This window comes from Cytobacillus depressus, assembly GCF_008923245.1.
In the GTDB taxonomy this organism is placed as follows: Bacteria; Bacillota; Bacilli; order Bacillales; family Cytobacillaceae; genus Cytobacillus; species Cytobacillus depressus.
This window is the reverse complement of the sequence record NZ_WBOS01000001.1, coordinates 691,213-748,883: the sequence shown is the minus strand read 5'-3', so window position 1 is coordinate 748,883 and position 57,671 is coordinate 691,213. Positions and strand designations below refer to the sequence as shown.

General features: G+C 37.5%; 62 protein-coding genes (2 of these 62 only partly in view). 52 read left to right on the top strand and 10 right to left on the bottom strand.

Going from position 1 to position 57,671, the window contains the following annotated elements; translation table 11 throughout:
* From F7731_RS03655 to speE, 9 genes are all read left to right on the top strand, one after another.
* Positions 1–333, top strand: partial view of a PRC-barrel domain-containing protein gene (locus F7731_RS03655; protein WP_151533399.1) — the 3' portion only. Its footprint begins 141 nt before the window's first position; the window shows 333 of its 474 coding nt (coding positions 142–474); the start codon falls outside the window, past its left edge; the stop codon is at positions 331–333.
* A gap of 12 nt (positions 334–345) precedes the next feature.
* Positions 346–537 carry a hypothetical protein gene (locus F7731_RS03650; RefSeq protein ID WP_151533398.1) on the top strand — a complete coding sequence of 64 codons (192 nt, stop codon included), beginning with the start codon at positions 346–348 and terminating at the stop codon, positions 535–537.
* Positions 538–601: 64 nt separating this feature from the next.
* Positions 602–733 (top strand): YrzQ family protein, encoded by a 132-nt coding sequence (locus F7731_RS03645; protein ID WP_151533397.1) that lies wholly within the window; start codon positions 602–604, stop codon positions 731–733.
* A 115-nt stretch (positions 734–848) separates the two neighbouring features.
* A complete protein-coding gene (locus tag F7731_RS03640; RefSeq protein WP_151533396.1) occupies positions 849–1,931 on the top strand; it encodes an AI-2E family transporter in 1,083 nt (360 codons plus the stop codon).
* 476 nt (positions 1,932–2,407) lie between these two features.
* Complete coding sequence (gene alaS, locus F7731_RS03635) at positions 2,408–5,041, top strand: alanine--tRNA ligase (protein ID WP_151533395.1); 2,634 nt, start codon at positions 2,408–2,410, stop codon at positions 5,039–5,041.
* Between the two features lie 172 nt (positions 5,042–5,213).
* Positions 5,214–5,480 (top strand): IreB family regulatory phosphoprotein, encoded by a 267-nt coding sequence (locus tag F7731_RS03630; protein ID WP_151533394.1) that lies wholly within the window; start codon positions 5,214–5,216, stop codon positions 5,478–5,480.
* 3 nt (positions 5,481–5,483) lie between these two features.
* Positions 5,484–5,909, top strand: a complete 426-nt coding sequence (ruvX, locus tag F7731_RS03625; protein WP_151533393.1) for a Holliday junction resolvase RuvX — start codon at positions 5,484–5,486, stop codon at positions 5,907–5,909.
* 5 nt (positions 5,910–5,914) lie between these two features.
* A complete protein-coding gene (locus F7731_RS03620; RefSeq protein ID WP_151533392.1) occupies positions 5,915–6,199 on the top strand; it encodes a DUF1292 domain-containing protein in 285 nt (94 codons plus the stop codon).
* A 170-nt stretch (positions 6,200–6,369) separates the two neighbouring features.
* On the top strand, positions 6,370–7,248 hold the full coding sequence (speE, locus tag F7731_RS03615) for a polyamine aminopropyltransferase (protein ID WP_151533391.1): 879 nt from the start codon (positions 6,370–6,372) through the stop codon (positions 7,246–7,248).
* A 65-nt stretch (positions 7,249–7,313) separates the two neighbouring features.
* Here speE and F7731_RS03610 read toward each other — a convergent pair whose 3' ends face one another.
* Complete coding sequence (locus F7731_RS03610; RefSeq protein WP_151533390.1) at positions 7,314–8,000, bottom strand: N-formylglutamate amidohydrolase; 687 nt, start codon at positions 7,998–8,000, stop codon at positions 7,314–7,316.
* Between the two features lie 178 nt (positions 8,001–8,178).
* On the opposite strand from F7731_RS03610, the gene F7731_RS03605 reads away from it, so the two are divergent.
* From F7731_RS03605 to F7731_RS03540, 16 genes are all read left to right on the top strand, one after another.
* Positions 8,179–10,812, top strand: coding sequence for a putative amidoligase domain-containing protein (locus tag F7731_RS03605; RefSeq protein WP_151533389.1), 2,634 nt, complete (start codon positions 8,179–8,181; stop codon positions 10,810–10,812).
* Position 10,813: 1 nt separating this feature from the next.
* Entirely contained in the window at positions 10,814–11,179 is a 366-nt protein-coding gene (locus F7731_RS26790) for a hypothetical protein (protein WP_246197123.1), read from the top strand.
* Positions 11,176–11,481: a Mur ligase family protein gene (locus F7731_RS26785; RefSeq protein WP_246197122.1), complete on the top strand. Its 306-nt coding sequence runs from the start codon at positions 11,176–11,178 to the stop codon at positions 11,479–11,481. Before F7731_RS26790 ends, F7731_RS26785 begins: the two co-directional genes overlap by 4 nt.
* Positions 11,478–12,668: an NTP transferase domain-containing protein gene (locus F7731_RS27170; RefSeq protein WP_343032844.1), complete on the top strand. Its 1,191-nt coding sequence runs from the start codon at positions 11,478–11,480 to the stop codon at positions 12,666–12,668. Before F7731_RS26785 ends, F7731_RS27170 begins: the two co-directional genes overlap by 4 nt.
* A 188-nt stretch (positions 12,669–12,856) precedes the next feature.
* Entirely contained in the window at positions 12,857–13,018 is a 162-nt protein-coding gene (locus F7731_RS27165) for a hypothetical protein (RefSeq protein WP_343032843.1), read from the top strand.
* A gap of 6 nt (positions 13,019–13,024) precedes the next feature.
* Positions 13,025–13,429, top strand: coding sequence for an NUDIX hydrolase (locus F7731_RS03590; protein WP_281352230.1), 405 nt, complete (start codon positions 13,025–13,027; stop codon positions 13,427–13,429).
* A gap of 228 nt (positions 13,430–13,657) precedes the next feature.
* Positions 13,658–14,791 (top strand): endolytic transglycosylase MltG, encoded by a 1,134-nt coding sequence (gene mltG / locus F7731_RS03585; protein WP_151533387.1) that lies wholly within the window; start codon positions 13,658–13,660, stop codon positions 14,789–14,791.
* Between the two features lie 209 nt (positions 14,792–15,000).
* On the top strand, positions 15,001–15,639 hold the full coding sequence (locus F7731_RS03580; protein ID WP_151533386.1) for an O-methyltransferase: 639 nt from the start codon (positions 15,001–15,003) through the stop codon (positions 15,637–15,639).
* Positions 15,640–15,645: 6 nt separating this feature from the next.
* The gene (locus F7731_RS03575; protein WP_151533385.1) at positions 15,646–16,575 is read left to right on the top strand and encodes a peptidase U32 family protein; all 930 of its coding nucleotides are present in this window, start codon (positions 15,646–15,648) and stop codon (positions 16,573–16,575) included.
* Between the two features lie 21 nt (positions 16,576–16,596).
* On the top strand, positions 16,597–17,865 hold the full coding sequence (locus F7731_RS03570) for a peptidase U32 family protein (RefSeq protein ID WP_151533384.1): 1,269 nt from the start codon (positions 16,597–16,599) through the stop codon (positions 17,863–17,865).
* A gap of 5 nt (positions 17,866–17,870) precedes the next feature.
* Complete coding sequence (gene udk, locus F7731_RS03565; RefSeq protein ID WP_151533383.1) at positions 17,871–18,506, top strand: uridine kinase; 636 nt, start codon at positions 17,871–17,873, stop codon at positions 18,504–18,506.
* A gap of 164 nt (positions 18,507–18,670) precedes the next feature.
* Positions 18,671–19,147, top strand: coding sequence for a transcription elongation factor GreA (gene greA / locus F7731_RS03560; RefSeq protein WP_151533382.1), 477 nt, complete (start codon positions 18,671–18,673; stop codon positions 19,145–19,147).
* Between the two features lie 59 nt (positions 19,148–19,206).
* Positions 19,207–20,976 carry a peptidoglycan D,D-transpeptidase FtsI family protein gene (locus F7731_RS03555; RefSeq protein WP_151533381.1) on the top strand — a complete coding sequence of 590 codons (1,770 nt, stop codon included), beginning with the start codon at positions 19,207–19,209 and terminating at the stop codon, positions 20,974–20,976.
* Positions 20,977–21,110: 134 nt separating this feature from the next.
* Positions 21,111–21,830, top strand: coding sequence for a YrrS family protein (locus tag F7731_RS03550; protein ID WP_151533380.1), 720 nt, complete (start codon positions 21,111–21,113; stop codon positions 21,828–21,830).
* 25 nt (positions 21,831–21,855) lie between these two features.
* Positions 21,856–22,551: a 5'-methylthioadenosine/S-adenosylhomocysteine nucleosidase gene (gene mtnN, locus F7731_RS03545; protein ID WP_151533379.1), complete on the top strand. Its 696-nt coding sequence runs from the start codon at positions 21,856–21,858 to the stop codon at positions 22,549–22,551.
* Between the two features lie 361 nt (positions 22,552–22,912).
* Positions 22,913–23,053, top strand: coding sequence for a YrzI family small protein (locus F7731_RS03540; protein WP_151533378.1), 141 nt, complete (start codon positions 22,913–22,915; stop codon positions 23,051–23,053).
* A gap of 501 nt (positions 23,054–23,554) precedes the next feature.
* Here F7731_RS03540 and F7731_RS03535 read toward each other — a convergent pair.
* The 3 genes from F7731_RS03535 to F7731_RS03525 all read right to left on the bottom strand — a co-directional run bounded on the left by F7731_RS03535 (position 23,555) and on the right by F7731_RS03525 (position 25,493).
* Positions 23,555–24,229 carry a DUF2642 domain-containing protein gene (locus tag F7731_RS03535; RefSeq protein ID WP_151533377.1) on the bottom strand — a complete coding sequence of 225 codons (675 nt, stop codon included), beginning with the start codon at positions 24,227–24,229 and terminating at the stop codon, positions 23,555–23,557.
* Between the two features lie 141 nt (positions 24,230–24,370).
* Positions 24,371–24,949, bottom strand: coding sequence for a hypothetical protein (locus F7731_RS03530; protein WP_151533376.1), 579 nt, complete (start codon positions 24,947–24,949; stop codon positions 24,371–24,373).
* 73 nt (positions 24,950–25,022) lie between these two features.
* Entirely contained in the window at positions 25,023–25,493 is a 471-nt protein-coding gene (locus F7731_RS03525; RefSeq protein ID WP_151533375.1) for a hypothetical protein, read from the bottom strand.
* A 286-nt stretch (positions 25,494–25,779) separates the two neighbouring features.
* On the opposite strand from F7731_RS03525, the gene sigK reads away from it, so the two are divergent.
* A complete protein-coding gene (sigK, locus tag F7731_RS03520) occupies positions 25,780–26,502 on the top strand; it encodes an RNA polymerase sporulation sigma factor SigK (protein WP_151533374.1) in 723 nt (240 codons plus the stop codon).
* 244 nt (positions 26,503–26,746) lie between these two features.
* On the opposite strand, the gene F7731_RS03515 is transcribed toward sigK, so the two are convergent.
* Positions 26,747–27,718 (bottom strand): F510_1955 family glycosylhydrolase, encoded by a 972-nt coding sequence (locus F7731_RS03515; protein ID WP_246197121.1) that lies wholly within the window; start codon positions 27,716–27,718, stop codon positions 26,747–26,749.
* A 166-nt stretch (positions 27,719–27,884) separates the two neighbouring features.
* Here F7731_RS03515 and F7731_RS03510 point away from each other — a divergent pair, with 166 nt between their 5' ends.
* On the top strand, positions 27,885–29,681 hold the full coding sequence (locus F7731_RS03510) for a M3 family oligoendopeptidase (protein ID WP_151533373.1): 1,797 nt from the start codon (positions 27,885–27,887) through the stop codon (positions 29,679–29,681).
* Positions 29,682–29,755: 74 nt separating this feature from the next.
* On the opposite strand, the gene pssA is transcribed toward F7731_RS03510, so the two are convergent.
* Positions 29,756–30,295, bottom strand: coding sequence for a CDP-diacylglycerol--serine O-phosphatidyltransferase (gene pssA, locus F7731_RS03505; protein ID WP_151533372.1), 540 nt, complete (start codon positions 30,293–30,295; stop codon positions 29,756–29,758).
* Between the two features lie 319 nt (positions 30,296–30,614).
* On the opposite strand from pssA, the gene F7731_RS03500 reads away from it, so the two are divergent.
* Positions 30,615–31,400 (top strand): phosphatidylserine decarboxylase, encoded by a 786-nt coding sequence (locus tag F7731_RS03500; protein WP_151533371.1) that lies wholly within the window; start codon positions 30,615–30,617, stop codon positions 31,398–31,400.
* A gap of 175 nt (positions 31,401–31,575) precedes the next feature.
* Here F7731_RS03500 and F7731_RS03495 read toward each other — a convergent pair whose 3' ends face one another.
* Entirely contained in the window at positions 31,576–31,716 is a 141-nt protein-coding gene (locus tag F7731_RS03495) for a sporulation histidine kinase inhibitor Sda (protein WP_151533370.1), read from the bottom strand.
* A gap of 355 nt (positions 31,717–32,071) precedes the next feature.
* Here F7731_RS03495 and F7731_RS03490 point away from each other — a divergent pair, with 355 nt between their 5' ends.
* The 8 genes from F7731_RS03490 to F7731_RS03455 all read left to right on the top strand — a co-directional run bounded on the left by F7731_RS03490 (position 32,072) and on the right by F7731_RS03455 (position 37,334).
* Entirely contained in the window at positions 32,072–32,587 is a 516-nt protein-coding gene (locus F7731_RS03490) for a YqeG family HAD IIIA-type phosphatase (RefSeq protein WP_151533369.1), read from the top strand.
* A gap of 4 nt (positions 32,588–32,591) precedes the next feature.
* The gene (yqeH, locus tag F7731_RS03485) at positions 32,592–33,695 is read left to right on the top strand and encodes a ribosome biogenesis GTPase YqeH (protein WP_212031141.1); all 1,104 of its coding nucleotides are present in this window, start codon (positions 32,592–32,594) and stop codon (positions 33,693–33,695) included.
* A gap of 213 nt (positions 33,696–33,908) precedes the next feature.
* Complete coding sequence (gene aroE / locus F7731_RS03480; RefSeq protein ID WP_151533367.1) at positions 33,909–34,739, top strand: shikimate dehydrogenase; 831 nt, start codon at positions 33,909–33,911, stop codon at positions 34,737–34,739.
* A 4-nt stretch (positions 34,740–34,743) separates the two neighbouring features.
* Positions 34,744–35,034 carry a ribosome assembly RNA-binding protein YhbY gene (gene yhbY / locus F7731_RS03475; RefSeq protein WP_151533366.1) on the top strand — a complete coding sequence of 97 codons (291 nt, stop codon included), beginning with the start codon at positions 34,744–34,746 and terminating at the stop codon, positions 35,032–35,034.
* Between the two features lie 60 nt (positions 35,035–35,094).
* The gene (locus F7731_RS03470) at positions 35,095–35,664 is read left to right on the top strand and encodes a nicotinate-nucleotide adenylyltransferase (protein WP_151533365.1); all 570 of its coding nucleotides are present in this window, start codon (positions 35,095–35,097) and stop codon (positions 35,662–35,664) included.
* Positions 35,654–36,229 carry a bis(5'-nucleosyl)-tetraphosphatase (symmetrical) YqeK gene (gene yqeK / locus F7731_RS03465; RefSeq protein ID WP_151533364.1) on the top strand — a complete coding sequence of 192 codons (576 nt, stop codon included), beginning with the start codon at positions 35,654–35,656 and terminating at the stop codon, positions 36,227–36,229. The genes F7731_RS03470 and yqeK overlap by 11 nt, the downstream gene beginning before the upstream one ends.
* Complete coding sequence (gene rsfS, locus F7731_RS03460) at positions 36,226–36,582, top strand: ribosome silencing factor (protein WP_151533363.1); 357 nt, start codon at positions 36,226–36,228, stop codon at positions 36,580–36,582. The genes yqeK and rsfS overlap by 4 nt, the downstream gene beginning before the upstream one ends.
* The gene (locus tag F7731_RS03455; RefSeq protein ID WP_151533362.1) at positions 36,579–37,334 is read left to right on the top strand and encodes a class I SAM-dependent DNA methyltransferase; all 756 of its coding nucleotides are present in this window, start codon (positions 36,579–36,581) and stop codon (positions 37,332–37,334) included. The genes rsfS and F7731_RS03455 overlap by 4 nt, the downstream gene beginning before the upstream one ends.
* An 87-nt stretch (positions 37,335–37,421) precedes the next feature.
* Here the strand turns inward: F7731_RS03455 and comER are convergent, their stop codons facing one another.
* Positions 37,422–38,249, bottom strand: coding sequence for a late competence protein ComER (gene comER / locus F7731_RS03450; protein WP_151533361.1), 828 nt, complete (start codon positions 38,247–38,249; stop codon positions 37,422–37,424).
* Positions 38,250–38,327: 78 nt separating this feature from the next.
* On the opposite strand from comER, the gene F7731_RS03445 reads away from it, so the two are divergent.
* From F7731_RS03445 to F7731_RS03435, 3 genes are all read left to right on the top strand, one after another.
* A complete protein-coding gene (locus F7731_RS03445) occupies positions 38,328–38,969 on the top strand; it encodes a helix-hairpin-helix domain-containing protein (protein WP_212031140.1) in 642 nt (213 codons plus the stop codon).
* A gap of 84 nt (positions 38,970–39,053) precedes the next feature.
* Entirely contained in the window at positions 39,054–39,482 is a 429-nt protein-coding gene (locus F7731_RS03440; RefSeq protein ID WP_151533359.1) for a deoxycytidylate deaminase, read from the top strand.
* A gap of 273 nt (positions 39,483–39,755) precedes the next feature.
* Entirely contained in the window at positions 39,756–42,080 is a 2,325-nt protein-coding gene (locus tag F7731_RS03435) for a DNA internalization-related competence protein ComEC/Rec2 (protein ID WP_151533358.1), read from the top strand.
* Between the two features lie 93 nt (positions 42,081–42,173).
* Here the strand turns inward: F7731_RS03435 and F7731_RS03430 are convergent, their stop codons facing one another.
* On the bottom strand, positions 42,174–42,308 hold the full coding sequence (locus F7731_RS03430) for a YqzM family protein (protein WP_151533357.1): 135 nt from the start codon (positions 42,306–42,308) through the stop codon (positions 42,174–42,176).
* A gap of 448 nt (positions 42,309–42,756) precedes the next feature.
* Between F7731_RS03430 and holA the strand changes: the two genes are divergently transcribed.
* A complete protein-coding gene (holA, locus tag F7731_RS03425; protein ID WP_151533356.1) occupies positions 42,757–43,779 on the top strand; it encodes a DNA polymerase III subunit delta in 1,023 nt (340 codons plus the stop codon).
* A gap of 71 nt (positions 43,780–43,850) precedes the next feature.
* Here the strand turns inward: holA and rpsT are convergent, their stop codons facing one another.
* Entirely contained in the window at positions 43,851–44,117 is a 267-nt protein-coding gene (gene rpsT / locus F7731_RS03420; protein ID WP_151533355.1) for a 30S ribosomal protein S20, read from the bottom strand.
* A gap of 249 nt (positions 44,118–44,366) precedes the next feature.
* Here rpsT and gpr point away from each other — a divergent pair, with 249 nt between their 5' ends.
* The 12 genes from gpr to mtaB all read left to right on the top strand — a co-directional run.
* Positions 44,367–45,491, top strand: a complete 1,125-nt coding sequence (gene gpr / locus F7731_RS03415) for a GPR endopeptidase (RefSeq protein ID WP_151533354.1) — start codon at positions 44,367–44,369, stop codon at positions 45,489–45,491.
* Between the two features lie 239 nt (positions 45,492–45,730).
* On the top strand, positions 45,731–46,936 hold the full coding sequence (gene spoIIP / locus F7731_RS03410) for a stage II sporulation protein P (protein ID WP_151533353.1): 1,206 nt from the start codon (positions 45,731–45,733) through the stop codon (positions 46,934–46,936).
* A gap of 20 nt (positions 46,937–46,956) precedes the next feature.
* On the top strand, positions 46,957–47,301 hold the full coding sequence (locus F7731_RS03405; RefSeq protein WP_151533352.1) for a YqxA family protein: 345 nt from the start codon (positions 46,957–46,959) through the stop codon (positions 47,299–47,301).
* 193 nt (positions 47,302–47,494) lie between these two features.
* The gene (lepA, locus tag F7731_RS03400) at positions 47,495–49,330 is read left to right on the top strand and encodes a translation elongation factor 4 (protein ID WP_151533351.1); all 1,836 of its coding nucleotides are present in this window, start codon (positions 47,495–47,497) and stop codon (positions 49,328–49,330) included.
* A 92-nt stretch (positions 49,331–49,422) separates the two neighbouring features.
* Positions 49,423–50,556: a radical SAM family heme chaperone HemW gene (gene hemW / locus F7731_RS03395; protein WP_151533350.1), complete on the top strand. Its 1,134-nt coding sequence runs from the start codon at positions 49,423–49,425 to the stop codon at positions 50,554–50,556.
* 99 nt (positions 50,557–50,655) lie between these two features.
* The gene (gene hrcA, locus F7731_RS03390) at positions 50,656–51,687 is read left to right on the top strand and encodes a heat-inducible transcriptional repressor HrcA (RefSeq protein ID WP_151533724.1); all 1,032 of its coding nucleotides are present in this window, start codon (positions 50,656–50,658) and stop codon (positions 51,685–51,687) included.
* 107 nt (positions 51,688–51,794) lie between these two features.
* Complete coding sequence (gene grpE / locus F7731_RS03385; protein WP_281352195.1) at positions 51,795–52,394, top strand: nucleotide exchange factor GrpE; 600 nt, start codon at positions 51,795–51,797, stop codon at positions 52,392–52,394.
* Between the two features lie 27 nt (positions 52,395–52,421).
* On the top strand, positions 52,422–54,254 hold the full coding sequence (gene dnaK, locus F7731_RS03380; RefSeq protein ID WP_151533349.1) for a molecular chaperone DnaK: 1,833 nt from the start codon (positions 52,422–52,424) through the stop codon (positions 54,252–54,254).
* Positions 54,255–54,374: 120 nt separating this feature from the next.
* Positions 54,375–55,493 (top strand): molecular chaperone DnaJ, encoded by a 1,119-nt coding sequence (dnaJ, locus tag F7731_RS03375; protein WP_151533348.1) that lies wholly within the window; start codon positions 54,375–54,377, stop codon positions 55,491–55,493.
* 170 nt (positions 55,494–55,663) lie between these two features.
* Positions 55,664–56,602 (top strand): 50S ribosomal protein L11 methyltransferase, encoded by a 939-nt coding sequence (gene prmA, locus F7731_RS03370; protein WP_151533722.1) that lies wholly within the window; start codon positions 55,664–55,666, stop codon positions 56,600–56,602.
* Between the two features lie 100 nt (positions 56,603–56,702).
* The gene (locus F7731_RS03365) at positions 56,703–57,452 is read left to right on the top strand and encodes a 16S rRNA (uracil(1498)-N(3))-methyltransferase (protein WP_151533347.1); all 750 of its coding nucleotides are present in this window, start codon (positions 56,703–56,705) and stop codon (positions 57,450–57,452) included.
* A gap of 6 nt (positions 57,453–57,458) precedes the next feature.
* Positions 57,459–57,671: the 5' portion of a tRNA (N(6)-L-threonylcarbamoyladenosine(37)-C(2))-methylthiotransferase MtaB gene (gene mtaB, locus F7731_RS03360; protein ID WP_151533346.1), read on the top strand. 1,140 nt of this gene lie beyond the right edge of the window; the window shows 213 of its 1,353 coding nt (coding positions 1–213); the start codon lies at positions 57,459–57,461; its stop codon lies off the right edge, out of view.

Sequence of the window (57,671 nt, the reverse complement as noted above, 5' to 3'; positions counted from 1 at the left end):
AGGAGTCTTTTACTCAAAGTAAAGGATGTTTCCTCATTTGGCTGGGACGGGGTTATGGTCGAGAGTCATGAGGTTCTTGAACCAATCAAGAAAATTAATGAATATACCTTTGAAAGTCAAAATCCGCTCACTGGAAAAATGATGATGACGAGAGAAGGAGAGCGGCTAGGCTTATTAGAAGATGTATATTTTCTTGAAGAAGTGGGGACAATCATAGGGTATGAACTCTCGGATGGCTTTTTTTCAGATATGCTGGAAGGAAAACGTGTCGTAAAAACCGATATTCCACCCGCAATTGGGAAGGACGCCATCATCGTAAATGTGAAAGAATGAGGTGTCTGCCCTGTGTTAAAATGTCCTAATTGCCAAAGCAAAGATATTGGAAAAATTGGAATTAGCCAATATTATTGCTGGGGCTGCTTTATTGAACTGACCGTTGCTAAAGGTGTAATTAACACTCACCAAGTGGAGGAAGATGGTACATTAAGTTCTCTTGATGACCTTTTCGAAGAAGAAGAGCGCCGGTATCTATCTTAATATTTATTCGTGCCATCGTTGCAAAAATTGTGCCAAAAAAAAATATTGTAACGGGGGAATCGGAATGAAACGAATGGTAACGACTGCAATCGCTTTCGGTGCAGGAATGGCTGCTTATGACCTTATTCAAAGAAATAACTTAATGTCTAGCCGCCAAAGAAAAAAGCTGCAAAGAAGAATCACTAAAATGTTCTAATCACAAGGACTAACGTAAACTAAGCGTTAGTCCTTTTTGTATAAATTGAAATTGTGTATAAAAACTGCACTCAACTCAATAATAAAAAAATAATGGAGATTTTAGGAGGGAGAACGTGGACATTCGGTTAAAATGGTATTACCGCTTAGGCTTTCTCCTTCTTCTATTTATTGTCCTTTTTGTCTTTCTTAAGCTGCAGCAGCTTTGGTTACCTGTTTTAAAAATAATTATGGCCGTCTTCATCCCTTTTATCATTGCCGCTTTTATTACTTATTTACTTCATCCTATTGTAGAGAAGATAAGTAATAGCGGTTTGAATAAGGGAGTTGCAGTTTTTGGCATATATGTTTTATTTTTTGGCGGGCTTGGTTTTGCTCTTTATAAAGGCATCCCGGCATTTATACATCAATTAAAGGATTTGTCGGAAAATGCACCTCAATTTGCGAATCAATATCGCGGTTGGGTGGAGACCATTCAGGAAAAAACATCAACATGGCCAGAAGGAATCCAAGCAAGAATTGATGAAGGGATTATTGCTTTAGAATCAGCGTTAGATAAAATGCTTTCTAAAAGCGTCAATATTTTGATGAATGTGTTGAATTATTCGCTTATTATCGCAATTGTTCCGTTTATTTCTTTTTATATGATAAAGGATTTTGATTTAATGAAACGGACAATTTGGTATGTAACACCGAGAAAATGGAGGCAGGAAGGGATTTTATTTTTACGAGACATTGATAAATCACTTGGGAGCTATATAAGAGGTCAAATTCTAGTTTGCGTTGTCATAGGAGCTATATCCGCACTTCTTTTTTGGATTTTTGATATGAAATACCCGTTGCTGCTAGGGTTCATTATTGGCTTAACAAATGTCATCCCTTATTTTGGTCCATTTTTTGGCGTCATTCCAGCAGTAGTTATTGCAGCCACTATCTCGGTAAAGTTGATTATTATTTCGGTCGTAATCGTTTTTGTTTTACAATTTCTTGAGGGGAATATTTTATCCCCGATGATTATGGGCAAAAGCTTAGATATGCATCCGCTTGTCATCATGTTTGCTTTATTGGCCGGCGGGGAAGCAGGCGGTGTCATCGGCCTTATTATCGCTGTCCCTATTCTTGCTATTTTAAAAGTCAGTCTCGTGCACGCAAGATTTCATTTTATGAAAAGACCTAACTCGAAATTTTCACGTCCTTGACAAACATGATTTCGAATCGATATAATTCGACTATAACTAGAAATGCAGACGCATTCAAACCGTCACGCTAACAATAGGAAACACGAAGAAGGAACGAGTATGTTATAGACCATCTCAAGAAAGGGAATTCCTAGGCTGGAAGAATTCCTAGATGAAGGATAACAGAATGCTAATCCGGAGTGCAGCTAATACCTGCCGTTTATTCCGCGTTAAGGATCTGAGAGATGAAGGTAGAATTTGGAGTTCACGACTTAGATAACAGTCTAGCTCCAGCGCCTACCCCCCTCGAGGTCACAAGCCAATCCTCCCAGAAAGGTAAAGAGCACCTTTCCGTGAGGCTTGTCTTGTGCTTGTCGGGGGTGACCAAGGCGCTTCCACTTTTCAATCAGGGTGGTACCGCGAGCTAGCTCTCGTCCCTGTTAGGGATGAGGGCTTTTTTGTGTTTAATTTATGATAAAAATAAGGAGGAAAAAATAATGAAACAATTAACAGGTTCTGACATTCGCCGTTTGTTTTTAGAGTTTTTTAAGGAAAAAGGGCATTCTATTGAGCCGAGTGCGTCCCTTGTTCCACACGAAGATCCAACTTTACTTTGGATTAACAGTGGAGTAGCAACATTAAAAAAATATTTCGATGGCCGTGTGATTCCGGAAAATCCGAGAATTACAAATGCGCAAAAATCGATTCGGACAAATGATATCGAGAATGTTGGAAAAACAGCTCGTCATCATACTTTCTTTGAAATGCTAGGGAATTTCTCTATCGGAGATTATTTCAAAGAGGAAGCAATTGAATGGTCTTGGGAATTTCTTACAGATGAAAAATGGATTGGCTTTGAAAAAGAAAAATTATCAGTTACCATTCATCCTGAAGACGATGAGGCTTTTGACATTTGGAGAAAGAAAATTGGGGTGCCAGAGGAGAGAATTATTCGTCTAGAAGGGAACTTTTGGGACATTGGCGAAGGACCGAGTGGACCAAACACTGAAATCTTCTATGACCGCGGACCTGAATATGGGAATGACATAAATGACCCAGAATTATATCCAGGCGGGGAAAATGAAAGATATTTGGAAGTTTGGAATCTTGTTTTCTCCGAATTTAACCATAATCCTGACGGAACCTATACTCCGCTGCCGAAAAAGAATATTGATACAGGTATGGGGCTTGAGCGTATGGCATCTGTTATTCAAAATGTTCCAACGAACTTCGATACAGATCTATTCATGCCAATTATTCGCGGGACAGAGGAAATTTCAGGCGTAAAGTACGGAAATGGCAAAGAAAGCGATGTAGCATTTAAAGTAATTGCTGACCACATTCGTACAGTGGCATTTGCAGTTGGCGATGGCGCACTGCCGTCGAATGAAGGTCGTGGATATGTATTGCGCCGTCTTCTCCGTAGAGCAGTACGCTATGCGAAGCAAATCAATATCAATCGTCCATTTATGTTTGAACTCGTACCTGTTGTTGGAGAAATTATGCAAGACTTCTATCCAGAAGTAAAAGAAAAAGAAGAATTTATTCAAAAAGTGATCAAAAATGAAGAAGAGCGTTTCCATGAAACACTTAATGAAGGCTTATCCATATTATCTTCAGTCATTAAAAAGGAAAAAGAAAAGGGCAATGATACAATCCAAGGCGAAGATGTATTCCGCTTATATGATACGTACGGTTTCCCTGTTGAATTAACAGAAGAGTATGCTGAAGAGGAAGGCATGAAGGTCGACCACGATGGATTTGAGCAAGAGATGAACCGCCAGCGCGAGCGTGCAAGAGCTGCAAGACAAGATGTTGATTCGATGCAAGTACAAGGCGGCGTGCTAGGAGAAATTAAGGTTGAAAGTACATTTACTGGCTATGACAACCTTCAAGCAGATTCTCAAATTGTTGCAATTGTAAAGGATGGCCAACTAGTTAATGAAGCAGGAACGGGCGAAGAGATTCAGCTCATTATGGATGTCACTCCTTTCTATGCAGAAAGCGGCGGGCAAATTGCTGATAAGGGAACTTTAGAATCTGAAGGGCTAAAAGTAGCGATTAAAGATGTTCAGAAAGCACCGAATGGACAAAACCTTCATAAAGCGGTTGTAGAGGCTGGAACATTAAAAATAAATGATCGCGTCCACGCAGTCGTTGATGAAGTTTCGCGTTCAAAAATCATTAAGAATCATACGGCAACTCATTTGCTTCATCAAGCATTAAAGGATGTCCTTGGAAATCATGTCAACCAAGCAGGATCATTAGTTGAGCCTGATCGCCTGCGTTTTGACTTCTCACACTTTGGCCAAATTTCAGCTGAAGAGCTGGAGAACATTGAAAATATCGTCAATGAAAAAATTTGGAGAAGCTTACAGTTAAACATTGATTTTAAAGATATAGAAGAAGCAAAAGCAATGGGGGCAATGGCACTATTTGGTGAAAAGTATGGGAAAGTTGTCCGCGTAGTGCAAATTGGAGACTACAGTTTAGAGCTTTGCGGCGGCTGCCACGTTCCAAATACATCAGTGATTGGTCTTTTCAAGATTCAGTCTGAGAGTGGAATCGGCGCAGGTACACGCCGAATTGAAGCTGTAACAGGCGAAGCAGCCTATCAATTACTAAATGACCAAATTAGCATTTTAAAAGAAGCGGCAAGTAAACTAAAAGCAAATCCGAAAGATTTAGCTTCAAGAATTGAAGGACTATTAAGCGAAATGAAGCAGCTTCAAAGAGAAAATGAATCATTAGCAGCAAAATTGGGCAATATTGAAGCTGGCAGCCTCGTATCTAAAGCGAAGGAAATTAATGGAGTGACAGTGTTAGCTGCAAAGGTAGCTGCATCTGATATGAATAATCTCCGCAATATGGCAGATGACTTAAAGAGTAAGCTCGGTTCCGCTATTGTTGTGCTTGGCAGTGTAAACGATGGAAAGGTGAATTTAATTGCCGGGGTGACGAAAGATTTAATCGACAAAGGTTACCAAGCTGGAAAAATTATTAAAGAAGTAGCTACTCGCTGTGGCGGTGGCGGTGGCGGCCGTCCAGATATGGCCCAAGCAGGAGGAAAAGATCCTGAGAAGTTAGAAGGTGCACTGAATTTTGTTGAAGAATGGGTTAAAACCTTTTGATATCTTCACAAATTAGTGTAAAATGAAGGTAATCTGTCGAATTAATTCTTCGGATGGAAAGAATATGAAAAATATAATTTGATTTACTTAATCTCTTAAATGATTTGTTAGCTTTGCAAGAAGTTCAATATATAATATTTAAGCTCTCCATCAAAAAAGCGAGGTGTAAGAAATGAGCTCATTCGATAATACGATGAGATTCAATTTTCCCGAAGAGCCAATGGAACATGATGTGAATCAAGTGCTATTACAAGTGTACGAAGCTCTTCAAGATAAAGGGTATAACCCTATTAACCAAATCGTTGGTTATTTACTATCGGGGGATCCTGCTTACATTCCCCGCCATAAAGATGCCCGCAATATTATTCGCAAACTCGAACGTGATGAAATCATTGAAGAGCTTGTCAAATCATATTTAAAAAAGCAGCGAAAGGGATAATATATGCGGACAATGGGATTAGATGTCGGCTCTAAAACAGTCGGCGTTGCGCTTAGCGATGCACTTGGCTGGACTGCGCAAGGCTTAGAAACCATCAAAATTAATGAAGAAAAAAATGTGTTTGGTTTCGAGCAAATTGGCAAGATTATTAAAGAGAATGAAGTAACAAAAATTGTTGTCGGTCTCCCAAAGAATATGAATGGTACGATTGGTCCACGAGGGGAAGCAAGTCAATTTTATGCTGCCGAACTTGAACGGCAATTTGAATTGCCTGTTATACTTTGGGACGAGCGCCTAACAACTATGGCTGCTGAAAGAGTGCTTCTTGAAGCAGATGTTAGCCGAAAGAAGCGGAAGAAGGTCATTGATAAGATGGCAGCAGTTATGATTTTACAAGGCTATATCGATAGCCAAAATATGATGAGGTGAACAGAATGAACCACGGTGAAAACAATATTACTGTAGTAGACGAAGATGGAAACGAACAATTATGTGAGGTATTATTCACATTTGATTCTGAGGAGTTCGGTAAGTCATATGTGCTTTATTACCCAATTGGTGCAGATGATAATGATGATGACGAAACTGAAATTCATGCATCAGCTTTTATCCCAAGTGAAAATGATCAAGACGGTGAATTAATGCCGATTGAAACAGAAGAAGAATGGGATCTAATTGAAGAAATGCTAAATACATTCCTTGATGAAGAGGAAGAATAATTTGATAAAAAACCTAGCCGCTGTGAGGCTAGGTTTTTTATTTAGATAATAAGCTTGGGGGAAGGAATAGTCCTGAAAATATAAAAAATTAGTGCTCATGCAATATGTCAAGGTCCATTGTTTATTCATATATTATAGGACAAGCAATTTTTGAGCTAGGAGGTGTAAATTTGACGGAAAGAAATTCACTTTCGGGTTTTAAAAAAGATGAAAATGGAGTTGTGTGGATTTGGAATTATGTCGGCAATGCAAAAATAAAAATAGGTTATAAAGTGAAAAAACTATTACACCATGAACAATCAAAATACCAGCAAATAAGCGTTGTTGATTCAGATGGTTTTGGAAGAATATTGGTTTTGGATGGAACCCCGCAAATATCTACATTTGATGGATTTATTTATAATGAAATGATCTGTCATGTTCCTATTGTGACACATGAAAATCCAAAAAGGGTAGCGATGATTGGCGGAGGTGATTGTGGAAATGCACGTGAGGCCATGAAATATAAAGGTCTAGAGCAAATAGATGTGATTGAAATTGATGAAAAAGTGACGGAGATTTGTCATAAATGGTTAACCCCTTCAGCTGTTTATGAAAAGGATAAAAGGTTTAAAATCATTCATAAAGATGGTTTTGAATGGATTAAAGAGAATAAAAATCAGTATGATGTATTAATTATTGATCGGCCCGATCCCGTTGGCCCTGGAAAGAAATTGTTTGAGCCGGATTTCTATGAATTTGTTTATGATTGTTTAACTGATGACGGTGTTGTTGCCTTTCAATCCGGATCCCCTTATTATAATACCTCAACATTAAGACGGACTTTTCAAAATTTGCGTGAAAAATTTCCGATTGTCCGAACCTATTTAGTTTCAATCCCTCTTTTTCCATGCGGTATTTGGAGTTTTACACTTGCTTCAAAAAAATGGGATCCGCTACAGGCTGATCTAAGTAAACTGGAGTTCCAATCGACTGAATATATTACTCCGGAAGTGTTTAAAGCCGCTTTTGCTTTGCCAACATATATCCAAGAGATATTGGATGATTAAACAATTAAATATGCAACCTTATAGGGACTATTCTTTAGTCCCTTGATATTAATAATATCCAGTGCCTAATAATTAGTATCGGTTACAAATGTTGATTGAAAACTAGTCAAAATATAAGCAAATAATGCTGAAATTTCACTAGCATATTTTTGGCGAATCGTTCGTGATATTTCAATTTGGAATGTATGAAAATTAGGGCCATAACCCGCATACTCTTTTCCGGTTCCGTGTCTATGGAAGGCGATCGATGGATCACCAATAAATTTTTGGTCAAACACGACTGTTATTTCAGGAATGAATTCTTTTGCTTTTCTTGCTAATATCTTTTCTAACCAATCTTTAACCTCTAAAGAGCATGAGTGCCCATTTCTAGTTCCAATTTCCATGGCCAGTGGACCATAATGTTCATTCTTCATTCCATGAAAAGATAATTGTAAATACGGTTTAATAATCTCTTGGCAAGAGGAATCGTAAACATGTAAATATACTGTGATATCTTGAATGGCCTTGCGATATTCTAATATACCCTCTTCATTATCACGATTTACACTTCGATTTAAATCACATTCCTTTCTAGAAACCGTACTAATAATACTTGCACAACCTGTACTTTTCATTACCTCTTCAACGATTATATCTGTAAATAGATCTGCTTTTGGCGGCATCGCATGTAAGGCCTCCACATGGCCGCATAAAAAACCTTTGCCATGATGGTATTTTATATATTTTAGTTGAATATATGGAACTGTCATTGTTTCATCCTCCTCACACTATAAAACAATTGGCCGTCATTTATATGGTCTTTAATATTCTAAAATTTGAAATTGAACCTAATCTATAACTACATAATATATTAATGAATACAGCATGAAAATTGCCAATGGAACGGACTTTTTATTAAAAATATTTTTTTACTGGAGGTTTTAACATATGGAATTGAGCGGAAAGCGATTCTGTATGATATCAGACAAAGAACAACTGCTTCAAACTCTTAATATGAATAATGTTCCATCAGTTGAAGTGGTCGATCCTAAAACATGCACTTACCCAATTGTCGGCAGAAGATACGGCCATGACAGCGGAAAGAACCTAGCCATTATCCATACAATGAATCAGGCGCTTGATGAAGGACATGATTTTTATACTAAGCTTTATGCGATTGAAAAGGAATATTATTTAGAAATTGACGGGCTAACTGTAAAAAATGTTCAAATTGCTGCCGGGGAACATGTAGTTTTTCATGAAATTCCGATTCGAACAGAATCATTTGGGTGGAGATGGAAAGCGGCCACTGTAAACGATATTGATGAGGAATGGATTAATATTGCGATACGGGCCCTTTATGTCACTGGCTTAGCGAATGGGTATGTCAAAATTGGGAAGTTGCCAAACGAAACCTTTATTGTAGTAGATATTAATCCCGCAGCAAATGTTTTTTGTGCTGAATCTTCCAATAAGCCAATGAGTAATTTTACGATAGGCGCAGATATTGAATTTATGCTTAGCTGTGATGGAGAACTATTGCCCGCGTCTACTTTTTTCCCAATTGACGGGGAAGTTGGATGTGATGCCCGGCAAATCGAGCAAGATAGCAACGAATTTGCACTAGCAGAAATAAGGCCTGAAGAGGCTGAAAATTCACAAAAGTTATTTGAAAATATTCAAAGCTTAATAATGAAGGCTTCTGAAATGGTTCCTTATAAAAATATTGAATTCCGCGCCGGAAGTATGCCTTTTCAAGGATATCAAGTTGGAGGGCATATTCATTTCGGTACCCCCCTTTCGCTATCACTTCTAAGAGCGCTGGATCATTATCTTGCAATACCAGTTGCTATGGTAGAAGAATCCAGCACAGCAAGACGAAGAAGAAAAACAAAGCATGGCGGTTTAGGACGTTATCGTGAAAAAACGTATGGATTTGAATATTTAACATTGAGCTCTTGGATAATTGATCCGAAATTGACGATGTCAATCATATGCCTTGCCCGTCTCGTCACAGCACATCATGATGAATTACAGAGTGATATTTTATTTAATCCGCTTATTCAGCGGGCTTATTACAATGGAAATATCATTCTACTTAAACAACTTTGGACGGACTTGAAGAATGACATTATGAAAACCTCCAGCTATCTCGAAAATAAAAATGAACTTGCCTTTCTTTTTGAGGCAATTGAAAAAGGATATCCATATTATGAATCTGAAGATATTCGGATCAATTGGGGAATGACACCCTCCGATCAAAAATATGATCAAGGACTTGTTATTCAAATTCCAAGAAAAACAAGAGTTAAATATAATCTGAATAACGGGCATAAAGCATATGTAAGTGCAGGGAAAAGACTAACGCAGGCAACAATTCGTGCATTTCCGTTTACATTCAGTTATGGACCTGCCGTTCAGCTATCTAATGAATTAAGCAGAAAATTAGCTTTACCTAAAGGGTGGAATCCGAAAGTAACCTATGAGAATGGAGTAATAAATCTTGGACCGGTTATAGGAATTATTGCCTCCCGTCCATTTGATAGGCAAACAACATATTTTCAGCATTTATGCCGTTTAGCAGCTGAAAAACAGATGCTTGTATATATTTTTGAGCCTAAAGATATTATTTGGGAGCAACAATTAATTAAAGGAACAACGTTTGATGGCGAAGGATTTTTTCCTTTTCCAGCAGTGATATATGATCGCTATTTCTTTGAAGGTGAAAAAATAAATGAAATTGATGAGGTGCGTGTTAAACTTCAAACCGTTTTCAATATTCCCTTTGTAAATCCAATGTCTTTATTCAAACTTACTGGGAATAAATGGGATTGCCATTTGCTGCTCTCTAAAAAGTACGAAGAATATCTCCCTGAAACACGTCTGCTTCAGCACTCAACGGACGTGATCGAAATGCTTGATCATTACGGAGAAATTTATTTAAAGCCTATTGGCGGAGCCATGAGCATAGGTGTCATTCGAATCATACGCCGTCCTATTGGGGTTATTTGGATGGAGATGAAGCATAATACTGTTCAGCAGCTTATGAATTTAGATGAACTATTTGCCCTTACAAATCCTTTAATGAACAATAATCATTACATTATACAAGAAGGGATTAGGAGGCAGCAATTTAAAGGGGAAAATCTAGAAGTCCGTGTGTATATGCAAAAAAACGGAAAGCAAAAATGGTTTAGAACCGGTATGGTCGCACGTCTTACAGCTGGTGATGTATTAACGGCAAATACGGAAAAAAACATGCGTGTGAGCAAAGTTTTACAGCAATTGTATCCTGATGTATCTGAAAGGCACACGATCTTAAAAGAGGTTGCAGAGATTTCACGCAGCATCGTTGCCACAGTTGAAAATGAAATCGGAGCTTTTGGAGAATTAGCGGTAGATTTATGTATTGATCAATATAATTCAATTAAAATAGTTGAAATTAATTCAAAGCCTGATAATTTATTTTCTCAAATTCGCGCATTTAGTCTTCGAAATATCGCTGGCATTCGTCTGCTCAATTATGCGGCTTCTTTAGCAGGCTATGAAGAGGAAATGAATAATGAGCTAGGGGGAGGTTAACGTGAAAAGTTTAGCTTTAAACGATATCCTCAAGGAAATTGGCAGTGGTCATGTTGTTCAAGGGTCTGGGAACCCGATGATTGAACACGTAATGGACTGTTCAGAGAAGGTCATTGATGATCATACGTTAGTTTTTCATATGGATCATGAACGGATAAGAGGGAAACACTGGAATGAAAATAAAGCGATTGTCATTATTACTGATCGTCCTGAGCTTTGTACAAATCTAGGCAAGCATATTATGTTAATCAAAATAGATGATTTAGAAGGTGCTTATTGGCGATTTATTCATTATTATCGAAATCTATTTAATATCCCAGTTATCGGTGTGACAGAACTTGTGGGAAAACAACAACGAAGGAAATGATCCGCCAAATCCTTCGAAAAGATTATAAGGTGAAATCTACTTGGAGAAGTATGAACTCGGACGTATGGAATATGGATTATTTAACTGATATTGATGATTCAACAGAGGTGGCTGTATATGAAATGCCAGTTGCTGATCCTAGCTATCTACGGTTCGCCTGCAAATTCTTTCAACCGCAAATTCGTATTTTGCTTAATATCGGAGTTCATCATCTCGCTGATTGTGAAACACCAGAAGAATATATGAAAGCGAAAGGTGAAATGACAAAGCTTCCAAACGTTAAGGGGGAAACTTATCGATGATTAAAACGGCAGTCATTTTAGCAGCAGGGATGAGCAGCCGGATCTGCCAACAGGCTGGCGGAAAACCAAAGGGTTTTTTAATGATAGAGGATACATCGATCATTGAATTGTCGATCTTGAAATTATTGGAAAAAGGTATAACGAAAATTTATATTGGGACGGGATATGAGGGGAGAGAATATGAGAGTTTAGCCTTCAAATATCCTCAAATTCAATGTGTATCAAATCCAAATTTTGCTTCAACAGGGAGTTTATTTACACTGTTTCGATTTAAAGATTTTATTGATGATGACTTTCTTTTACTGGAATCAGATTTAATTTACGAAAAAGCTGCACTGAAGTCATTAATTGAACTTGACAGACGAGACGTAATATTAGCAAGCCGCTTAACGAATAGCCATGACGAGGTTTTTATTGAAACAAATGAATCTCATTTTCTTGTAAATATGTCGAAAGAAAAAGAGAAGTTGAATGAGATATACGGTGAATTAGTAGGAATTTCAAAACTTAGCTGCCAAACCTTTCAGCAATTATGTGCCTATACTGAAATGGATCTGAGAACTTCTGAGAAAATGGATTATGAGGATGGACTAATTGAAGTTGCAAAAAAAGTAGAAATTTATGTTCATAAACTAGATGGCATAGTTTGGTGCGAAGTAGATGATGAACAGCATTGGACAAGGGCTGTTCATATCGTCTATCCATTGATTCAAGCTCGAGAGAAGGCCATATCGCCAATTAAACGGAATATATTATTGAACCCAGGGCCGGCGACAACAACAGATACGATAAAATATGCGCAAGTTGTCCCTGATTTATGTCCAAGAGAAAAAGTATTTGGCGAAGTGATGGAGTTTATTTCTACGGAATTGACGAAGTTTGCAGGAAGTTCTGAAGAGTATACAACCGTTTTATTTGGCGGATCTGGAACGGCAGCTGTTGAGTCAATATTAAGCTCTTGTATAGATGAAGAACCCGTTGTGATTATTAATAACGGTTCTTACGGGAAACGGATGTGTCAAATCGCCGGCGTGTCATTCGTAATTGCCGCAACGAAATATATAGAGGAAACAAAGAAAATCAAACCGCGAAACCTCTATCTCCACCTATATGAACAATATATTCACTTTAAAAAATCGAAGCAAATGAGATTTACCCCCCCCCTGTACAAACATTATATGCTCTAAAGCAAGCAATTATCGAAACACAATGGGAAGGCATTCAAAACAGATATTCCCGATATGCAAAATCATGGGAAACTTTAATTAATGGGATAACGCGTCTTGGACTAAAGCATCTCGTTCATAAAAATCACCATTCCAAAATCATCACCTCGATCATTGAACCAGCTCATGAACATTATGACTTTGTAAAAATGCATGATTTTTTCTATGAAAACGGCATTACGATTTACCCTGGAAAGCTGGATGATCGCAATACTTTTCGTGTTGCCAATATTGGTCAAATAACTGATTATGATATAAAGAAATTCATCACCCTTCTTGAGCAATATTTGACAAAATTAGAAGGGGGGTGATTCGATATTTCATTTTATCAACTAGCTGTAGCCGTCATGATTATTAATCAAGATGATAAAGTCCTTCTTGTAAAGGGATATAAAAGGGGATGGGAATTCCCAGGCGGTTTTGTGAATAGTGAAGAATCTATTAAAGCAGCAGCAATAAGAGAAGCGAAAGAAGAATCAGGGATCGACATCGAGCTTACGGATTTTTTAGGAGTTGAACATCATATAAAGAAAACTTCGATTGTTGTTGTATTTAAAGGCCGGCCGATAGGAGGAACAATCGAAACATCTAATGAAACGAAAGATGTAGGATACTTTGATCTAAATGAGTCACTTAAAATCATGGCAATTGATCATTTTAAAGATCGTCTTCTCCGTTGTGTAAATGAAAACCAAATTCCATTCTTTATAGAAATTCCGTAAATATGCGAACAATAATAGGTCTTGCCAGTTCATATGGCAAGGCTTCTTTGAATTTATAGGAAAATATGAGAAATCATTCATCATTTCCTATGCAGTCGAATCTTGTAAGAATCGATTGTAATATGTATTTTATTGCGACGATAAAAAGAAAATATAGTATAATAAGCCGAGTATAGCTAATTTTGCATAAATGGGAGCTTACGCTTTTTTAAAAAGGAGGGGAAATCAATGACGATGGAACAGAAAAAAGATAAAAAAGAAATCATTCGTCAAAATATGATCGAACGTCAGAGCGAAGCAAAAGTAGTCAGAAAAATCGTGTTTATCATATCGATAATTTTAGTTATTGCGGCTGGAGCCGTTGCTGGCGGAGGCTATTTTTATTTAAAATCAGCATTAGAACCCGTCAATTCAGAAAATCATCAGGAAAAAAAGGTGGATATTCCAATTGGTTCATCCCCTACGAATATTGGAAAGATTCTTGAAAGCAAAGGAATTATTAAAGATGCCCGGGTTTTCAAGTATTATGTCAAATTAAAAAATGAGACTGGGTTCATGGCTGGGGAATATACATTTATGCCGTCAATGACGATTCCAGAAATCATCAATAATTTAAAGACAGGAAAAGTTGTTGAAGATGTCGTGTTTAAGATTACCATTCCTGAAGGGAAGCAGCTTCAACAAATTGCAGGCATCGTTGCTGAGAAAACAAACAAAAATGCTGATGAAATATTTAAGAAGCTTAACGATCCGGCGTTTATTAAATCGTTAAAGGATAAATATCCAGACTTATTAACTGATGAAATTCTTAATAAAAATATTAAATATCCGTTAGAAGGCTATTTATTTCCAGCAACTTATCCATTTTATAAAGAAGATCCATCAGTTGAGGAAATTATTGGAGTTATGCTTGATAAGACCGTTTCCGTTTTAAAAGACTTTCGCCCTGAAATGGAAGAGCAAAATTATACTGTCCATCAATTATTAACTATGGCCTCTCTTATTGAAGAGGAAGCAACACAAAAGGTTGACCGGGATCAAATCGCCAGTGTGTTCTATAATCGGATGAAAATTGGCATGCCTTTGCAAACAGACCCAACTGTGCTTTATGCTCAAGGCGAGCATAAGGGTCGAGTCCTTTATAAAGATTTAGAAGTGGATTCACCTTATAATACGTACAAGCATCCAGGTCTCACACCTGGTCCAATCGCGAACGCAGGAGTAACTTCCATTGAAGCAGCTTTATCACCGGCTGACTCTGATTTCTTATACTTCTTAGCCACATCGACAGGTGAAGTACTTTTTTCAAAGAATTTAGATGAGCATAATAGAAAGAAGGCTCAGCATATTTCAAATAAATGATTTTTTATAAGGTTGTTCAAAGGATTTCTGTATACGAATTGGTAATATTCGAACATTAGCAATCCCTAATTTTTTATGTTAAAATAGTACAAGTGTTTTATAAGCTGTTTAGTAGCGTGAACCACGGATCGAGTAGGATTTAGGTATATACACTAAATCCTTTCTGTGAACGCTACTTTTTTCTGCTATTAGAGTGAGGTGATGGCAGCTTGGATAATGAAAAGCTGCATGCATATATAGAAAAAATTATTCCGGCAAGATGTAAGCTTTTCGAGCGGATGGAGCATTATGCGAAGGAAAACGGTGTCCCTATCATGGAGCTCGCCGGGATTGAAGCTATGCTTCAGCTTTTGCGTATTCAAAAGCCGATGACTATTTTAGAGATCGGGACTGCGATCGGTTACTCTGCACTAAGAATGGCTGATGCCCTTCCTTCTAGCAAAATTGTGACGATCGAAAGAGATGCTGAACGATTGGAGCTTGCTAAAAGCTATATTCAGGAAGCTCGTAAGAAAGAACAAATTCACATCATTAAAGGAGATGCTCTGGAGGTAGAAGCTGAGGTTAAAGCTCATGCTCCATATGATGCTATCTTTATAGATGCGGCAAAAGGCCAGTATCAGCGTTTTTTTGAAATATATTCCCGCTATTTAAGCGATGACGGGATGATTATAACAGACAATGTTCTTTTTAAAGGGCTTGTTTGTGAGAGTGAAATTGAAAATAAGCGAATTCGCAATCTCGTTAAGAAAATCAATGATTTTAATGTGTGGTTAATGAACCATCCAGATTTTTATACAGTGATCCTTCCAGTAGGTGATGGGGTTGCGATTACAAAGATGAGGTGAAGAAAGATGGCAAAGCCAGAATTATTAGTTACACCAAAAAGTGTAGATGATATTATTCCGTTAGCAGAGGCTGGAGCGGATGCTTTTGTCATTGGAGAGCAGCGTTATGGATTACGCCTTGCTGGTGAATTTTTAAGAGAAGATGTTAAGAAAGCAATTGAACTTGCACATGAAAAAGGTAAAAAAGTGTATGTTGCGATGAATGCCCTTTTTCATAATGAAAAAGTGGACGAGCTTTCTGGTTATATCCAATTCTTACAAGATGTAAATGCCGATGCAATTATATTTGGTGACCCAGCCGTCTTAATGGCTGCACGTGAAGCTGCACCGAATATGAAGCTCCACTGGAATACGGAAACGACAGGAACGAACTGGTATACATGTAATTATTGGGGAAGAAAAGGGGCTAAACGCGCCGTCCTTGCCCGTGAAATCAATATGGATGCCATTATCGAAATGAAAGAGAATGCAGAAGTAGAGATTGAAGTTCAAGTTCACGGCATGACAGCAATGTTCCAGTCCAAGCGCTCCCTACTTGGCAACTATTATGAGTACCAAGGGAAGGTAATGGAAGTAGAGAACCGTAAACAAGAGCATAATATGTTTCTTCATGACAAGGAAAGAGAAAATAAATATCCAATTTTCGAGGATGAGAACGGCACCCATATTATGAGTCCAAATGATATTTGTATTATTGATGAACTGCAAGAAATGATTGAAGCTGGGATCGATTCTTTAAAAATTGACGGTATTCTTAAAAGCTCAGAATATATTCTTGAAGTGACGAAGCTTTATAGAAAAGCAATTGATTTATGTGCTCTAGACCCTGATCAATATGATGAAGAAAAGGATGATTTACTAGCTGCTATCGAAGAGATTCAGCCAGTCAATCGCCCATTAGATACAGGATTTTTCTTTAAAGAAACGGTTTATTAAGTTAGTAAAGGAGGAAGTATGATGACAGCGGTGAAAGATAATATTTCCCAAATTGTGAATGGCAAACGGGTAATCGTGAAAAAGCCTGAATTGCTTGCACCAGCTGGTAACTTAGAAAAATTAAAAATTGCCGTACATTATGGCGCTGATGCTGTCTTTATCGGCGGGCAAGAATACGGCTTGCGTTCAAATGCAGATAATTTTACGTTTGAAGAGATGAAGGAAGGCGTAGAATACGCCAAAAAGTACGGAGCGAAAGTTTACGTAACGACGAATATTTTTGCCCATAATGAAAATATCGACGGGCTGGATGATTACTTGCGCGGTTTAAGTAAAGCCGGAGTAGCCGGTATTATTGTTGCAGATCCACTAATTATTGAAACTTGTCGCAGAGTAGCACCGGAAATTGAAGTTCACTTAAGTACACAGCAATCGTTATCAAACTGGAAGGCTGTTCAGTTCTGGAAGGAAGAGGGATTAGAGCGCGTCGTTCTTGCCCGTGAAACGAGCGCTGAGGATATTCGTGAAATGAAGGAAAAAGTTGATATTGAGATTGAAACCTTTATTCACGGCGCGATGTGTATTGCTTATTCAGGTCGATGCACATTGAGTAATCATATGACGGCTCGTGATTCTAACCGTGGTGGATGCTGTCAATCATGCCGCTGGGACTATGATCTCTATAAATTAGAAGGCGAAAATGAAGTTGCATTCTTTAATGAAGGCGATTCTCCTTTTGCGATGAGTCCAAAGGATTTAAATTTAATTCAATCGATTCCGCAAATGATTGAGCTTGGAATTGATAGCTTAAAAATTGAAGGTCGCATGAAATCAATCCACTATATTGCTACTGTCGTGAGTGTATACCGTAAAGTCATTGATGCTTATTGTGCAGATCCAGAAAACTTCAAAATTAAGCAGGAATGGCTGGACGAGTTAGCGAAGTGTGCTAACCGTGATACTGCCTCTGCCTTTTTCGAAGGAATTCCTGGGTATAAGGAGCAAATGTTTGGAAATCATAGCAAAAAGACGAATTTCGATTTCGTTGGCTTAGTTCTAGGCTATAACCCGGAAACACAAATGGTTACTTTACAGCAGCGTAATCATTTTAAACCAGGTCAGGAAGTGGAGTTTTTCGGTCCTGAAATCGAAAACTTTACACATGTCATTGATAAAATTTGGGATGAAAAAGGTGCGGAGCTGGACGCAGCCCGTCATCCACTCCAAATTGTTCAATTTAAGCTTGATAAGCCGGTATACCCTAACAACATGATGCGAAAGGAGATTTAATTTAGATGACTCGCAAACCTGTTGTAATCGGTGTTACCGGGGGATCAGGCTCCGGTAAAACAAGTATAGCAAAAGCGATTTATGACCGCTTTAAGGGCCATTCGATTTTAATGCTAGAGCATGATTATTATTACAAAGATCAAACGCATTTATCTTTTGAGGAACGGCTAAAAACGAATTATGATCATCCTTTTGCCTTTGATACTGATCTATTAATTGAGCATATTCAAAGACTTTTGCAGTATGAGCATATTCAAAAGCCTGTATACGATTATGCAGCCCATACAAGATCTGAAGAAGTAATCGAAGTTGAGCCAAAGGATGTCATAATTATTGAGGGCATTCTTGTATTAGAGGATGAACGGCTTCGGGATTTAATGGATATCAAACTTTTTGTTGATACAGATGCAGATTTACGTATAATCCGCCGAATGATCAGAGATATTAAAGAACGCGGACGGACAATGGATTCCGTTATTGATCAATATGTCAATGTTGTCCGTCCTATGCATAATCAATTTATTGAGCCAACAAAACGATATGCTGATATCATTATACCTGAAGGCGGACAAAATCATGTGGCTATTGATTTAATGGTAACAAAAATTCAAACAATTCTTGAACAAAAGTCATTTTTGTGACACAATAGCATAGAAAATATAATACGGTCCTAAAAGTGGACAAAATAGTGCGCGCCCTGACAAGGTCGCGCACCTATGTTAATTATTAGAACTGAAAGCTACATAACAAATACAGAAAGAACGCAATTCTGCCAGAATTGTGAATATTTGAAGGAGTGAAGGTTGTGGCAATTGAAAAGGTTTTCCCAATGACGCAAGCCGGTAAAGAGAAGCTTGAACAGGAGTTAGAATATTTAAAGTCTGTAAAACGAAAAGAAGTTGTTGAGCGGATAAAAATCGCTCGCAGTTTTGGTGATCTTTCCGAGAACTCAGAATATGATTCCGCGAAGGAAGAGCAAGCGTTTGTTGAAGGACGTATTACTACAATAGAGAATATGATCCGTAATGCAAAAATTATTTCAGAAGCTGAATTAAGTGCGGATGTAGTATCACTAGGCAGCTCTGTTACATTTATTGAACTTCCAGATGGAGAAGAAGAAACATATTCAATCGTGGGGAGTGCAGAGGCGGATCCATTTGATGGTAAAATTTCAAATGATTCACCAATCGCGAAAAGCTTGCTTGGCCGCAAAGTCGGTGACGAGGTGAAAGTTCAGACTCCAGGTGGGGATATGGACGTGCGAATTGTCACAATTAAATAAAAGTTAACAGTTTGAAATTAAGAAACCTCGTCAAAACTTTTGACGAGGTGTTTTAATTTATGTGGAGAAAAAGAGCGATCGTATGGCTTTGTTTTTGTTTGTTGATGTTTTCTGCATTGCTGGGAAGGATGATTCAGCTTCAGTTAGTTTCGACAGAAGATTTTACAAAAAGACAAATCAACCTCCTTGAAGCAAGTGTAAGTCAGCGATCACAGGAGATGGTGCTCGATACGGGAAGAGGGAGTTTTCTTTATAGGGATGGGACACCCATTACGCATAAAAGTCTTCCAGTACTTATTCTGTTTCCATTTTTAAAAAAAATGGATTGGGAAATAGAAAAAGTGGCTGATATTGTAGGTGTATCAGAATATTCCCTTCGTTATGCCGTAAATCATTCAAAGGAACCATTTGCGTTTGGCGACCCGATGCCAATCCTTTTGTCAGAGACGCAAATGAAAGAAATCAATGAATTAAAGATCCCTGGTGTTTTTGCTGTCGAAAAGAAATATCATTTAACAGACAATCCGGCAGAACATTTAATAGGGATAATAGGCGAGAATGAAAATTTACTGCGCAAACGGTATCCCCACAAAGAGATTTCATCTTCGACGATGATCGGTTTAACGGGAATGGAGAAAAGCTTCGATGAATTTCTTCTTCCAGACGGAAAATCTAAGCTCGTCTTCCATGTTGATGCTACTGGGGGTCCTCTATTTGGTATTCATGTTAAATACGTCGAACCGGCGAATCCTTTTTATCCAGTCAACATTAAAACTACTCTTGATCCAGACTTACAACGCTTAGCAGAGGATTTAGCTGAAAGACATGGAATTAAAAAAGGAGGTGTTGTCCTTCTTGATATTGAATCTAATTCAGTTGCTGCGATTGTTTCCGAGCCTTCGATTAATCGCAAGGATCCATTTAATCAATCAGGCGGAGCCGAGAATTTAATGTTGAAGCAGCAAATAATGGGGTCTGTATTTAAGACTGTTGTTGCTGCGGCTGCAATCGATCATGAACTGACAGATACAACTCGTAAATTTGATTGCAGTAAAAAAATTAATGGAGATCCAGATTTACAATTTCAATATGGCATGCTAGATTTCACAACTAGCTTTGCCAGAAGCTGTAATAATACTTTTGCTACTTTAGCAAAGGAGCTCAAGGAGATTGATCCCAATATCCTTGAGAATTACGCTGAGAAACTATCGTTAATTGGGTCAGTTGGCTGGAAAGGAGATATTTATCATTTTAATGACTTTAAACAGCTACAAGAGGAAGAAAAGGGTAGAATTTTTATGACAGAAGATGAGAAGAAGGATCAGAACTTTGTCGGTTTAACGGGAATTGGCCAACATGAAGTAAGAGCCACTCCGCTTGCAGTTGCAAATATGATGGCAACGATCGCAAAGGGCGGAAAAAAAGAAATGGTCCGGGTTGCCTCAAAAATAGAATATAAGAATCGAACCTCTTTATTAGAATTTAAAAAGCAAGCAATCGAAGGAGAGACGATTTCTCCATATACGGCAATGAAGCTGCAAAAACTATTGAGGGAAGTTGTAATGAATGAAAACGGCACTGGAAGATGGTTCCAAGACCTTCCTTATGAGGTTGCAGGCAAATCTGGAACAGGAGAGACTGGAAGAACGAGGGGGGATCAGCCATTGTATAATAAATGGTTTGCGGGTTATTTTCCATATAAAAATCCGAAATATGCGCTTGTGACTGTTAATTTAGACGTAACTGCTGAAACAGGCGGTGTGAATACATTATTCGCTGATTTAGTGAAAGGGATCTATGATCTTGAGAATAAGAAAAATATTGAATAAGTTCATAAATACAAATAAGGTTCTTATGTCATCCTTGCAAATTCAGTTATTTCATGATTGAATGATAATGTTAAATTTTTTTCATCGATAAAAGGTTTCATAACATAGAGAAGCTGCAAGAGGGAGGAGATTTTTTGAAGGGAAAATATAGCTCACCAAGTCGGGATTCCCGATCTGAATCGAGAGGTAAAAGAAGAAAAACAAATTTAATTTTAAACTTGTCAATTGGTTTTGTTTTATTATTAATTGTCATAGTTTCTGCCACTATTTTTCTAGGCGGCAACAACGATGATACCGCAGGAAATCAACTTGAGAAACAGACAGAATCAGCACAGAATAATAAATCGGATCAGACTGAAAAAGACAATCAATCTAATGAACATGAGAATGCCGATGAAGAGAAAGTTGATTCAACTGATTCAACGGATTCGAGTGTAGAAAATGAAGATAATACCGAACAAAAGCAGGAGTCTAAAAATCAGTCTTCTGAACAACAAAACCCAACTCCAGCAAAAGAAGAGGACGCGGTTGTGACAACTGGCGGAACAGAAGAAAATGTGAAAAAGCCAATTGAAAATCCAAGTTGGAAGCCAATTGGAACTTCACAGGCTGGAGAGCATACATCCGTATACGACCAGAATTCAGTTGATTGGTCGGAAATGTCCCAAGCTATCTCATACGCTACTGGGATTGGACAGGACAATATGACTATCTGGTTTCTTGGGAATAACGGGCACAATAAATCAGTTGGAACGGTCTCGGCAAAGGGCCAGAAAGAAAAATATCGCGTCTATATTGAATGGGTCGACGGCCAAGGCTGGAAGCCAACAAAAGTAGAAGAAATCAATGAATAACTAACATAGAAAGAGGTCCGACAGAATGAAAATAGGGATAATTGGAGCAATGGAAGAGGAAGTAAAAATTCTTCGAGACAAGATTGAGGGAAAAAATCAGCATACAATCGCCGGGTGTGAGTATACAACGGGAAAAATGGGCGGGGTAGAGGTCATATTGCTGCGGTCTGGAATCGGCAAGGTGAATGCTGCTTTATCGACGGCGATTTTACTAGAAAGATTTAATCCTGATATTGTTATCAATACTGGGTCTGCAGGCGGTTTTAATCCAAATTTAAACGTCGGGGATGTCGTAATTTCATCTGAAGTAAGGCATCATGACGTAGATGTCACTGCTTTTGGCTATGAATATGGTCAAGTTCCCGGGTTGCCAGCTGCCTTCGAAGCTGACAGCAAGCTAGTGCAAATTGCGGTAGAGTGTGCCCGCGAAATTGAGGACATCCAAGTTGTAAAGGGCTTAATTGCAACAGGAGACTCCTTTATGAATGACCCTGTTCGTGTAGAATACATTCGTGAAAAGTTTACAGACTTACAGGCTGTAGAAATGGAGGCAGCTGCGATTGCGCAAGTGTCGTATCAGTTTAAAAAGCCTTTTGTTATTATTCGTTCTTTATCAGATATTGCTGGAAAGGAATCGGATACTTCATTTGAGCAGTATTTAGAAAAGGCTGCTTTACATTCTGCAGATCTTGTTATGAAAATTGTAAGTGCAATGAAATAGAGAAGAAAATTCCCTTCATTGCCTAATTTTAAGGTTTTTAAAAATTAATGATTTAAAATTGTTTACAAATTGCTCATACTTGGATATAATTACCTTTGAAAGTAAATAAATTCCTAAAGGAGGTCGAATGAAATGATGATGATTGTACTCATGAATGGTAAAGCAAACACAACTTTATATTTTACGAATTCGACCTACATGGAATGGATTGCTTAATCTTTTAACAATACACATTCATGCCGCAGGGAGAATCGTCTTTCCCTGTGGCATTTTTATGCTTTTTGCCGCAAGGATATCTCCATGCGGTTTTTTTGTGTCTTTTTAAAGATTGAGCTAGAGATTTAAAAGGAGGTGAGTCTAAATGACCTTAAATATATTTTTCTTAACGATCACAATTAAGAAGCGAAAACAAACAATTGAAGAGATTATGTATAACGAAATGGTCCACAAAATTCAAGAAGAAAATCGCGATCGTCAGTATACTTTATATCGTACATTTTAATTTTACAAAAAATTAAAGGAAAGGTGGTTTTTATAGTGATTTTTCTAATGCAAGGCCGTGAAGCAGTATTATGGGTGGAGAATGATACCACCTAGCTATAGAAAGTTAGGAGGAGGATGCGTTTGTCACTGCATGTCTTGTTATTAACGCTTTACTTCCGGAAAAAGAAAGGCAAATAATATGTTCTACATGCTATGCCCTCATATTTAACAGAAAGTTCACACGTGGCTTCATTTAATTCGCTGTGAATATGTTAAATTTAATGTAGATTAGGCTTATGAGAGTCTTAGTTCATCGAAAATAAAAGGGGTGCAAATGCATGTTCACAATTGTGATGGCTGCAGTACTTTGCAGTGTAGTTGGCTGTATTATTTACTCCGAAGTAAGTGTTGATGAAGTTAGTTTCGAATAAATCTTTAAAAAGGATTAACCGCTTGGTTAATCCTTTTTTCATCCATATTTAGTTAATGGGAAAATTAAAAAAGCCGCTTTTGGGCGGCTTTAAATGTTTGTAAAGTGTATCGTTTTAATATGCTGCATATTTAAGTAGATAAGTTCTTCTCTTGCTGTGACGAGTTCAATAAAATTATTTTGTAAACTGTTTAATTTACCAATGAAGTCAGCGTTTTCTCCTATATTTAATATGACTAATTCATTTACCATCTTTTCAATTTGGACCTCTAAAGTTCTTGCTAATGATATGTTAACGGGGTGCAATGGCAATTGCTGATTTGATAAACTATAAGGCCGTTGATTAGCCGTATAAGGAATAAGCCATTTTAAATGATTCAAAGAAATAAGCATCGTTTTATACACTGGTGAATAAAAGACAAAATAATTGTTCATAATGCTTGAAATATAACCAGGGATAGGCTGATTGCCGGTAATGTAGATTTCCGTAAACATTCCTTTTCCAAGATTTAATACCTTTCTTAAAGAAAGCTCCTCATCATGTTCAATGTTTGGCGTTCCAGTAGGAGGGGTAATATCAGCTTCTTTAGGTTCTAGCTTTGTTATATTTTGTATATGAACAATGGGAAGGTAAAGATAATCCTTCCCATCAAACAATACGATTACATCACTCCCTACCGCTATAAGCATTCCCTTAAGGATTCTTTTTCCAGGTAATTGTAATTTGATATTTTCGCCTATAAGTTTTTTTAGAATATTTTTCAAGTTTTATCCCTCCTTTCTTTTAAACCAAGCTAATCCATAAATAAGGATATGAAAGGATAAATGAGTTGGTTTTAAGGTGTAGTTTTTTAATTGGTGCGAAAGCTTTAGGGGCAGGAGAAATTTATTGGAGCTTCGAATAATTTATCTGCGTGAACCGCCAAAGACAGATTCAAATGCCATTACATTGCTATTGTTGTTGCTAGAGTTTTCGCTGTTGCTGTTATTCTTGGACATAGTATATTCGTTCACTTTAACAATATTGTTTATATGAGAGATATTTAAATGAGCTTGAACATCTTTTCCGATTAAGATCACATAATCATCTTCAATGGCAGCAAGGAAGCCGCTATACCCTTGATTATTGTTATTGTTATTGTTATTGTTGTTATCATTATCATTGTTGTTTTGATTACTGTTTTGGATGTCAATAGTAACCCATTTTGATTGGAGGCTTTCAAGGACCCCTCTTAATGATGATGCTTCTGTTGAGTAATCAGTTACAGATCTTGTTCTCGTTTTCTTTGTGTTTTTTGAATTCTTAGTGCTTTTTAAAAATCCTTTTACATTTTTAAGATTATGGTAAATAATATATTTGTCGGTTTCCATAACGAAATAGTCGTCTTTTATTGTTGTTAAAACCCCTTCGACTGAATTTCCATCACTGAGCAGGATATTAACTTCATTCCCAATAAGGGCAGTTAAATGATGATTGAATTCCATTTCGATAAACTCCTTTTAAAATATTTTTAATGCAGTCTATTAAGCTGTAAGAATACATACAGAATATTTATGATTAGTAGCTGTCCTCTTCTTCATTTTCTTCTTCTTCAATACTTACACCATAGCTAATGCTTCGAATATGATACATAGATAAACGCAGCAGTTCTTCATTGCGGAATAGAGCGACAAATTCGCCATTCGAATCATGAAGGACCCCTTCTACTTTTTCTGGTCCGCCGCGATTAATTGTTACCCATTGATACCTTAAATCTTCTAATAATTCTTCAAAAGTATCTGGAGCCACATAATCTAATGTGCTTAATTGATCAAGACTGTAGTTTTGTCCATTGTTATTTTTTCCGTTTGAACTTTCAGTCAAGCTTTTAATGTGCTGATTCTTGAAATATACTACTCCGTCATTTTGACTGTATAAAACTAGATAATCGTCTTTCACTCCAATCAGTACTCCAGAACCAGACTCTGGCCCGCCCCGATTGATCTTAATGACCTTATTTACTAAAGACTCCATCATGTCTTTACTCATGAGTTACTCCTCCTTAGGATTATATAAGCTTATTCACTGCATTTATATGTATCACGGAAGGACAATGTACTATTGAAAACGCCTGTTTTTTAGCATATTTAGTACAAATAGGCAAATGAGCAGTAGCTAATTCTATAAGATTCATACATATTTAAACTTGGTCGATACAAAAGATAAACGTGGGAAATATTCCCGAAGAAAATAAATGTAGTGGACAGACAAAAACAACTCCTTTTTCACATAGGAATTAGTTAAGGCTAAATGTTTGAAAGCGGGGGTGGAAAAAATGTCTGGAATTTTGACCGCACTTGGTTACTTAGTGAAAGAAATTGTTTTTCTTGTCTCTTATGTAAAAAATAATGCTTTTCCTCAACCGCTATCGGCTGCTGATGAAAAAAAATATTTGCGGTTGATGGCTGCTGGCGACACACATGCTCGCAATATGTTAATTGAGCATAACTTAAGGCTTGTGGCTCATATTGTGAAAAAGTTTGAAAATACAGGTGAGGATTCAGAGGATCTTATCTCTATCGGTACAATCGGTTTAATTAAGGCGATTGAAAGCTATTCAGAAGGAAAAGGAACAAAGCTGGCGACCTATGCAGCAAGGTGTATAGAGAATGAAATTTTAATGCATCTACGCGCCTTGAAAAAGACAAAAAAGGATGTTTCTCTTCATGACCCGATAGGGCAGGATAAAGAAGGGAATGAAATATCCCTTATTGATGTCCTTAAATCGGATTCCGAGGATGTAATCAATACCATTCAACTTAATATGGAACTTGAAAAGGTGAAGGAATATATCGGTGTATTAGATGAAAGGGAAAAAGAAGTTATTGTCGGTCGTTTTGGCTTAGACTTGCAGAAAGAAAAAACACAAAGGGAAATCGCTAAAGAGCTCGGCATTTCAAGAAGCTATGTGTCAAGAATTGAAAAACGTGCCTTAATGAAAATGTTTCATGAATTTTATCGTGCCGAAAAAGAGAAAGAAAAACGGAAAAATAATTAAAAAAAGCACAATCATGAGTTATTATACTAATACTTATGATTGTGCTTTCATTTTGTTAAGGAAATTATAAATTACCATCATGTGTTTAACTTTGTGAAAAATTTGTTTACGTCCAGCTCCAGCACCTACCCCCTCGAGGTCACAAGCCAATCCTCCCAGAAAGGTAAAGAACACCTTTCCGTGAGGATCGTCTTGTGCTTGTCGGGGGTGATCAAGGCGCTTGCGCATTTGGATCTGTTTTGCTCTATTCAATTCTTCCGTTCTTTAATACTAACTTCCAATTTTGTCCCCTATCAGCTGATTCGTATACATCAAATAAATAAGTGTCAAATGAGATTGTGTTTTCATCCTTATGATTAACAGCAATAAATGTAATCGGATTATCATAACTTAAAAAGGGGATATTCATTTGTTCACTTCCCAATGTATGAATATCCATCTTATAAAAAAGAACTTTATTATTTTCCACAGAGGAATAATAAAGATAATCTTCTGAAAAGGCTAATGCAGTTGACATAATGGAATCGGTAAGCTTATTCATATTTTTCCCTTTATCATTAGAAAAGAATATTCCACTTTTTGTTGACATCGCCATGATGCCATTATCTTTAGGGTGAACAGCAATCATTCCTAGTGTATCGGAATCTAAACCATTTAACTGTACTTGTTCCCAATTTTCCCCCTTATCTTCAGAGAGAAAAACCCCTGGCTTGATTTTTGAATTTTCTACTTCATTAATAATATAGATTGCACCAGATTGGAAACTTGCGCCTAAAAAGAAAAATCGGCCTTCCCCATAAAAAGCAAGCTTTTCTAGTGTACCTCCGCGATCAACGCTCTTAACGATTCCTAACGGGTTTTCTAATTTGGAGCCCTTTTCAGGATGGCCGCTTGCGATGAATCCATCATGGGTTGCTTGGAATCCCATGTATTCGTGTTTTTGAGAATTGCCTTCGAGCCATTCTCCGTTAGAAAATATTTTTATTCCTTCCTGTGAAGCAATATAAAGACCTTTATCATTCCCCGGATAACCTAATCCATATATTTGTTCTAACCGCCCGGGTTCTGCCTTTTTAAGCTCAAAGTTAACAGTCTTTACAGGTTCCTCTTTATTTGCTTGCTTCATTTTTTCATTTTGTTCTTGAGGTGAACAGCCAGAGACGATTAAAGCAAATGCCAATGCTAATAACGTCAAATATTTTTTAAGCTTTATCATGTTTGTCACTCCAACTGCATTTTTATGAAATATCCCTTCCCATAGTAACGGAAATGGTGTGGCGGAAGCAAAGTTTTTGTCCTCATATGCTGTCTAATTAAATGAACTTTTTGGAAAATTAACCTATAATATGATATGGATAGTTAAATGATTAGGGGGAAAATGAATGACAACGACAGCATATTCAACTGTTTGGGATTTAGATGTCTTTTTTAAAGGCGGGAGCTCCTCTCCGGCTTTTGCAGAGCATTTACAATCGACAGAAGAAAATATACATAATTTTAGCTTTCAAGTACATAAGTGGGAACCGGAGAACTCACTAGCAGACCAATCTTCTTTATTAAAATTAATCGAAAGCTTTCAAGCAGCTACAAAAAAACTACGTGAAGCGGGTGCTTTCGTCAGTTGTTTGCAAGCGCAAAATACAAACGATAAAAAAGCGGGTGAGCATCGTGCAAGAGTCACTCAGCTAAGTGCAAGCTTTCAGAACGTTTTAACTGCATTTGATGAAAAGTTAACAAGCATTGATTCTTCTGTTTGGGAAGAATTGATGAAAGAGGATGGATTAAAGGAATTAGCTTTTGTGCTAACTGAGCGTCGCGAAATAGCAGCAGAGAAATTATCAAAAGAGGAAGAAAGCCTCATTAATGCTCTTGGGGTGGATGGCTACCATAGTTGGAGCCAGCTTTATGACTTAGTTGTCGGGAAAATAAAAATTCCTTTTTCAGAGGACGGAGAAGTAAAGGATTTATCTGTCGGGCAAGCTGCTAATAAATTTTCCAGTCCGGATAGAGAAGTTCGGAAAAATGTATTTGAAAAATGGGAACAATCTTGGCGGGAACAAACAGATTATTTATCAAAAGCTATAAACCATTTAGCAGGATTTAGATTAAGTGTGTACAAGCAGCGCGGCTGGGAGAACGTCTTGAAGGAACCTTTAGCTATTAATAGAATGAGTGAAGAAACACTTAATACGATGTGGGACGTAATTACTAAAAATAAACAGCTCCTTGTTGAATTCCTCAATAGAAAGGCTAAGTTGCTTGGTGTTGAAAAATTAAATTGGTTTGATTTAGATGCTCCAATAACGAAAGCGGATGCGAAGATTTCGTATCAAGAAGGAGCAGAGTTTATTTTAGAAAACTTTTCTCATTTTAGTGGAGAAATGACAGCGTTTGCTAAGATGGCCTTTGAAGATAAATGGATTGAGGCAGAGGATAGACCTGGGAAGTCACCTGGCGGCTTTCATACATATTTCCCGGAAAGCAGCCAATCTAGAATTTTTATGACATATTCAGGAACACCTTCGAATATCTCGACTTTGGCACATGAGCTTGGACACGGCTTCCATACGTATGCAATGCGAGATCTCCATTCATTAAACCGAAATTATGCAATGAATGTCGCAGAGACAGCTTCTACTTTTGCTGAGATGATCGTATCGGATGCTTCTGTGAAAAACGCAAAAACAGAGCAGGAAAAACTTGCGCTTCTTGAAGATAAAATACAAAGAACAGTTGCATTCTTTATGAATATCCATGCCCGCTTCTTATTTGAGACACGTTTCTATGAAGAGAGGAAGAATGGAACCGTTAACACAGTCAGATTAAATGAACTGATGGAAGAAGCACAGAAGGAAGCATACTGCAATGCACTTGGCGAATATCACCCAACATTTTGGGCTTCTAAGCTTCACTTCTATATTACGGGTGTTCCGTTTTACAACTTCCCTTATACGTTTGGTTATCTATTCTCACTTGGAATTTATGCACGTGCATTGGAGGAAGGAAAGGGCTATGAGGAGAAGTATATTGCTCTACTGAAAGATACAGCTTCCATGACTGTTGAAGATTTAGCGAAGAAGCATTTGAATGAAGATTTATCAAAACCAGATTTTTGGGAAAAAGCTGTAAAGCTTTGTATCGATGATATCGAAGAATTCCTTGCTTTAACAGAAGAATAATAGAAATATAAAAGCCGCACCTGTAGTAAATAATGGTGCGGCTTTAAGCTTGTTACATATCAATAGTCTAAAGTTTAGACCTTTTTTAATTTAAATGGGCTTACCATTAATAAGGAAAGAATAATCATGATAAAAAAGAATGCGGGTGCGGGAATATAAGGGATTGCAAGAAAGCTAAGTGTTACAAGGCAGCCAGCTGCCGTAATAGGAAGTCCCGTAAAGTAGCCGTTATTCTCGCTAATATTAAATCGAGCGAGACGGAAAGCACCACAGCCAATATAAAAAATAGTGAAAAATGACCCTGGGCCTCCAAATTCGAATAAAATTCCTTGATATATTAATAGTGCAGGGGCAACTCCAAATGATATAATATCACTCATGGAATCTAATTGCTTTCCTAATTCAGATTCAATTTGCAGTTTCCTGGCAATCATACCATCAAATCGGTCAGCTAATGCTGCAACAAAAATGAGCAGCAAGCTTAAATTTAAATTTTGATTAAAGGCAAATATAATAGCAAAGCCGCCCAATGATAAATTAGTTAATGTTAGTACATTCGCTGTTTGAGCTTTAAGCTTTTTAATTGTTTGATCAAATATATCGGATAAAAACATTTACCACACTCCTTCTTATGCTATAAGAGGTTATTCAAAAAGTCCGGGAAAAATATCTGTCGAATTTCGGCGTCAGCTTGCTTCTCCGCTCCTCACGTATTAAAAGCATACGTTCCGGTGCTCGAAGGCTGCGCTTCCTTGAACTTCTCGGCTATTTTTGTCCTCCTTTTTGAAACACCCACTAAAATAATAGGTCGGTTATTTTCTAACTTTGCTTTTAAAAATAATTGCATCTCAAAGTTCTTATATTAATAATATTTAATTTTAATCTTTTTAGTACTGCCAGTAAAGGAAATATTAACTATTTGGAGGTGGAATAATGAAACAATCTCTTTATCGACTTTTTATTGAGCTAACGAACGGAAAAATCACTTCAGGCTTATTAAAAAGATTTGCGCGTTCAAGAGCAAGTCGAATGTTTGTCTCATCCTTTAGTCAAGCATATAAAATTAACGAAGATGAAATGGAGAAAAGGTTAACCGATTACCCAACGCTGCATGATTTCTTTACAAGGACACTCAAACATGGTGTTCGCCCGATTGATGAAGGTGCTGATTCAATTGTCAGCCCTGTTGATGCAGTCATCGAAAACATAGGAATGATAAAACCTGAACATATCATTACGGTTAAAGGCAAAGATTACTCGATTAAAGAAATGCTAGGAAAGGAAGAAAAAATTGAAAAGTATACGGATGGCTACTTTATCATCTTCTATTTAAGTCCTAGTCATTATCACAGAATTCATAGCCCGGTTACAGGCCGTGTCATTGATCAATGGACATTAGGCAAGAAGTCTTATCCAGTTAATAAATACGGTTTGAAATACGGTAAAAATACCCTTTCAAAAAATTATCGGACAATTACAGAGGTTGAACATAAATTTGGAAAAATTTCCATTGTGAAGGTTGGTGCCATGTTTGTCAATTCAATTGAAGTAATTCACGAAGGGGATGAATTAGTTAAAGGAGATGAAATGGCTTACTTTTCCTTTGGTTCAACGGTTGTGCTCTTGTTTGAAAAGGGAAGTTTTACTCCATTATCTTCAATAAAAACTCCTTACGACATTAAAGTAGGTGAATGTGCAGGATACATGAGTCATCAATAAGTAAGAACAAGAGAATAAAAACCAGAGGGTCATTAATATAGCGTGCTAGGAGAGATTGAAAAAAACATGCCCGACATGAAGGTTAATTTGCAATCTTCACGCCGGAAATTCATGTTTCCCTTAGGTCTGGAAAGCTCTACAATTCTTTGCTCTTCGTAGAATGTAATTGATTCCATTAGGATGAAACCTTCATTTTATGAGATAATGAACGTCGGTGAATTTCAGTTTTGATCAGATTGATAAAATCAATGCTTAAGTTAAGTTCGATCGCTTTATAATACGATTCAATTAATAATTCGTCTGACAGCTTTCGCATGTCTATTCACCTCCATTTTGTATTTAAAAAGTTCTATAAGATTATTTTCATACATATAATGTAAGATTTAATGTTGTAACATTACTCTAGCAAATTTTAATATTTAGAACAACCGTTCTCTTATCCACAGACCTTCGTGGATAACTTGTGGTTAAGTTGTTAATTGTTGAGGGAGAAGCACGTAGATAGGTGTGGTTAATGTGTATAAAGTTATCCACAATATTGGGCGGGATGAAAATTGTCGAAAAGTTTTCTGAATATCCCGAAATAACGTAAGTTTGAAAGAGCGCATAAAATTAGTTATGATGAGTACAAATTAATGGAATTATACATATAAACAGAGGTGTTAAATATAGTGTTAAAGCAATTTTTGCCGGATCAGCATGCTAAAAGTATTTTTGAAGTCACTCCGGAAAGCCTAAAGGAAAAAGGTATTAAAGGTATTATTACAGATTTGGATAATACGCTTGTCGAATGGGATCGGCCAAATGCGACACCAAAATTAATAAAATGGTTTGAAGAAATGAAAAACAGCAATGTGAAAATAACGATCGTTTCTAATAATAATGACAGCCGAGTGAGGGCTTTTTCCGAACCGCTTAATATCCCGTTTATCCCGATGGCGAGAAAGCCTTTAGGACGAGCATTTAAAAGAGCACTAACGGAAATGGGTCTAAAGAAAGAAGAGACTGTCGTGATTGGCGATCAGCTGTTGACAGATGTGTTAGGTGGCAATCGGAGCGGTTTCCAAACCATTCTTGTTGTTCCGGTTGCACAAACAGACGGCTTCTTTACTAGGTTTAATCGCTTAGTTGAAAGAAGAATTTTAAATTGGTTTCGAAAAAAAGGCATGATTCAGTGGGAGGATTAATTTAGTGAGTGAACAATATATATGTATAGGCTGCGGTGTCAAAATTCAAACAGAAGATCGTAATGCAATTGGTTATGCACCGCAATCTGCACTGCTTAAGGAAGCGATTATTTGTCAGCGCTGCTTCCGATTAAAGCATTATAATGAAGTACAGGATGTTAATTTAACCGATGATGATTTTCTAAAAATATTGAATGAGATTGGTAAAAGAGATTCTCTCATTGTAAAAATAGTTGATATTTTTGATTTTAACGGCAGCTGGCTGCCAGGGCTTCATCGGTTTGTCGGAAATAATAAAATTCTTCTCATCGGCAATAAAGTTGACCTATTGCCGAAATCCATTAAGCACAATAAGTTAATGAATTGGATGAAGCAAGAAGCAAAAGAGCTGGGCTTGAAGCCAGAGGATGTTTTCCTTGTTAGTGCAGCTACAGGTAAGAATATTAGTGAAGTAGCAGAAGCCATTGATAAATACCGAAAAGGCAAAGATGTATATGTTGTCGGCTGTACAAATGTCGGCAAATCAACATTTATTAACCGAATTTTAAAAGAGGTAACTGGAGAAGGGGATGTCATAACAACTTCTCATTTTCCTGGTACGACGCTTGATATTATTGAAATTCCATTATCTGATGGAAAGTCTTTAGTAGATACTCCGGGAATTATTAATCACCATCAAATGGCGCATTTTGTCGATAAGAGAGATTTGAAAATCATTACGCCAAAAAAAGAAATAAAACCGACTGTATTTCAGTTAAATGAAGGTCAAACTCTTTTTATGGGAGGATTAGCCCGTTTCGACTATATGACAGGCGGCAGAAGATCCTTCGTTTGTCATTTTTCTAATGAATTACATATTCATCGGACGAAATTAGAAAATGCGGATGAACTATATAAAAACCATGTCGGCGAAATGCTAACCCCGCCAAGAACGGAACAATTAGAGAGCTTCCCAGAGTTAGTTAGGCATGAGTTTACAATTAAAGAAGGAAAAACGGATATTGTTTTTTCAGGACTCGGCTGGATAACAGTCAATGAACCGGGGGCTAAAGTTGCTGCCTATGTTCCAAGAGGCGTCCATGCACTATTAAGAAAATCATTAATATAAAAATTAGACGAATTGTCTAGCTTCAGCGCTTACCCCCTCGAGGTCACAAGCCAATACACCCAGAAAGGTAAGGTACGCCTTTCCGTGAGGCTTGTCTTGTGTTTGTCGGGGTTAAGCACGAAGAAAAGCTTCTGCGAATATTCATCGCAGGAACAATTGTTGTCCTTGAATGTTCCGAAGGCGCTTACGCATTTCTTAGAGGGGGAGAGCGATGTGAAAAAGCTTTTTGCAGTTATAGGCGATCCGATTGCCCATTCCATGTCGCCTGTGATGCATAATGATTTATTCCAGGCTTATGAGATTGATGCTTATTATCAGCCGCTTCATGTCAAAAGAGAAGACTTAGAAGTGGCGATAAAAGGTTTAAAGGCAATTGGAATTGCCGGTTTTAACGTGACCGTTCCACATAAAGAAGCAATCATCCCATTGCTTGATGAGCTCGATCCACTTGCTAAATCCATCGGAGCGGTCAATACAGTAGTAAATGAAAATGGGAAACTCATAGGGTTTAATACAGATGGTAGTGGTTATGTAAGAGGGTTGTTAGAAGAATTACCATCTCTTCAAGATAAAAAAGTACTAGTCATTGGGGCTGGCGGGGCAGCGCGGGGGATTTATTTTACAATGGCACAGGCTGGAGTGGTCCAATTAGATATTTCTAATCGAACCGTTTCAAAGGCTAATGTTATCGTTAGTGAATGCCCTTTCGATGTCCAATCAGAAGTCCTCAATATGGATGAAGCGGAAAAAAACCTTGGACAGTATGATTTAATTATCCAAACAACTCTAGCTGGGATGGCTCCTAATATTCAGGAGCTGCCGATTTCTATCCAACATTTGAAAGCGGGCTCTTTTGTTAGTGATATCATTTATAATCCGCTTGAAACTACATTTTTACAGGAAGCAAAAAAGAATGGCGCAGACATTCAAAATGGCTTAAATATGTTTGTCTTTCAAGGCGCACTTGCCTTTGAAAAATGGACGGGGATTTTTCCAGATACGAAGCGAATGAGAAAGATCGTTCTTTCACAACTAGGAGGATAACAAAATGTTAACAGGAAAACAAAAACGATTTTTACGTGCGAAAGCTCATCATCTAAATCCGATTTTTCAAGTCGGAAAGGGTGGCGTAAATGAAAATATGATTAAACAAGTAAGTAATGCACTCGAAGCGCGTGAACTCATGAAAATTACAATCTTGCAAAATTGTGATGAAGATAAAAATACTGTCGCTGAACAATTATCAAATGGTGCCAATGCGGAGCTTGTGCAAATTATTGGCCATACAATTGTCCTTTATAAAGAATCAAGGGAAAATAAACAAATACAGTTACCATAATCGGAGCTATTGGGAGAACGTGGCGTTTTGAACTTAATAAGAAAGCGGGAGGTATGAATCTTGAGAAAAGTCGGCATACTTGGAGGAACATTTGATCCGCCACATCTTGGCCATTTAGTTATTGCGAATGAAGTATTTCATGATTTTAATCTTGATGAAATTTGGTTCATGCCAAACCAGGAGCCTCCCCATAAAAAAAAAACATCTGCCACCCGGGATGCTGACAGAGTAAATTTATTGAAGCTAGCTATTAATGGGCATCCTAATTTCAAAATTGAATATATTGAGCTTCAAAGATCTGGGCCATCCTATACTTACGAAACGATGAAAATTCTAAAGGAAATGCATCATGATAAACAATTTTATTTTATCATTGGGGCTGATATGATTGAGTATTTGCCAAAATGGAAGAATATCGATCAATTAGTTGAAATGGTGCAATTTATTGGTGTAAATCGGCCATCATACCGTAATGAAAGTAATTATCCAATACTTTATGCAAATGTTCCAAATATGGAGATTTCATCAAGCCTTATTCGTAACCGTATACAGGAAAAAAAGACGATTCGATTTTTAGTTCCTGATTCTGTGAGGAACTATATTAAGGAGAAAAATTTATATGAATCGTGAATCTGCTTTAAAAATAGTTAAAGAACAATTAACGGAGCATCGTTATCAGCATACGTTAGGGGTCATGGAAACAGCGTTATTTTTAGCAAACCAATATGGTGCAGATGAAAAGAAAGCTGAGCTTGCCGCAATTTTTCATGACTATGCTAAGTTTAGGCCAAAAGAGGAAATGAAAAAAGTTATTATCGAACAGAATATGCCGGAGTGTCTTCTTGATTTTAATAGTGAACTATGGCATGCTCCTGTCGGGGCTTTTCTTGTGCAAAAGGAAGTCAGCATACAGGATGATGAAGTTTTAGACGCAATCAGATATCATACATCTGGAAGAACGAAGATGACTTTGCTTGAAAAGGTTATCTACCTTGCGGATTATATCGAACCCGGAAGGCATTTTCCAGGGGTTGAAGAAGTACGGGAAATGGCAAAAGAAAGCTTGGATAAAGCTTTAATTAAATCCATTCAAAACACAATTTTTTTCTTAATGAAAAAAGGCCAGCCAGTATTTCCTACTACGTTTCACACATATAATGACTTAATAATGCAGTCGGGAGGACTGAACGAATGAACGAAAAAGATTTACTTTTAACAGCTGTTAAAGCCGCTGATGATAAACGCGCAGAAGATATCCTTGTTTTGAATATGAAAGGTATTTCCTTAATCGCAGATTATTTTCTTATTTGCCATGGGAATTCTGATAAGCAAGTACAGGCCATTGCAAGAGAATTGAAGGAAAAAGCTATGGAAAAAGGTTTTACAGTGAAGAGACTAGAAGGTTTTGACGAAGCGAAATGGGTTTTAGTTGATTTAGGAGATGTTGTTGCTCATATCTTCCATCGTGATGAAAGAAGCTATTATAATTTGGAACGCCTATGGGGCGATGCGCCGATCGAAAATGTCCAAAGTGAGCTTAATCAATGAGTTATGAAAAATTTGCCTATCTATATGATCAATTAATGAAAGATGTTCCGTATAACAAATGGACCGATTTCATTTTAGATATGGCAAAGAAATATGAAGTGAAAGGGTTTAAACTACTTGATTTAGGCTGTGGCACTGCTGAGCTTTCTATTAAGCTTGCGGAAAAAGGTTTTCAAGTAACTGGGGTCGACTTATCAGAGGATATGCTGACAGTTGCTCAAACGAAAGCTAATGAAAAAGGGCTAGATTTGCTATTTTTTCAGCAAAATATGGCAGAGCTAAACGGTCTAGGATCATTCGATATAATTGGGATATTTTGTGATTCATTAAATTATTTACAGTTAGAAGAAGATGTATTGAACACTTTTCAGCGTGTTTATCACCATTTAGATGATCATGGACTATTTATTTTTGATGTCCATTCGGTTTTTAAAATGGAAGAAATATTTATGAATCAAACATTTGCTGTCAATGATGACGACATCAGTTATATTTGGCACTGCTTTGAAGGGGAATATCCTAACAGTGTAGAGCATGACCTAAGCTTTTTTGTTTTAGATAAAGAGAGTGATATGTATAGTCGTTATGATGAGCTTCATTTGCAGCGGACATATCCAGTTGACGTATATAAGAAATGGCTTCATGAATCGGGTTTTGAGGTTGTTGAGGTAACAGCAGATTTTGAGGCTCAACCCCCTCAGGAGCAATCTGAACGTATTTTTTTTATATGCAGAAAAGCGAAATTATCATAATAGCAAAAAGGAAAAAGACCGGCTTAAGTAGCCGGTCTAAAAATTTCTTTCAAATAAGAAGGAATTCTACAAATTATGCAGAATTATTTATGATAGGAGAGTATAATATTTTTTTACTTGGTCAATATCTTCATCAAACTTTGCATGTGTCGCTTGAAAAACATGTTCAAACAAATCACCTAATTCACTTTCCATGACTTTAATAGCCTCTCCAGTTATTCCTCCTTTTACACAAACCTTTTCTTGTAATGTCGGCAATGAATAAAATCCTTTTTTCATTAATTCTCCCATTCCAATGAGCATCTTTTCCGCCAAAATTGTAGCGGTTTCTTGGTCAATCTCTGTTTCTTTTACTGCAGCGAGAATAAACCTCTGCGTCAAATAACTGAAAAAAGCGGGACCACAGCTTACAATATCAGAAGCTACTCTCGTAATATTTTCTTCTATTTCAACAGTTGTCGAGATTTTCTCAAACATCATTTTAAGAATGGTTTTCCACTCGGGCCTGCAGTTTTCTCCAAACGATAATAAAGAAACCCCAGAGAGCGCGCGATTTGTTATACTCGGAATAATCCTTGCAACTGAACAAGGAGCGATACTTTCTAATTGCTCCACATTAATGGGGCTTGTAATGGAAACAATGCATTTATCTTTAGAAAGATAAGGTGAAATATCTTTAATGACATTATGAACGTCATGAGGCTTTACACAAACAAAGATGAGTGAGGATTGCTCCGCTACATCTTTACCCGTTTTTGCCAAATGTATCTCCTGATAATTCTTCTTAATTTCTTGTGCTTTCGAAATTGTTCGATTTGTGATCGTCATCGAAGAAGGGGAAGCGGCTTTTCCATCAAGTAATGCTTCTGCCAGTATTCTCCCCATATTACCTGTTCCAATAATTCCGATTTTCATGTGTCTTCCCTCCTTCACAAGCGAGTTTTCTCCTATACAATATGAATTTCCCTTATAGAATATGCCAAATAAGAAAGGATGATATGGTTGATACACTTGATTAAAGAGCACAAAATATATATTATTTCAGGATTAGTTGCTAGTATTGCGGCGATTTATTTTATATTTCAGCCTGATGAGGAACAGAGCAATATATTCGAAGACAATAATCTGCTGCTGACAGATGAACAGAATATAGCTGTCAATTCGGATGCAGAAATAGTTCATGAATCAGTTATAGTAGATGTAAAAGGTGCGGTGATTAAACCAGGTGTTTATGAAGCGGATATAAATGACCGAGTCATCGATTTAATTCGTAAGGCAGGTGGATTACATGAATCTGCAGATGAAGCGAAAATTAATTTCGCGATAAGGGTAGAGGATGAAATGGTTATTTATGTTCCAAAGATCGGTGAAGAGGTAATGGATTCCGTTCCTTCAATCACGGATGAGGGATCAAGTAATCTTGGACAATCAAAAAATGATGGCAAAGTGAATTTAAATACTGCGAATGAAACAGAGTTACAAAGTTTGCCTGGAATTGGCCCAGCAAAAGCAGCAGCTATTATTGAATTTCGCGAAACAAACGGTCCTTTTAAAGTGATAGAAGATTTAAAATCGATAAGCGGAATAGGAGAAAAAACTTTTGAGAAATTAAGCGACAGTATAAAAGTGAAATAATGAATCTTCCATTGACCCGATTCCACATCAAAGCTTAAACTTGACGTATAACAATTGAGAAAATTTTAGTAAGGAGTAAAGATTGTGGGAAGAAAAAGCTGGGATGAATATTTCTTAGATATTGCAGAAGCAGTTGGATCACGTTCAACTTGCCCAAGACTACATGTTGGCTGTGTCATTGTTAAGGATAAACATATTGTGTCCACTGGATATAATGGCTCGATACATGGCCACGAGCATTGCGAGGATGACGGTTGTTTGATCAATGATGAGGGAAGATGTATTCGAACACTGCATTCTGAACTTAATGCAGTTCTGCATGCTGACAGAGGATTAATACAAGAAGCAACAGCTTATGTTACGCATGAGCCATGCGAAAATTGTGCAAAGACTTTAGCACAATCTGGCATCGCAAAAGTTGTTTATCGACATGCCTACCCGAATAAATACAATGAACAATTTTTGAAAAATGTAGAAGTCGTTCACCTTCCTTTCAAGAGTGAAGCCCAATAAAAGGTATAGGATTTCACCTATGCCTTTTTACAAAAAGCTTGATATTTTGTCGTTGATTGGAGCGGAAGGCTCGAGATCCTCAAAATGCATACGCGTTTTTTCGTGCGGTGTTAATTCACGGATGAATATTTAATGTCCTGCTGGAAAAGCGAGTCAAAGGGAGACCCCGCAGACGCAAAAGCGACGAGGAGGCTCCCTGACCGCTCGCGATCGCTAAGTGCCTGTAGCGGAAATCAACAGAAACGTATAAAAATTAAAAGGAGATATTCATATATGAAAGGCAAATGGATTTACTTCACAGTTGCCTCACTAATGGGGATTTTGACAAGCCTTCTAAACGGAATGATCTTTTTAGCTTTAATATTTCTCATATTATTTCTTTATAAAAAGAAGAATTTTACAAAGAGGCAACTTGTCACTATCAGTATGATTTTTATTGTTTTTTTCATCCGAACCGAATTGAAAGAAAAATCGAATCATAGCGACATTCCTTACAATAAAACGAACTTTTTCATTTCTCTGCAAGAAAATATAAAGGTAGATGGAGATAAGTTTACGGCAACAGCGAAAGAAATAAACTATAAAGAAAAACTCATCGTTACGTATAAAATAAAAACAGAAAATGAGAAGAAGCTCATAGAAAAAAGCTTCAAGACAGGGATGGCCTGTAAATTAACTGGCTCTTTAGAGGAACCATTTACCGCAACTAACATCAACGCCTTTAATTATAAAGAATATTTACATAGAAATCAGACCTTTTGGATTTTAAAAGCAGAACAAGTCCAACCTTCCAATTGTATTCCCCAAAAGAAAACCCCTCTATCTCTCATTCGTACGATCAGAGAAAATGGAATCGAATATGTTAAAAATCATTTCCCAAAGGAGACGGCCCCGTTAGCGATAGCCTTGCTTTTCGGAGATCGAAATTTTATTGAAGAAGATGTGATAAATGCCTATCAAAAACTTGGCATTGTTCATTTATTAGCGATTTCTGGTCTTCACGTTGGTATGCTTGCTGGATTGATTTATTTTATAGGCATTCGAGCAGGAGTAACGCGAGAGAAGATGACTTCAGCTTTGCTTATGTTTTTGCCGTTTTATGCTATTATTACAGGCGCTTCCCCTTCCGTTATCCGTGCAGTTTTTATGATGATGATTTTTTTAGCTTTACAAAAATGGGGAAAGCGGCTTTCGTTAGTAACAGCGGATGTACTTGGGATTGTTTTTATCATTTACACCTTTTTTTCACCTTATATCATTTATAATGTCGGATTTCAGCTTTCCTTCGGAGTAAGCTTATCACTTATTCTTTCAGCTCCTATTATTTTAAAACGCTTTTCTCATCCTATTTCTATATTGTTTGCTACATCTTTGATTTGCCAGCTAGCTGCTACCCCGATTATGTTTTATTATTTTTATGAAGTTTCCCTCATTTCTGTTTTAGCAAATATACTGTTTGTTCCTCTTTTTTCTATGTTGATTTTGCCTGCTGTTTTTATCATTTTCCTTTTACACCTTTTATTTCAAGGTCATATTCAGCTTCCCGTTACAATATTAAATGTGATTATTTTTTGGATGGATCAAATAGCTGGCCGGTTTGCACAAATACCTTTTGCAATGATTACGCTAGGAAGGCCGCCTACTGTCGTTTTAATCCTATATTTAATTTGTTTACTATGCTATTTTTCTTTATGGGAGAAAGTAAAAGGGATTCGTAAGATGCTAAAGCTTCAAGGAATCCCGCTTATTCTATTATTCATTCATGGCTCTAGCCTATTCTTATCTCCGTATGGGGAAATCACCTTTATTGATGTTGGACAGGGTGACAGTATTTTCATTAAGCTTCCCCATGGAAAAGGGAATTACTTAATTGATACGGGAGGAACATTGCTGTTTAATAATGAGGATTGGCAGATACGAAGGAGTCAGTATGATGTTGGTAAAGATGTCGTCGTTCCTTTTTTGAAAAGCAAGGGAATAACGACAATTGATAAACTTATTTTAACGCATGGAGATGCTGACCATATTGGCGGTGCAGCAGAGGTTTTGCAGGAAATAAAGGTGAAGGAAATGATTTTACCTATTAGTGAGAACCTTTCAGAGTTAGAAAAAAATTTATTACAAACAGCCAACAAAAAGAAAATCCCATTTCGATTTACGATGGCAGGAGATGGCTGGAAGGCTGGCGGGATCATTTTTCAAGTGTTGTCTCCCCAAGATAAAACAGAGAAAGACAGAAATAACGGCTCTGTTGTTCTTAATGCAAAAATAGGGGGATTAACATGGCTGTTTACAGGTGATTTAGAAGAGAGCGGAGAGGAGAAATTAATTAATCGTTATCAAAATTTAAAAATTGACGTTTTAAAGGTTGGACATCATGGCAGTAAATCATCTACATCGCCTGCCTTCCTTGATCGGATTTCTCCAAAGCTCGCTGTCGTTTCTGCAGGAAAAAATAATCGCTACGGCCATCCTAATAAAGAGGTGCTAAAGAATTTAAGTGAAAGAAATATTAACGTTCTCCGCACAGATCAGCATGGAGGAATAACTTATTATTTTAAAGGAAATCATGGAACCTTTTCTGTCATGGTGCCATAAGATGAAATTAAATATATTGAATGAAATGAATGGAGGCTACGGTTAAGGTAGCCTCCAATGGTTCAATTTACAATTTTTAGTTCTATGTAACAATTAAGAGCCCACAACTTTTACGACTGTCGCAATAATAAATAATGTTGCGAAGAAACCGAAAGACACGATAAAACCAACTCCAGAGTCGATAGCGTCATTTCGCTTACTTTGGACGTTTTTTTCAAATTCGTTCACAGTCTACCCCTCCTATATCCTTTTCCTCACATTACGGGCAGTAACCCCCTACCTCCTGTGAGGATGCTGCCTGAAAAACCTGATTGTTTCAACAAACCATCAACATCTCAGCTGAAGGAACTTTCGCCTTTTAGTATAAGCTAAAGTCAAGAAAAAATCTAGCTGTCCCCTGCTGCATTTCCACTGTTGACAAGAGTTGTCACAAATAAGTTGAACTTGTCTGGCTACAATATTTAATACAGTTATGCACCGTCGTGACTTGAGTATCCTAGGCCTCATGTACCGACGTTCATTATAGATGGGAGAATTGACACTTAATGGAGTGGGTGTCAATTCTCTTTTGAAAAGGATTGATGCTTTTTATACAATCTCCCGCCTTTTTTTAACTTGTCAAAATGGACAAGGTTCATTAGGATAAAAGTATCTTAATGGAACGGAGAGAAAATCAGTGGTTTTTGATTTATGGAAGCAAATTAAAGCAAAAAAATTTACTCCGATTTTTTTATTATACGGGGCGGAGTCATTTCTTATTAATGAAACGAAACAGTTATTAATTTCCAATGTTTTAAGTGAAGCGGAAATGGATTTTAATCTTTCTTCTTATGACCTCGAGGAAACTGCGATTGATTTGGCACTTGAAGATGCCGAAACATTGCCTTTCATGGGGGAAAAAAGATTAATTTTTTTACATAATCCTGTTTTTCTAACATCTGAGAAAACGAAAGAAAAGGTTGAACACAATTTAGCTAAGCTAGAATCGTATATAAAGGAACCATCTCCTTTTACAATTATCGTTTTTATTGCTAATTACGAAAAATTAGATGAACGGAAAAAATTAACGAAAGAATTAAAAAGGAGCGCATCAATTCTTGAGGCAAAAAAGCTAAATGAAGGAGAATTAAAAGCTTGGATTAAAGAACGAGCTGCTGCAAATGACGTGGAAATTGATGATCAGGCGGCAGAATACATGCTTACTCTTGCAGGTACAAATTTATTTTTACTAACGAGTGAAATTGATAAGCTTGCATTATACTGTGGTGCTGGTAAACGAATTGATATGAATATTGTTGAAAGATTAGTTTCACGTTCATTGGAGCAAAACATCTTTACTCTTGTTGATAAAATCATTCACCGCAAAATTGATGAGGCATTAAGGATTTTTTATGATTTGTTAAAGCAAAATGAGGAGCCGATCAAAATTTTAGCGATTATTACTGGGCAATTTAGGCTCATTTATCAAGTAAAGGAGCTGGCAAGAAAAGGTTATGGCCAACAGCAAATAGCTGGGTATTTAAAGGTTCATCCCTTCCGTGTCAAGCTTGCTGCGGGACAGGCTCAGCTTTTTGGGGAAAAAGAGCTCACATATATAATGAAATTATTAGCAGAAGCGGATTATCAAATGAAAACAAGCAGTATGAAAAAAGAATTGCTTATTGAAATGTTTTTATTCAGATTGAAGGACCCTATCTAAATAGAAAAACGGCCTATCGGCCGTTTTTTTGTATAATAAAAGGCTATCTATAAAAGATAGCCAATACAAGCTTACGCGTTTAAAGCGTTCATTTTTTTCATTAAACGAGACTTTTTACGAGCAGCAGCGTTTTTGTGGATAAGACCTTTAGCAGCAGCTTTGTCTAATTTACGAGCAGCCTCAACGAAAGATTCTTTCGCTACAGCAGCATCGTTATTAACGATAGCAGCGTCTACCTTTTTAACAGCTGTACGCATTGCAGATTTAGCATTAGCGTTTTGAACTTTTTTAGTTTCGTTCGTTTTTACACGCTTAATTGCAGATTTAATGTTTGGCATTCAAATTCACCTCCCAAAAACAACATCGAGATTATATTATAACTCGACTTTCACATTCATTAACAATCAATTATTAAGAACAAGTGATATTTTATCAAACACGCTCGACTTTTGCAATACTCTCCCTTAGTTTTTCATTTTTTTAGCCAATTTATCGGCTGGATAAAAAACAGGAATGATTTTACTAGGTAAAGGAAAAGATAATACAAAGTTTGCCTTAGTGAAGGAAAAATGTAAGGGGGAATACGCTTGGAAGAGTCTATCGATTTAAGTAAATATTCCGTTAGAACAGATCTTGCAATTGAGGCAAGAGAAATGGTTATAGCTGATCGAGAAAAACAAGTGCATAATCAAGAAAACCTTTCTCAAATCGAAGGGGTAATAATAAAAGAAAAAGAAGAGGACGATATAAAAATTTCGTACGTTGAAGTGACAAATGAAGGGGCTAAAGCTTTAGGAAAAAAGGAAGGTAGATACTTAACGATTGAGGCAATTGGTATTCGCCAGCAAGATACACCAATGCAACATAAGGTAGTGAAAATATTTGCAGCGGAGTTTGCCCAGTTTTTAAAGCAGCTTGGGATAAAGGAAGAGGCCTCCTGTCTTGTTGTGGGCCTAGGAAATTGGAATGTTACACCAGATGCTCTTGGTCCCCAAGTTTGTGAAAATCTCCTTATTACTAGACATTTATATCAATTACAGCCTGAAAGTGTTGAAGAAGGCTATCGTCCAGTTAGTGCAATTGCACCAGGGGTTATGGGGATTACCGGGATTGAAACGAGCGATATTATTTTTGGAATTGTTGAAAAGACAAAACCTGATTTTGTCATAGCCATTGATGCGTTAGCCTCACGATCAATTGAGCGAGTAAATTCAACGATTCAAATATCCGATTCTGGTATCCATCCAGGATCAGGTGTCGGCAATAAGCGTAAAGAAATAAGTAAAGAAACGCTGGGGATTCCTGTCGTTGCTATTGGTGTACCAACTGTTGTTGATGCAGTTTCAATTACGAGTGATACGATTGACTTTATTTTAAAACATTTTGGTAAAGAAATAAGAGAAGGGGGGCGACCTTCGAGGGCGCTAACTCCTGCGGGAATGAGCTTTGGCAAACGAAGAAAGCTTACAGAGGAAGACCTGCCAGAGGAACAACATCGAAAAACCTTTCTTGGTATGATAGGAACATTGCCTGATGAGGAAAAGAGAAAATTAATTTTTGAAGTCTTATCTCCAATCGGCCATAATCTCATGGTCACGCCAAAAGAAGTCGATGTATTTATTGAAGATATGGCCAATCTAATTGCCAATGGGCTTAATGCTGCCCTTCATCATAACGTAAACCAAGAGAATGCAGGTTTTTACACAAGGTAATAACAAATTCGGAAGCGCCTTGACCTCGAGGGGGGTAGGCGCTCCTCCTAAAAGCTAACGCTTTTACTCGTGCGATGATTATGCTGTCGAGGCATTCCTTGTGGAGCTGGACGTAGACAGATTTAATCTCAAGATATTAACAATTAGTAAAAATAATAATTTCCTACAAAGTGAATTTTTGTTCTATCTTCTCTAGTGAAGTCATATGAATTACTAGACTCACTAAGAGAGGTGGAAGAATGAAACCTATTAAATCTAGCAGTGTTATCGTATTTATCCAAGGATCAAGCCTGTTAAAAATATTTGGCGGTTTTTTTCTATTCCTATTTATGATTTTCTCAATAAGCGGTGCCTTGACAGCCCTAAAGCCAGAATACAGATTAAGCTCAAACTCTGTTCACACTGCTGCAAATAAAATTACTGGAGAAATGCTCTATCATCTAATTGGCTGGGAAAACCACCATTTTATGCAAGGATTGGACAAGCAGGTAAGCTCTCCAACTTTAATGAACTTTCTATTTAAACTCTCAACGAATATTAATTTAAATGATCCGAGAAGTTTATTAGGCAGAGAGTTACCATCCTTCTCCCTTTATGATCAAAAAATATTAGTTGCTGGTGAAGGAACAGATTATACGAATATTCCGATTGAATCTTCTCCACCAACAGATTTTCTTAGGGCCGAACAAGAAGCGACCTTACAAAATATAGAAGGTCTTGAGAAGTCAGGTGATAAAAAACAAACAGTTAACCCTCCTCACACTACAGGAGATAAAAAAGTTGTCTATTTATATTTTACCCATAATAGAGAGTCGTATCTTCCATATTTAAAAGGGGTTACTAATCCTGATTTAGCCTATCATTCAGAAATTAATATAATGAAAATTGGTGACAAGCTGCAAGAAGAATTAGAAAGCAAGGGAATTGGAACGACTGTTGATAAAACCGATGTTCAAGGAAATCTAAATAAAAAAGGCTGGAAATACCACCAATCCTATCAAGAATCTAGACAGGTGGTACAGACTGCGACTGCTACTAATCGAGATTTAACATACTTGATCGATATACACCGGGATGCTGGCAGAAGAGAGAAGACAACGAAGGAGGTAGATGGGAAAACATATGCTAAACTTGCTTTTGTTATTGGGGGAGACAATCCGAACTATGAGAAAAATTTACGTCTCGCAACCGAATTGCATAAAAGGCTAGAGGAAAAATATAAAGGTTTAAGCCGTGGGATTATTCAAAACCAAGGCAAGGGAACAAACGGCAAATTTAATCAAGACTTATCCGAAAATGCCATCTTAATAGAATTTGGCGGTGTCGATAATACATTTGAAGAATTAAATCGTTCAGCTGAAGCTTTAGCTGATGTTTTCAGTGAATTTTACTGGCAAGCGGAAAGCGTTAACGCTCCTGTTAAAGATCAAGGGGAGAAAAAATAATGATAGAGAGGTGATCAGTTATGAAATGGTTTATGTTGAAGACCTTGCTCCTTACATCACTTATGTTCCTTGCTGTTTTATTTGGGATGCAGCAGGCAAATGAAGGAATAACGAAAATGAAGGGCTATAGTGATGAAAGGTTTAAAGGGGCATTTACTTTGCAGGAAAATGAAGCGGGAGAACTGCATGCTTCTATTCTAGGAACGGATGTCACTAGTCATGATCTTCAGCAAAAAAAAGAGAAGCTCGAGGAAATGAAAGCATATAATTTTTTCTCTTCTTTAGGAAAAAAGCTTTCAGAAGGGCTCTCAGCTCTAGCAGAAACCACGCTACATTTCATAACTGATTTGATTAAAGAACATTAGAGGGAGCAGTGCGCATCCTTTTTTGTTTAGAAAGCTTTTATCCCGAATCGGATTCGAATAAATCACGTTCTTCTAAACGGCTGCTGGCTATTTTTTCTCAATCACCAGCATTGAATCTTCCTAATTGTACTGCTATAATCTAAAAATAGTGCATGCTGTACGACCTAGTGCTTTTCAATGTAGGAGTGAAACAATGAATAGAGAAGAAAGACTTAATAGACAATCAAAGATTCGGAATTTTTCCATCATCGCACATATAGACCACGGGAAATCAACTTTAGCTGACCGCATTTTGGAAAAAACAAATGCATTAACTTCCCGTGAAATGAAAAATCAGCTATTAGATTCTATGGATATAGAAAGAGAACGGGGCATTACGATTAAATTAAATTCCGTTCAATTGAAATATAAAGCAAAAGATGGCGAAACATACACTTTTCATCTAATCGATACACCAGGGCACGTCGATTTTACGTATGAGGTATCTCGTAGTTTAGCTGCATGTGAAGGCGCAATCCTCGTTGTTGATGCTGCTCAAGGAATTGAAGCGCAAACTTTAGCTAATGTGTATTTAGCCCTTGATAATGATTTGGAAATTATTCCTGTCATTAATAAAATCGATCTTCCAAGTGCCGATCCCGAGCGTGTGAGAGGCGAGGTAGAAGAAGTGATTGGTTTAGATGCTTCAGATGCTGTTCTAGCTTCAGCTAAAGCTGGAATTGGCATTGAAGACATTTTGGAACAGATCGTTGAAAAGGTTCCGGCTCCAACAGGAGACCCAGATGCACCGTTAAAAGCGCTTATTTTTGACTCCCTGTTCGATGCTTACCGGGGCGTTATTGCCTATATCCGGGTAGTTGAAGGAACGGTTAAAGCTGGAGACAAAATTAAAATGATGGCAACGGGCAAGGAGTTTGAAGTTATTGAAGTTGGGGTGTTCTCTCCAAAAGCAGAGGCCCGCGACGAATTAACTGTAGGCGATGTAGGATTTTTAACTGCAGCAATCAAAAATGTTGGCGACACAAGAGTCGGGGATACGATTACAAATGCAAAAAATGGGGCTACTGAACCATTGCCAGGCTACCGTAAATTGAATCCGATGGTATATTGCGGATTATATCCGATTGACAGTGCGAAATTTAACGATCTTAGAGAAGCGCTTGAAAAGCTGGAGCTTAATGATTCAGCTTTACAGTTTGAGCCGGAAACTTCTCAAGCACTAGGATTCGGTTTCCGCTGCGGATTTTTAGGTCTGCTTCATATGGAAATTATCCAAGAGCGGATTGAACGAGAATTCAAAATTGACTTAATTACTACTGCACCGAGTGTTATATATGATGTCATCCTAACTGATGGATCAGATATTAAAATTGATAACCCATCTAAAATGCCTGATCCGCAAAAAATTGAACGCGTTGAGGAGCCGTATGTCAAAGCAACAATGATGGCACCAAATGATTATGTTGGTGCAATTATGGAGCTTTGCCAGGAGAAGCGCGGTATCTTTATTGATATGCAATACATGGATGAGACACGTGTCAATATTACGTACGAAATTCCTTTATCAGAAATCGTTTATGATTTCTTTGACCAGCTTAAATCCAATACGAAAGGATATGCTTCCTTTGACTACGAGCTAATCGGCTATAAGCCTTCTAAGCTTGTGAAAATGGACATCCTGTTAAATGGAGAAAAAGTTGACGCATTGAGCTTTATTGTTCATAAAGATTTTTCATATGAACGAGGCAAGGTCATTGTTGAGAAACTTAAGGAGTTAATTCCGCGCCAGCAGTTTGAGGTGCCGGTACAAGCGGCTATTGGTCAGAAGATTGTTGCCCGTTCAACGATTAAATCAATCGGTAAAAACGTCTTGGCGAAATGTTACGGGGGAGATATTTCCCGTAAACGAAAGCTATTAGAAAAGCAAAAAGAAGGAAAAAAACGCATGAAGCAAGTGGGTTCAGTAGAAGTTCCACAAGAAGCTTTCATGGCTGTTCTGAAAATGGACGATACAAACAAGAAGAAATAAAAATCGATTTAATAAAAGGAGGTTGGAAGGCTTGCAAAATTCAGCGGCTTCCGCCTTTTTTATTTTATAAAAAGAAATAAGGTGTGTTAAAAATGATGCAAGCAGCCTATATTCACATTCCTTTTTGTGAGCATATTTGCCACTATTGTGATTTTAATAAAGTATTTTTAAAAGGTCAGCCTGTCGATGAATATTTGGATTATCTCGCTAAGGAAATGGAACTTACATTAAATGAAGCACCAACAAAGAAATTAAATACCATTTTTATCGGTGGAGGAACGCCAACGGCATTAAACGAACAACAGCTTGAAAAGCTATGCCACATCATCAAAGAATATTTACCTTACGATGAAGAGACAGAATTTACGTTTGAAGCTAATCCAGGCGACCTTTCCGAAGAAAAGCTGCGAATCTTATATGCTGCAGGAGTTAACAGAATTAGCTTCGGGGTACAGACATTTAATGAGGAGCTCCTCAAGAAAATTGGCAGAGTGCATAGAGCAAAGGATGTTTTTCAGTCTGTCGAGGCAGCTAAGAAAACGGGCTTCCATAATATAAGCATTGATTTAATCTATAGTTTGCCTGGACAAACAGTAAAGGATTTTAAAGACACCCTTCAGACCGCATTCACATTAGATATTGTGCACTATTCTGGATACTCTCTCATTATTGAGCCTAAGACCGTTTTTTATAACTTGATGAGAAAAGGTAAGCTTCAGTCTCCTGGGGAAGATGCAGAAGCGGAAATGTACGAAACCTTAATGGAAGAGATGGATAAGCATGGCTTCAAGCAATATGAAATCAGTAATTTTTCCAAACCAGGTTATGAAAGTAGACATAATCTTACTTATTGGAATAATGAATGGTATTACGGATTTGGAGCGGGTGCCCATGGATATGTAAATGGGAAGCGGATTTCCAATCATGGTCCGATAAAAAAATATATGGACACACTAAAAACAGGATATTTGCCAATACTCGATGAACATCAAGTAACCCGCTCAGAGCAAATTGAAGAAGAAATGTTTCTTGGTCTAAGAAAGACTGCAGGCGTTGAAATTTCCCGTTTTATGGAGAAGTTCAGCGAAAATCCGCTTAAAATGTTTAAAAAAGAATTAGACGAATTGATCGGCCGTGGCCTAATACACGTGACCGACAAAGAAATCCAGTTATCAATGAAAGGTCGATTTCTTGGAAATGAAGTGTTTCAGTATTTTCTTAAGTAAAAAATACTCTGCGTTATTATTGACACCAAACCATTGATTTGATAATTTATTAGTAGAATTAGCACTCGCAGCTAAGGAGTGCTAACAGAGGTGATAATTGTGTTGACTGAACGCCAATTATTGATCTTTCAGGTTATTGTTGATGATTTTATTCAATCTGCGCAGCCAGTTGGTTCGAGAAGTTTGTCGAAAAAAGACAAAATAGCATTTAGCTCCGCGACCATTCGTAATGAAATGTCAGATTTAGAAGAGCTGGGGTTTATTGAAAAGACACACACCTCATCAGGAAGAATTCCTTCCGAAAAAGGGTATCGTTACTATGTGGATCATTTGCTCTCTCCACAAAAGCTGAAAGAGCAAGATGTTAAAATGCTTAAATCTGTATTTGCTGAACGGATTTTTGAACTTGAAATAATCGTGCAAAAATCAGCTAAAATTCTTTCAGAGTTAACAAATTATACATCCATTGTGTTAGGACCAGCCGTTAAGGATAATAAATTGAAGAAGATTCAAATTATCCCTTTAAACAATCAGACAGCCATTGCTATTATCGTTACAGATTCTGGTCATGTAGAGAATCGAATGTTTCATTTGCCTGAAACAATGGACGCTGGGGAACTTGAAAAGCTCGTCAATATTTTGAATGACCGCTTAGCTGGTGCTCCAATTGAAAGCTTAAACGATAAAATTTATAAAGAAGTAGCGATACTTTTGCGACAGCATATTAGTAATTATGATTATATATTGCATTCGCTTGCCGATACGCTTAAAGTCCCGTCACATGAGAAGCTGTTCTTTAGCGGCAAAGCTAATATGCTATTACAGCCTGAGTTTCATGACATTGATAAAATAAAAAGTTTAATGGCCATGATTGAACATGAAGACAGCATTTATGAACTGATCCGCAAGAATAAATCAGGGATTAATATTAAAATTGGTAAAGAAAATAAAAATTCTGCAATGGAAAATTGCAGCTTAATTACGGCAACATATTCAATGGGGGCAGAACAGCTTGGAACAATTGCCATCTTAGGTCCAACAAGAATGGAGTATTCTCGCGTCATCAGTCTATTAGATTATATTAGTACGGACTTATCTTCCGTACTAACAAAGCTGTATCAAAGCGATTGACGTTGGCAATATTGACTAAGGATGGAGCAGGGGCCCCTTCAAATTAAAATAGGGGCCAATTTCCCTGTTTATAAAATGCTTACTACCCTTTAAGGGAGGTGAAAAAATTGGCAGATGAAAAAAATATTTTAGAAGAAGAAACAATCCAAAATTCTGATCAAGCTGTAGAGACTGAAGTAAACGATTCGGGAGCTGCAGAAGCAGTGAACGAAACTTCTTCTGAGGAAGCTTCTTTAGAAGATCAACTTGTGCATGCACAGGAAAAAACAGTTGAGCTAGAAGCCAAACTAGCAGAAGTGGAAAATCGTTACTATCGTCTGCAAGCCGATTTTGATAATTCCAGACGTAGAGCAAGATTAGATCTTGAATCGTCTGAAAAATATAGAGCTCAAAAATTAATTTCCGACTTACTGCCTTCTATCGATAATTTCGAGAGAGCACTGCAAATGGAAACTGATAATGAACAAATGAAATCTGTTCTTCAAGGAATGGAAATGGTTTATCGAGGTTTGCTGGAAGCTCTGAAAAATGAAGGAGCAGAACAGATTGAAGCTGTCGGAAAAGAATTTGATCCACAAGTCCATCAAGCAGTTATGCAAGTAGAAGTGGAAGGTGTCGAGTCAAATATAGTAGTTGAGGAATTCCAAAAAGGCTATATTTTAAAGGACAGAGTGATCCGTCCAGCCATGGTCAAAGTAAATTTATAAGTTACATATTTTGGGAGGTAAGAAAACATGAGCAAAATCATTGGAATCGATTTAGGTACAACAAACTCATGTGTTTCCGTTTTAGAAGGCGGAGAGGCAAAAGTTATTCCAAATCCAGAGGGTAACCGTACAACTCCTTCTGTTGTTGCTTTTAAAAATGGGGAACGTCAAGTTGGGGAAGTAGCAAAACGTCAAGCAATAACAAATCCTAATACAATTATGTCTGTAAAGCGTCACATGGGGACAGATTTTAAAGTTGAGGCAGAAGATAAAAAGTATACACCGCAAGAAATTTCTGCAATCATTCTTCAACACTTAAAATCATACGCTGAAGAGTATCTTGGTGAAACAGTAACGAAAGCTGTTATTACAGTCCCTGCTTACTTTAACGATGCTGAGCGCCAAGCAACAAAAGATGCTGGTACAATCGCTGGTCTTGAAGTTGAGCGTATTATTAACGAGCCAACAGCAGCTGCTTTAGCTTATGGTATGGATAAAACAGATGAAGACCAAACAATTCTTGTATTCGACCTTGGTGGCGGTACATTTGACGTATCCATTCTTGAACTTGGAGACGGTGTATTTGATGTTAAGGCAACAGCTGGTGATAACCGTCTTGGCGGCGATGATTTTGACCAAGCAATTATCGACTATTTAGTTCAGGAATTCAAAAAAGAAAATGGCATTGATCTTTCAAAAGATAAAATGGCTACACAGCGTTTAAAGGATGCTGCTGAAAAAGCGAAAAAGGATTTATCAGGTGTGACTTCGACGCAAATTTCCTTACCGTTCATTACAGCAGGGGAAGCTGGTCCATTACATCTTGAAATCAATTTAACAAGAGCTAAATTTGATGAACTTACAGCTGATTTAGTTGAACGTACAATGGGCCCTACTCGACAAGCGTTAAAAGATGCTGGCCTTTCACCTGCTGAAATCGATAAGGTTATTCTTGTTGGTGGATCAACTCGTATTCCAGCTGTACAAGAAGCCATTAAGAAAGAAACAGGCAAGGAGCCGCATAAAGGGGTTAACCCAGATGAAGTAGTAGCAATGGGTGCGTCAATCCAAGGTGGAGTAATCTCTGGTGACGTTAAGGATGTTGTCCTTCTAGACGTTACACCACTTTCACTTGGAATCGAAACAATGGGTGGCGTGTTTACAAAGCTGATTGATCGTAACACAACAATCCCAACATCTAAATCACAAGTATTCTCAACTGCTGCAGATAATCAGTCAGCTGTTGATATTCATGTTCTTCAAGGTGAGCGTCCAATGGCAGCAGACAATAAAACATTAGGCCGCTTCCAGTTAGGCGATATTCCGCCTGCTCCAAGAGGAATTCCGCAAATCGAAGTTTCTTTTGATATCGATAAAAACGGAATTGTAAATGTTCGTGCAAAAGATCTTGGTACAAATAAAGAACAAGCGATCACGATTAAATCTTCAACTGGATTATCTGATGAAGAAATCGAAAAAATGGTAAGAGAAGCTGAAGAAAATGCAGAAGCAGATAAGAAGCGCAAAGAAGAAGTAGAGCTTCGCAATGAAGCAGATCAGCTTGTCTTTACAACTGAAAAAACGATGAAGGATCTTGAAGGCAAAGTGGATGAAGCTGAAGTGGCAAAAGCCAATGAAGCAAAAGATGCTTTAAAAGCTGCTATTGAAAAGAATGATTTAGAAGAAATTAAAGCGAAGAAAGATGCTTTACAAGAAATCGTTCAAGCTCTTACAATGAAGCTTTATGAAGAAGCTGCTCAGCAAGCTCAAGCGGCTCAAGGTGCACAAGGCCAAGAAGGTAAAAGCAACGATGACAATGTAGTAGATGCAGAATTCGAAGAGGTTAAAGACGATAAATAAGTCCTACAACCTTAATTGATGAAAAAGTCAAAGTCAGGTCTTTCTTGACTTTGACTTTTATTTTTGAATAGAAAATGTTAAAATAATCTTTATGTGAAAAGAATCGGGGAGTGGTAATCAGTGAGTAAAAGGGATTACTATGAAGTCCTTGGTGTCAGTAAAGGGGCATCTAAGGATGAATTAAAAAAGGCTTATCGAAAGCTATCCAAAAAATATCATCCAGACATTAATAAAGAACCGGATGCAGACGAGAAATTCAAAGAAGTAACAGAAGCTTATGAAGTGTTAAGTGATGACCAAAAACGTGCTCATTACGATCAATTTGGCCATGTCGATCCTAATCAAGGCTTTGGAGGCGGTGGCTTTGAAGGCTTCGGCGGCTTTGAAGATATTTTCAGCACATTCTTTGGCGGTGGCTCAAGCAGAAGAGATCCAAACGCACCTCGTCAAGGTGCGGATTTACAATACACAATGACTTTATCTTTTGAGGATGCCGTTTTTGGTAAGGAAACAGAAATTGAAATTCCACGTGAAGAAACATGTGAAACTTGTCACGGATCAGGTGCAAAGCCAGGAACAAAGCCTGAAACATGTGGACATTGCCATGGATCTGGACAGATTAATATTGAACAAAATACGCCATTTGGCAGAATCGTCAATCGAAGAACATGTCATCATTGTAACGGCACTGGAAAGCAAATTAAGCATAAATGTTCTACTTGCAGCGGAAAAGGCAAAGTTAAAAAGCGCAGAAAAATTTCTGTTAAAATTCCGGCGGGAATTGATGATGGCCAACAGCTAAGAGTAGCTGGTCAAGGGGAACCGGGAGTTAATGGCGGTCCATCTGGAGATTTATATGTTGTTTTCTATGTTCGTGCTCATGAGTTTTTTGAGCGTGACGGCGATGATGTCTACTGTGAAATGCCAATCACCTTTGTTCAGGCTGCCTTAGGGGATGAAGTAGAGGTTCCTACCTTATACGGAAAGGTAAAATTAAAAGTCCCAGCTGGAACTCAGACAGGTACTAAGTTCCGATTAAAGGAAAAGGGGATCCAAAATGTAAGAGGCCATGGTAAAGGAGATCAGCATATCATCGTTCGCATCGTAACCCCAACAAAGCTGTCAGAGAAACAGAAACAGCTGCTGCAGGAATTTGCAGAAATCAGTGGTCAAGTTCCTCAAGGAGAACATGAAGAAAGCTTTTTTGATAAAGTAAAGCGTGCATTTAAAGGCGATTAATCGCAGATTAACGGGCTGTAAGACTCCCACTTGAAGAAGTTGAAAAACGAACTTCTTCAAGCGGGAGATCAAACAGCCCGTAAAGGCCCGTTAAGTTCAACTAACATTCAGTGGGGAAAAGGCGCCCCCACTGAATGAAGTTTCACTTTATGGAAATGGAGTTGGAAGCATTGAAATGGTCAGAAATCAGTATTCATACTACAAATGAGGCAGTAGAACCAATTTCAAATATCTTGCATGAAGCAGGAGCAAGTGGAGTTGTCATTGAAGATCCATTGGAACTTATTAAAGAAAGAAAAGATCAATTCGGTGAAATCTACCAGCTCAATCCATTAGACTATCCGGAAGAAGGGGTAATCGTCAAAGCTTACTTACCTATCAATAGCTTTCTTGCTGAAACGATAGATGGAATTAAGGAAGAAATCAATAATCTCCTTTTATATAATATTGATATTGGCAAAAATGATATTAGCATCAGTGAGGTTAATGAAGAGGAGTGGGCAACTGCCTGGAAGAAATACTACCATCCTGTAAAGATTTCTGAAAGGTTTACGATCGTTCCTACTTGGGAAGAGTACACGCCTGTTTCCAGTGATGAGTTAATTATAGAACTGGATCCGGGAATGGCTTTCGGAACAGGTACTCATCCGACAACAGTGATGTGTATTCAAGCGTTAGAAAGAACCGTCAACAAAGGAGATCAGATTGTCGATGTCGGAACTGGCTCAGGAGTATTAAGTATTGCAGCTGCCATGCTTGGCGCTGAAAAAGTAACAGCACTTGACCTTGATGAGGTTGCTGTTAACTCTGCTCGGCAAAATATTGAACTGAATAAAGTTCATGATGTCGTAACTGTAGCTCAAAATAATTTGCTCGACGGCATCAGTGAAAAAGCAGACATTGTGGTTGCAAATATTTTAGCAGAAGTGATCCTCCGATTTACAGATGATGTAGCTTCAGTTGTGAAAAAAGACGGGTTCTTTATTGCATCAGGCATTATCCTGCAGAAAAAGCAGGATGTAAAAGACGCTATGATAGCTGCTGGATTTCAGATCGAGGAAACAATCCAGATGGAAGATTGGGTTGCTATCATTGGGAAAAGAATGTAGCCTGAGGCAATTAAAATCAGATTTCAAAAAGAAAGAGGGAGCCTTGTAATAGTTCCCTCTTTTTATACGTTAATAATAGGCAGAAAAGAGGGTGTCCATTTTGCAGCGTTATTTTGTCAATCAATCTGCAATCGATAATTACTTCACTATTACAGATGATGATTATCACCATATCGTTCGTGTGATGAGAATGAAAGAAGGTGACAATCTCATTTGTGTAGATCCAATGAAAAAAAGTGCTGTCTGTTCAATTGCAGAAATTACCTCTGAAAAAGTGATTGCAGAAGTTGTAAAATGGGAAGAAGAGTCCCCAGAATTGCCGATTAATATTACAATTGTGAGCGGATTGCCTAAAGGGGATAAGCTTGAATGGATTATCCAAAAGGGAACGGAACTTGGTGCATATAGGTTTATCCCTTTTATTTCAGCACGCTCAGTAGTAAAATGGGATGAGAAAAAGGGTGCGAAGAAACTCGAACGCTGGCAGAAAATTGCTAAAGAAGCGGCTGAACAATCTCATCGAACCAATCTGCCTGAAGTCATAACTCCTCAAAATATGAAGGCTTTAATAAAAATAGCTGAGGATTACGATTATAAATTGATTGCCTTTGAGGAAGAGGCGAAGCAGGGAGAAAAGTCCGAACTATATAAAACATTAGCTAACATAAAACAGAGCCAGTCACTTATGATTGTATTTGGACCTGAAGGCGGATTAACCGAGCAGGAAGTATCTTTATTAAAAGAAAACGGCTTTCATGCATGCGGATTAGGTCCACGAATATTAAGAACCGAAACAGCACCGTTATACGCATTATCAGCTGTTTCTTATCATTTTGAACTAATGGAGTGAAAAAATATGCCGACAGTTGCATTTCATACACTTGGCTGTAAAGTGAATCATTATGAAACAGAAGCCATTTGGCAATTATTTAAAGAAACTGGATATGAACGGGTTGATTTTGAATCAATATCCGACGTTTATGTGATCAATACTTGTACAGTAACAAATACAGGAGATAAGAAAAGCCGTCAAGTTATCCGCAGAGCGATTCGAAAGAACCCAGATGCG

What these genes read in the sequence shown, in the direction of transcription:
- F7731_RS03645 (WP_151533397.1), top strand. Translation starts at nt 602, where the DNA reads ATGAAACGAATGGTAACGACTGCAATCGCTTTCGGTGCAGGAATGGCT.
- alaS (WP_151533395.1), top strand. Translation starts at nt 2,408, where the DNA reads ATGAAACAATTAACAGGTTCTGACATTCGCCGTTTGTTTTTAGAGTTT.
- F7731_RS03630 (WP_151533394.1), top strand. Translation starts at nt 5,214, where the DNA reads ATGAGCTCATTCGATAATACGATGAGATTCAATTTTCCCGAAGAGCCA.
- ruvX (WP_151533393.1), top strand. Translation starts at nt 5,484, where the DNA reads ATGCGGACAATGGGATTAGATGTCGGCTCTAAAACAGTCGGCGTTGCG.
- F7731_RS03620 (WP_151533392.1), top strand. Translation starts at nt 5,915, where the DNA reads ATGAACCACGGTGAAAACAATATTACTGTAGTAGACGAAGATGGAAAC.
- F7731_RS03610 (WP_151533390.1), bottom strand. Translation starts at nt 8,000, where the DNA reads ATGACAGTTCCATATATTCAACTAAAATATATAAAATACCATCATGGC.
- F7731_RS03605 (WP_151533389.1), top strand. Translation starts at nt 8,179, where the DNA reads ATGGAATTGAGCGGAAAGCGATTCTGTATGATATCAGACAAAGAACAA.
- F7731_RS26785 (WP_246197122.1), top strand. Translation starts at nt 11,176, where the DNA reads ATGATCCGCCAAATCCTTCGAAAAGATTATAAGGTGAAATCTACTTGG.
- F7731_RS27170 (WP_343032844.1), top strand. Translation starts at nt 11,478, where the DNA reads ATGATTAAAACGGCAGTCATTTTAGCAGCAGGGATGAGCAGCCGGATC.
- F7731_RS27165 (WP_343032843.1), top strand. Translation starts at nt 12,857, where the DNA reads ATGCATGATTTTTTCTATGAAAACGGCATTACGATTTACCCTGGAAAG.
- mltG (WP_151533387.1), top strand. Translation starts at nt 13,658, where the DNA reads ATGACGATGGAACAGAAAAAAGATAAAAAAGAAATCATTCGTCAAAAT.
- F7731_RS03575 (WP_151533385.1), top strand. Translation starts at nt 15,646, where the DNA reads ATGGCAAAGCCAGAATTATTAGTTACACCAAAAAGTGTAGATGATATT.
- F7731_RS03570 (WP_151533384.1), top strand. Translation starts at nt 16,597, where the DNA reads ATGACAGCGGTGAAAGATAATATTTCCCAAATTGTGAATGGCAAACGG.
- udk (WP_151533383.1), top strand. Translation starts at nt 17,871, where the DNA reads ATGACTCGCAAACCTGTTGTAATCGGTGTTACCGGGGGATCAGGCTCC.
- F7731_RS03555 (WP_151533381.1), top strand. Translation starts at nt 19,207, where the DNA reads ATGTGGAGAAAAAGAGCGATCGTATGGCTTTGTTTTTGTTTGTTGATG.
- mtnN (WP_151533379.1), top strand. Translation starts at nt 21,856, where the DNA reads ATGAAAATAGGGATAATTGGAGCAATGGAAGAGGAAGTAAAAATTCTT.
- F7731_RS03540 (WP_151533378.1), top strand. Translation starts at nt 22,913, where the DNA reads ATGACCTTAAATATATTTTTCTTAACGATCACAATTAAGAAGCGAAAA.
- F7731_RS03530 (WP_151533376.1), bottom strand. Translation starts at nt 24,949, where the DNA reads ATGGAATTCAATCATCATTTAACTGCCCTTATTGGGAATGAAGTTAAT.
- F7731_RS03525 (WP_151533375.1), bottom strand. Translation starts at nt 25,493, where the DNA reads ATGAGTAAAGACATGATGGAGTCTTTAGTAAATAAGGTCATTAAGATC.
- sigK (WP_151533374.1), top strand. Translation starts at nt 25,780, where the DNA reads ATGTCTGGAATTTTGACCGCACTTGGTTACTTAGTGAAAGAAATTGTT.
- F7731_RS03515 (WP_246197121.1), bottom strand. Translation starts at nt 27,718, where the DNA reads ATGATAAAGCTTAAAAAATATTTGACGTTATTAGCATTGGCATTTGCT.
- F7731_RS03510 (WP_151533373.1), top strand. Translation starts at nt 27,885, where the DNA reads ATGACAACGACAGCATATTCAACTGTTTGGGATTTAGATGTCTTTTTT.
- pssA (WP_151533372.1), bottom strand. Translation starts at nt 30,295, where the DNA reads ATGTTTTTATCCGATATATTTGATCAAACAATTAAAAAGCTTAAAGCT.
- F7731_RS03500 (WP_151533371.1), top strand. Translation starts at nt 30,615, where the DNA reads ATGAAACAATCTCTTTATCGACTTTTTATTGAGCTAACGAACGGAAAA.
- F7731_RS03495 (WP_151533370.1), bottom strand. Translation starts at nt 31,716, where the DNA reads ATGCGAAAGCTGTCAGACGAATTATTAATTGAATCGTATTATAAAGCG.
- yhbY (WP_151533366.1), top strand. Translation starts at nt 34,744, where the DNA reads ATGTTAACAGGAAAACAAAAACGATTTTTACGTGCGAAAGCTCATCAT.
- yqeK (WP_151533364.1), top strand. Translation starts at nt 35,654, where the DNA reads ATGAATCGTGAATCTGCTTTAAAAATAGTTAAAGAACAATTAACGGAG.
- rsfS (WP_151533363.1), top strand. Translation starts at nt 36,226, where the DNA reads ATGAACGAAAAAGATTTACTTTTAACAGCTGTTAAAGCCGCTGATGAT.
- F7731_RS03455 (WP_151533362.1), top strand. Translation starts at nt 36,579, where the DNA reads ATGAGTTATGAAAAATTTGCCTATCTATATGATCAATTAATGAAAGAT.
- comER (WP_151533361.1), bottom strand. Translation starts at nt 38,249, where the DNA reads ATGAAAATCGGAATTATTGGAACAGGTAATATGGGGAGAATACTGGCA.
- F7731_RS03445 (WP_212031140.1), top strand. Translation starts at nt 38,328, where the DNA reads ATGATATGGTTGATACACTTGATTAAAGAGCACAAAATATATATTATT.
- F7731_RS03435 (WP_151533358.1), top strand. Translation starts at nt 39,756, where the DNA reads ATGAAAGGCAAATGGATTTACTTCACAGTTGCCTCACTAATGGGGATT.
- rpsT (WP_151533355.1), bottom strand. Translation starts at nt 44,117, where the DNA reads ATGCCAAACATTAAATCTGCAATTAAGCGTGTAAAAACGAACGAAACT.
- spoIIP (WP_151533353.1), top strand. Translation starts at nt 45,731, where the DNA reads ATGAAACCTATTAAATCTAGCAGTGTTATCGTATTTATCCAAGGATCA.
- F7731_RS03405 (WP_151533352.1), top strand. Translation starts at nt 46,957, where the DNA reads ATGAAATGGTTTATGTTGAAGACCTTGCTCCTTACATCACTTATGTTC.
- lepA (WP_151533351.1), top strand. Translation starts at nt 47,495, where the DNA reads ATGAATAGAGAAGAAAGACTTAATAGACAATCAAAGATTCGGAATTTT.
- hemW (WP_151533350.1), top strand. Translation starts at nt 49,423, where the DNA reads ATGATGCAAGCAGCCTATATTCACATTCCTTTTTGTGAGCATATTTGC.
- dnaK (WP_151533349.1), top strand. Translation starts at nt 52,422, where the DNA reads ATGAGCAAAATCATTGGAATCGATTTAGGTACAACAAACTCATGTGTT.